Annotated in this window: 53 protein-coding genes, 1 pseudogene and 1 riboswitch (2 of these 55 running past the window's edge); of the genes and pseudogenes, 37 read left to right on the top strand and 17 right to left on the bottom strand. The window is 69.6% G+C overall.

Features of this window, described 5'->3' with window-relative positions; genetic code table 11:
- The 5 genes from metK to DSD19_RS18320 all read left to right on the top strand — a co-directional run.
- Positions 1–782, top strand: the 3' portion of a protein-coding gene (metK, locus tag DSD19_RS18340; protein ID WP_113670661.1) for a methionine adenosyltransferase. Its footprint begins 361 nt before the window's first position; only the last 782 of its 1,143 coding nucleotides appear in the window; its start codon lies beyond the left edge, outside the window; it ends in the stop codon at positions 780–782.
- Between the two features lie 107 nt (positions 783–889).
- Positions 890–2,116: a PocR ligand-binding domain-containing protein gene (locus DSD19_RS18335; protein ID WP_075787149.1), complete on the top strand. Its 1,227-nt coding sequence runs from the start codon at positions 890–892 to the stop codon at positions 2,114–2,116.
- 27 nt (positions 2,117–2,143) lie between these two features.
- Positions 2,144–3,223, top strand: a complete 1,080-nt coding sequence (locus DSD19_RS18330) for a response regulator (protein ID WP_113670660.1) — start codon at positions 2,144–2,146, stop codon at positions 3,221–3,223.
- A gap of 176 nt (positions 3,224–3,399) precedes the next feature.
- Complete coding sequence (locus DSD19_RS18325) at positions 3,400–4,503, top strand: glycerophosphodiester phosphodiesterase family protein (protein WP_113670687.1); 1,104 nt, start codon at positions 3,400–3,402, stop codon at positions 4,501–4,503.
- Between the two features lie 48 nt (positions 4,504–4,551).
- Positions 4,552–5,271: a VPLPA-CTERM sorting domain-containing protein gene (locus tag DSD19_RS18320; RefSeq protein ID WP_113670659.1), complete on the top strand. Its 720-nt coding sequence runs from the start codon at positions 4,552–4,554 to the stop codon at positions 5,269–5,271.
- A 52-nt stretch (positions 5,272–5,323) separates the two neighbouring features.
- On the opposite strand, the gene DSD19_RS18315 is transcribed toward DSD19_RS18320, so the two are convergent.
- The 6 genes from DSD19_RS18315 to DSD19_RS18290 all read right to left on the bottom strand — a co-directional run bounded on the left by DSD19_RS18315 (position 5,324) and on the right by DSD19_RS18290 (position 11,620).
- Positions 5,324–6,643: an acetamidase/formamidase family protein gene (locus DSD19_RS18315; RefSeq protein ID WP_113670658.1), complete on the bottom strand. Its 1,320-nt coding sequence runs from the start codon at positions 6,641–6,643 to the stop codon at positions 5,324–5,326.
- A gap of 95 nt (positions 6,644–6,738) precedes the next feature.
- Positions 6,739–7,656 (bottom strand): hypothetical protein, encoded by a 918-nt coding sequence (locus DSD19_RS18310; protein WP_075787154.1) that lies wholly within the window; start codon positions 7,654–7,656, stop codon positions 6,739–6,741.
- Between the two features lie 36 nt (positions 7,657–7,692).
- Positions 7,693–9,006, bottom strand: a complete 1,314-nt coding sequence (locus DSD19_RS18305) for a TRAP transporter large permease (protein WP_113670657.1) — start codon at positions 9,004–9,006, stop codon at positions 7,693–7,695.
- Positions 9,006–9,554: a TRAP transporter small permease gene (locus DSD19_RS18300; protein WP_113670656.1), complete on the bottom strand. Its 549-nt coding sequence runs from the start codon at positions 9,552–9,554 to the stop codon at positions 9,006–9,008. The genes DSD19_RS18305 and DSD19_RS18300 overlap by 1 nt, the downstream gene beginning before the upstream one ends.
- 57 nt (positions 9,555–9,611) lie before the next feature.
- Positions 9,612–10,586 carry a TRAP transporter substrate-binding protein gene (locus tag DSD19_RS18295; RefSeq protein WP_113670655.1) on the bottom strand — a complete coding sequence of 325 codons (975 nt, stop codon included), beginning with the start codon at positions 10,584–10,586 and terminating at the stop codon, positions 9,612–9,614.
- Positions 10,587–10,753: 167 nt separating this feature from the next.
- A complete protein-coding gene (locus DSD19_RS18290) occupies positions 10,754–11,620 on the bottom strand; it encodes a formate/nitrite transporter family protein (RefSeq protein WP_075787158.1) in 867 nt (288 codons plus the stop codon).
- Positions 11,621–11,768: 148 nt separating this feature from the next.
- Here DSD19_RS18290 and DSD19_RS18285 point away from each other — a divergent pair, with 148 nt between their 5' ends.
- On the top strand, positions 11,769–13,274 hold the full coding sequence (locus tag DSD19_RS18285) for an AAA family ATPase (RefSeq protein ID WP_113670654.1): 1,506 nt from the start codon (positions 11,769–11,771) through the stop codon (positions 13,272–13,274).
- Here the strand turns inward: DSD19_RS18285 and DSD19_RS22120 are convergent.
- Together DSD19_RS22120 and DSD19_RS18275 are read right to left on the bottom strand one after the other, a co-directional pair.
- Complete coding sequence (locus tag DSD19_RS22120; protein ID WP_113670653.1) at positions 13,267–14,343, bottom strand: methylglyoxal synthase; 1,077 nt, start codon at positions 14,341–14,343, stop codon at positions 13,267–13,269. The genes DSD19_RS18285 and DSD19_RS22120 overlap by 8 nt on opposite strands.
- A gap of 11 nt (positions 14,344–14,354) precedes the next feature.
- Entirely contained in the window at positions 14,355–15,155 is an 801-nt protein-coding gene (locus tag DSD19_RS18275; protein ID WP_165828179.1) for a pyridoxal kinase, read from the bottom strand.
- Positions 15,156–15,636: 481 nt separating this feature from the next.
- On the opposite strand from DSD19_RS18275, the gene DSD19_RS18270 reads away from it, so the two are divergent.
- From DSD19_RS18270 to DSD19_RS18170, 22 genes and pseudogenes are all read left to right on the top strand, one after another.
- Complete coding sequence (locus tag DSD19_RS18270) at positions 15,637–17,070, top strand: serine/threonine-protein kinase (RefSeq protein ID WP_075787162.1); 1,434 nt, start codon at positions 15,637–15,639, stop codon at positions 17,068–17,070.
- A gap of 46 nt (positions 17,071–17,116) precedes the next feature.
- Positions 17,117–17,977 carry an FHA domain-containing protein gene (locus DSD19_RS18265; protein WP_243628108.1) on the top strand — a complete coding sequence of 287 codons (861 nt, stop codon included), beginning with the start codon at positions 17,117–17,119 and terminating at the stop codon, positions 17,975–17,977.
- Entirely contained in the window at positions 17,961–18,911 is a 951-nt protein-coding gene (locus tag DSD19_RS18260) for a PP2C family serine/threonine-protein phosphatase (RefSeq protein WP_165828178.1), read from the top strand. The genes DSD19_RS18265 and DSD19_RS18260 overlap by 17 nt, the downstream gene beginning before the upstream one ends.
- Positions 18,908–20,038 carry a hypothetical protein gene (locus tag DSD19_RS18255; protein ID WP_113670649.1) on the top strand — a complete coding sequence of 377 codons (1,131 nt, stop codon included), beginning with the start codon at positions 18,908–18,910 and terminating at the stop codon, positions 20,036–20,038. Before DSD19_RS18260 ends, DSD19_RS18255 begins: the two co-directional genes overlap by 4 nt.
- A gap of 138 nt (positions 20,039–20,176) precedes the next feature.
- A complete protein-coding gene (locus DSD19_RS18250) occupies positions 20,177–22,246 on the top strand; it encodes a dynamin family protein (protein WP_165828177.1) in 2,070 nt (689 codons plus the stop codon).
- A gap of 39 nt (positions 22,247–22,285) precedes the next feature.
- Positions 22,286–23,569, top strand: coding sequence for a dynamin family protein (locus tag DSD19_RS18245; RefSeq protein ID WP_113670647.1), 1,284 nt, complete (start codon positions 22,286–22,288; stop codon positions 23,567–23,569).
- A gap of 195 nt (positions 23,570–23,764) precedes the next feature.
- Complete coding sequence (locus DSD19_RS18240) at positions 23,765–24,142, top strand: hypothetical protein (protein ID WP_133260470.1); 378 nt, start codon at positions 23,765–23,767, stop codon at positions 24,140–24,142.
- Position 24,143: 1 nt separating this feature from the next.
- A complete protein-coding gene (locus DSD19_RS18235) occupies positions 24,144–25,010 on the top strand; it encodes a hypothetical protein (protein WP_113670645.1) in 867 nt (288 codons plus the stop codon).
- A riboswitch (cobalamin riboswitch) is annotated at positions 25,007–25,209 on the top strand. Its footprint overlaps the gene before it by 4 nt.
- A gap of 139 nt (positions 25,210–25,348) precedes the next feature.
- Entirely contained in the window at positions 25,349–27,214 is a 1,866-nt protein-coding gene (locus tag DSD19_RS18230) for a TonB-dependent siderophore receptor (RefSeq protein WP_165828176.1), read from the top strand.
- Positions 27,215–27,290: 76 nt separating this feature from the next.
- Positions 27,291–28,055 carry an ABC transporter substrate-binding protein gene (locus DSD19_RS18225; protein ID WP_243628107.1) on the top strand — a complete coding sequence of 255 codons (765 nt, stop codon included), beginning with the start codon at positions 27,291–27,293 and terminating at the stop codon, positions 28,053–28,055.
- 89 nt (positions 28,056–28,144) lie between these two features.
- Positions 28,145–29,605 (top strand): cobyric acid synthase, encoded by a 1,461-nt coding sequence (locus DSD19_RS18220; protein WP_075787170.1) that lies wholly within the window; start codon positions 28,145–28,147, stop codon positions 29,603–29,605.
- A 94-nt stretch (positions 29,606–29,699) separates the two neighbouring features.
- Positions 29,700–29,870, top strand: a pseudogene (locus tag DSD19_RS18215) (glycosyltransferase family 2 protein); the annotation flags it as partial.
- Between the two features lie 409 nt (positions 29,871–30,279).
- Entirely contained in the window at positions 30,280–30,708 is a 429-nt protein-coding gene (locus DSD19_RS18210; RefSeq protein ID WP_113670641.1) for a hypothetical protein, read from the top strand.
- Positions 30,709–30,720: 12 nt separating this feature from the next.
- A complete protein-coding gene (locus DSD19_RS22455; RefSeq protein ID WP_243628106.1) occupies positions 30,721–31,857 on the top strand; it encodes a hypothetical protein in 1,137 nt (378 codons plus the stop codon).
- Positions 31,754–32,332: a glycosyltransferase family 2 protein gene (locus DSD19_RS18205; RefSeq protein ID WP_243628110.1), complete on the top strand. Its 579-nt coding sequence runs from the start codon at positions 31,754–31,756 to the stop codon at positions 32,330–32,332. Before DSD19_RS22455 ends, DSD19_RS18205 begins: the two co-directional genes overlap by 104 nt.
- Positions 32,333–32,409: 77 nt before the next feature.
- Positions 32,410–32,955, top strand: coding sequence for a hypothetical protein (locus tag DSD19_RS18200; RefSeq protein WP_133260468.1), 546 nt, complete (start codon positions 32,410–32,412; stop codon positions 32,953–32,955).
- Between the two features lie 33 nt (positions 32,956–32,988).
- A complete protein-coding gene (locus tag DSD19_RS18195; protein WP_113670638.1) occupies positions 32,989–33,816 on the top strand; it encodes a hypothetical protein in 828 nt (275 codons plus the stop codon).
- Between the two features lie 232 nt (positions 33,817–34,048).
- The gene (locus DSD19_RS18190; RefSeq protein WP_113670637.1) at positions 34,049–35,188 is read left to right on the top strand and encodes an ABC transporter substrate-binding protein; all 1,140 of its coding nucleotides are present in this window, start codon (positions 34,049–34,051) and stop codon (positions 35,186–35,188) included.
- Between the two features lie 58 nt (positions 35,189–35,246).
- Positions 35,247–36,155 carry a branched-chain amino acid ABC transporter permease gene (locus DSD19_RS18185; RefSeq protein ID WP_371412632.1) on the top strand — a complete coding sequence of 303 codons (909 nt, stop codon included), beginning with the start codon at positions 35,247–35,249 and terminating at the stop codon, positions 36,153–36,155.
- 3 nt (positions 36,156–36,158) lie between these two features.
- A complete protein-coding gene (locus DSD19_RS18180) occupies positions 36,159–37,142 on the top strand; it encodes a branched-chain amino acid ABC transporter permease (protein ID WP_113670636.1) in 984 nt (327 codons plus the stop codon).
- Positions 37,135–37,890: an ABC transporter ATP-binding protein gene (locus DSD19_RS18175; protein ID WP_113670635.1), complete on the top strand. Its 756-nt coding sequence runs from the start codon at positions 37,135–37,137 to the stop codon at positions 37,888–37,890. The genes DSD19_RS18180 and DSD19_RS18175 overlap by 8 nt, the downstream gene beginning before the upstream one ends.
- A complete protein-coding gene (locus tag DSD19_RS18170; RefSeq protein ID WP_113670634.1) occupies positions 37,887–38,576 on the top strand; it encodes an ABC transporter ATP-binding protein in 690 nt (229 codons plus the stop codon). The genes DSD19_RS18175 and DSD19_RS18170 overlap by 4 nt, the downstream gene beginning before the upstream one ends.
- A 6-nt stretch (positions 38,577–38,582) precedes the next feature.
- On the opposite strand, the gene DSD19_RS18165 is transcribed toward DSD19_RS18170, so the two are convergent.
- Complete coding sequence (locus DSD19_RS18165) at positions 38,583–39,356, bottom strand: phosphoadenylyl-sulfate reductase (protein ID WP_207802487.1); 774 nt, start codon at positions 39,354–39,356, stop codon at positions 38,583–38,585.
- Positions 39,357–39,597: 241 nt separating this feature from the next.
- Here DSD19_RS18165 and DSD19_RS18160 point away from each other — a divergent pair, with 241 nt between their 5' ends.
- Together DSD19_RS18160 and DSD19_RS18155 are read left to right on the top strand one after the other, a co-directional pair.
- Positions 39,598–40,377, top strand: a complete 780-nt coding sequence (locus DSD19_RS18160; RefSeq protein ID WP_337248279.1) for a mannosyl-3-phosphoglycerate phosphatase — start codon at positions 39,598–39,600, stop codon at positions 40,375–40,377.
- An 89-nt stretch (positions 40,378–40,466) separates the two neighbouring features.
- Positions 40,467–41,699 (top strand): glycosyl transferase, encoded by a 1,233-nt coding sequence (locus DSD19_RS18155; protein ID WP_113670633.1) that lies wholly within the window; start codon positions 40,467–40,469, stop codon positions 41,697–41,699.
- 4 nt (positions 41,700–41,703) lie between these two features.
- Here DSD19_RS18155 and DSD19_RS18150 read toward each other — a convergent pair whose 3' ends face one another.
- The 4 genes from DSD19_RS18150 to DSD19_RS18135 form a co-directional block, all read right to left on the bottom strand.
- Complete coding sequence (locus DSD19_RS18150; RefSeq protein WP_113670632.1) at positions 41,704–42,123, bottom strand: NUDIX hydrolase; 420 nt, start codon at positions 42,121–42,123, stop codon at positions 41,704–41,706.
- A gap of 6 nt (positions 42,124–42,129) precedes the next feature.
- Positions 42,130–43,896 (bottom strand): sugar phosphorylase, encoded by a 1,767-nt coding sequence (locus tag DSD19_RS18145; protein ID WP_075787185.1) that lies wholly within the window; start codon positions 43,894–43,896, stop codon positions 42,130–42,132.
- Between the two features lie 112 nt (positions 43,897–44,008).
- Entirely contained in the window at positions 44,009–45,295 is a 1,287-nt protein-coding gene (locus DSD19_RS18140) for a glycerate kinase (RefSeq protein ID WP_113670631.1), read from the bottom strand.
- Positions 45,296–45,371: 76 nt separating this feature from the next.
- Positions 45,372–45,809 carry an Rrf2 family transcriptional regulator gene (locus DSD19_RS18135; protein WP_075787187.1) on the bottom strand — a complete coding sequence of 146 codons (438 nt, stop codon included), beginning with the start codon at positions 45,807–45,809 and terminating at the stop codon, positions 45,372–45,374.
- Between the two features lie 142 nt (positions 45,810–45,951).
- On the opposite strand from DSD19_RS18135, the gene cydD reads away from it, so the two are divergent.
- The 6 genes from cydD to DSD19_RS18105 all read left to right on the top strand — a co-directional run bounded on the left by cydD (position 45,952) and on the right by DSD19_RS18105 (position 53,611).
- A complete protein-coding gene (cydD, locus tag DSD19_RS18130) occupies positions 45,952–47,655 on the top strand; it encodes a thiol reductant ABC exporter subunit CydD (protein ID WP_243628105.1) in 1,704 nt (567 codons plus the stop codon).
- Complete coding sequence (locus DSD19_RS18125; RefSeq protein ID WP_113670629.1) at positions 47,652–49,316, top strand: amino acid ABC transporter ATP-binding/permease protein; 1,665 nt, start codon at positions 47,652–47,654, stop codon at positions 49,314–49,316. The genes cydD and DSD19_RS18125 overlap by 4 nt, the downstream gene beginning before the upstream one ends.
- Before the next feature lie 200 nt (positions 49,317–49,516).
- Positions 49,517–51,115, top strand: a complete 1,599-nt coding sequence (locus tag DSD19_RS18120) for a cytochrome ubiquinol oxidase subunit I (RefSeq protein ID WP_113670628.1) — start codon at positions 49,517–49,519, stop codon at positions 51,113–51,115.
- Between the two features lie 6 nt (positions 51,116–51,121).
- On the top strand, positions 51,122–52,273 hold the full coding sequence (gene cydB / locus DSD19_RS18115) for a cytochrome d ubiquinol oxidase subunit II (protein ID WP_113670627.1): 1,152 nt from the start codon (positions 51,122–51,124) through the stop codon (positions 52,271–52,273).
- A 15-nt stretch (positions 52,274–52,288) separates the two neighbouring features.
- Complete coding sequence (cydX, locus tag DSD19_RS18110; protein WP_075787192.1) at positions 52,289–52,414, top strand: cytochrome bd-I oxidase subunit CydX; 126 nt, start codon at positions 52,289–52,291, stop codon at positions 52,412–52,414.
- Positions 52,415–52,627: 213 nt separating this feature from the next.
- On the top strand, positions 52,628–53,611 hold the full coding sequence (locus tag DSD19_RS18105) for an SLAC1 anion channel family protein (RefSeq protein WP_113670626.1): 984 nt from the start codon (positions 52,628–52,630) through the stop codon (positions 53,609–53,611).
- 5 nt (positions 53,612–53,616) lie between these two features.
- Here the strand turns inward: DSD19_RS18105 and DSD19_RS18100 are convergent, their stop codons facing one another.
- From DSD19_RS18100 to DSD19_RS18090, 3 genes are read right to left on the bottom strand one after another with little or no spacing between them, the layout of a single operon-like run.
- Positions 53,617–54,402, bottom strand: a complete 786-nt coding sequence (locus DSD19_RS18100; protein ID WP_113670625.1) for a metal ABC transporter permease — start codon at positions 54,400–54,402, stop codon at positions 53,617–53,619.
- A complete protein-coding gene (locus tag DSD19_RS18095; protein ID WP_113670624.1) occupies positions 54,395–55,183 on the bottom strand; it encodes a metal ABC transporter ATP-binding protein in 789 nt (262 codons plus the stop codon). The genes DSD19_RS18100 and DSD19_RS18095 overlap by 8 nt, the downstream gene beginning before the upstream one ends.
- The gene (locus DSD19_RS18090) at positions 55,180–55,668 is read right to left on the bottom strand and encodes a Fur family transcriptional regulator (protein WP_113670623.1); all 489 of its coding nucleotides are present in this window, start codon (positions 55,666–55,668) and stop codon (positions 55,180–55,182) included. Before DSD19_RS18090 ends, DSD19_RS18095 begins: the two co-directional genes overlap by 4 nt.
- A 150-nt stretch (positions 55,669–55,818) precedes the next feature.
- On the opposite strand from DSD19_RS18090, the gene DSD19_RS18085 reads away from it, so the two are divergent.
- Complete coding sequence (locus DSD19_RS18085) at positions 55,819–56,745, top strand: zinc ABC transporter substrate-binding protein (RefSeq protein ID WP_371412630.1); 927 nt, start codon at positions 55,819–55,821, stop codon at positions 56,743–56,745.
- Positions 56,746–56,769: 24 nt separating this feature from the next.
- On the opposite strand, the gene bhcD is transcribed toward DSD19_RS18085, so the two are convergent.
- Positions 56,770–56,932, bottom strand: the end of a protein-coding gene (bhcD, locus tag DSD19_RS18080) for an iminosuccinate reductase BhcD (protein WP_113670621.1). It continues 803 nt past the right edge of the window; only the last 163 of its 966 coding nucleotides appear in the window; its start codon lies off the right edge, out of view — the gene reads right to left on this strand; it ends in the stop codon at positions 56,770–56,772.

The raw sequence follows: 56,932 nt of genomic DNA, 5'->3' as shown, positions 1-56,932 counted from the left end.
GCTTCGCCTGCGACGAAACCCCGACGCTGATGCCCGCCGCGATCCATTATGCCCACCGGCTGACCGAGACCCTGGCCGAGGTGCGCCATTCCGGCCGCCTGCCCTGGCTGCGTCCCGACGGCAAGGCCCAGGTCACCTTCGAAAACGACGCCGACGGACGCCCCGCGATCCTGCGCAGCCTGGTCCTGTCGGCCCAGCACGACCCCTGCGTCACCCGCGAGGACATGCTGCGCGGCCTGATCGAAGAGGTGGTCGCGCCGGTGATGGGGCACTGGCTGCGGGCCGATACGCGGGTGCTGATCAACCCCACCGGCCGGTTCGTGCTGGGCGGGCCCGCCGCCGATACCGGGCTGACCGGCCGCAAGCTGATGGTCGACACCTATGGCGGCATCGGGCGCCACGGCGGCGGGGCGTTTTCCGGCAAGGATTCGACCAAGGTCGACCGCACGGCGGCCTACATGTGCCGCTATATCGCGAAAAATATCGTCGCAGCACGGATCGCACAAAGTTGTGAAGTATCGCTCGCATTTGCGATAGGTCAGTTACTTCCCGAGATGGTAGGGATTACCTTACCTTCTGGCTGCGAGACAGATCCGGACAAGCTTGAAAAAGCGGTCCGGTCGGTCTTCCCGCTTTCGGTGGCGGGAATGATCGAAACCTTGGAGCTTCGTCGGCCGATCTTCGAAAGAACGGCGGCCTACGGGCATTTTGGGCGGGACACAGAGGGGTTCCCATGGGAGCGGACGGATCGGGCGGTCGCCTTGCAGAAGGCTTGCAACTGACATCCGAGCCCCGTCCGAATTCATGCATAAATAATACACCTTCTCCCCGCGGCGGCGGCGAGACCCTCGAAGCAAAAGCCGCCCGCCGCCAGCGCCTTGCCGACCTCATGAGCGTCGACATGCTGCAGAAGGTACAGGACAACTTCAGCGCGGCGGTGGGGGTGGCGATGGTGATCGTCGACCCCGAAGGCGAGCCGGTCACAAGGCCAAGCGGGTTCAGTTCCTTCTGCGACACGATCCGGCACCATCCGAAATGGCGCGAGCGGTGCTATCACTGCGACGCGGTGGGCGGGCGCACGGCGCTGTCGACCGGCGATCCCTCGATCTACAAATGCCATGCGGGCCTCGTCGACTTCGCCGCGCCGATCATCATGCGGGGCGAATATCTGGGCGCGGTGATCTGCGGCCAGGTCAAGATGCGGCCCGGCGAGATGGCGCCCGACCTGGTGGACCTGTCGGGCCTCTTCCCGGTCGAGGCGTCCTGGCGCGAGGACCCGCGCCTGATGGCGCTTTACCATGACATCGGCGAGATTTCCTACGGGCGGCTCCGCTCGGCGGCCTATTCGCTGTTCTACATCGCCTCGCATATCGTCGAGGAAAGCTATTCCAGCAGCGTCACCCAGGAGCTTTACGCCAAGAACCTGCGGCTGATGGAGGAATCCAAGCGCCGGGCCGAACTGGAACGTTCGCTCCGCGAGGCGGAACTGCAGGCCCTGTCCTATCAGGTGAACCCGCATTTCCTGTTCAACGTGCTCAACACCATCGGTCGGCTCGCGCTGATCGAGGACGCGGCGCAGACCGAAAACACGGTCCATGCCTTTGCCGACATGATGCGGTATATCCTCAAGAAAAGCGGCACCCAGTTCGTGCCGCTCGCGACCGAGGTCGATCACGTCAAGAACTACCTGTTCCTGTTGCGGCTGCGGCTGGGCGACCGCTTCACCTTCTCGATCGACCTGCCCGCCGATCTGGCCGAGGTGACCTGCCCCTTCATGGTCCTGCAGCCGATCGTGGAAAACTGCATGAACTACGCGATCGAACCGCGCGAAAGCGGCGGTCTGATCGATATCACCGCCTATCGCGACGGCCATGACGTGATCGTGGACATCGTCGACAATGGCGACGGCATCCCGACCGAACGGCGGATCCAGGTTCTGGCGGGCGTTGCCGACCGCAGCGGTCGCAAGAGCATCGGGCTGCACAATGTCGACAGCCGGATGCGGCATTATTTCGGCGATGGCCACGGGCTGGAAATCGTCAGCCCGTTCCGCGGCGGCCGCGGCACGCTGGTGCGGCTGCGCCTGCCCACCGATTTCGACGAGGCCGCGGTCTAGGCCCGCGAGCGACAAGGAAGCGGAAAGATGTTCGACATCGCGATCATCGAAGACGAAGAGCTGGAACGCCGCGCCCTGCGCAGCATTCTGGAAAAGAACCTCGACGGCGCGCGGATCGTCGGCGAGGCCCGCAACGGCACCGAGGCCATGGCCCTGATCGACGGCCAGCATATCGACCTGATGCTGATCGACATCAAGATCCCGCGCCCCAACGGGCTCGAGATCATCCAGTCGGTGCGCGACCGCGGCCTGGCGACCAAGGTCATCATCCTGACCGCCTACGATTATTTCGAGATCATGCAAACCGCGATCCATCTCAAGGCGGACAATTTCCTGCTGAAGCCCATTCGCACCGACGATCTGCTGAAGGCGGTTCACGAATGCCTTGCCACGCACGAGCCGATGGCGGCCCGGGCTGCGGGGTCCTGGACCGTGACCGCCCCTGCCCCCGATGCGATCCGCGTCCCCGAACCGCCGGTCGGCGACCGCATCGCAGGCCTCGTGGATCACAGCGCCTATCGCGAATGCCTGGCTCTGGTTCGCCGTCATCTCGAAGCCATCTATGCCCAGCGCGAGGCCTCGCCGCGCCGCGCGGTGCTGGAATTCCTGCGCATCATGCTGCAGGTGGTCGAGGCGCGCGGTCTTGCCCTGCCCCCGACGCTGGCCCGCCAGGTCGAGACGCTCGAATCCCAGCGGCTCGACCTGCACAGCCATTTCCAGGTGCAGGAAGTGCTGTGCCAGCTCACCGACGTGCTGTTCGAGGCCAGCGAATCCGGCGGGGCCCATGCCTCGGGCCGCATTCAGGACGTTCTGAACTACATCGAACGGAACCTGCACAAGGGCGTCACGCTGGAAGATGCTGCGGATTTCGCCCAGATCAGCCCCTGCTATCTCAGCCGGCTGTTCCGCAAGGAGATGGACGTGACCTTCATCTCCTACCTCAAGACCCAGCGGATCGAGCGCGCCAAGGAACTGTTGCAGGACAGCGATCTGCCGATCACCAACGTCTCGCTCGACCTCTCCTTCCAGGACGCCAACTATTTCTGCAAGGCGTTCAAGAAAGAGGTCGGCCTGTCGCCTTCGGAATACCGACGCCGGTTCCGCTAGGCCGGACCCGAAGCAAGATCACCGAGAGCCGCACTGGCAGCCCACGCGCCGCAACGGCGGATGCCATGCCATTGATTAAAAATGTCATGATCCTGTGATCCGGGCAGCTTAACCGACACGGGGCCCGCACCCCCGCGGGCACGATCTGCGCCCACTTCGCAATCAGGAAGGACATCATGAAGCTCGTTTCGAACGGCGCCCTTGTCGGTGCGCTGCTGACTGCGCTTTGCCCGCTGCTGGCGCCCCCGGTCGCCCAGGCCGCCACGCTCGACTGGCAGACCCTGTCCGGTCAGGCCCCGAAGGTGATCGGCCATCGCGGTGCGCCCAACTATCTGGCCGAAAACAGCCTGCCCGGCTACGAACTGGCGGGCGATCTTGGCGCCGACATGGTTGAGACCGACGTTCAGGTCAGCAAGGACGGCGAGCTGATCGTCATGCATGACGGCACGCTCGAACGCACCACCGACATCGCCGCCAGGTTCCCGCCCCGGAACGGCGGCTACAGGGTCGCCGATTTCACCCTGGCCGAGATCAAGCAGCTGACGCTGCTGCCGACCGGCTCGGCCTCCTACAGCCATCCGGGCTTCACCCCCACCACCGATTTCAGCGTGCCGACGCTGGGCGAGTTCCTCGACACCGTGAATGCCTACAATGCCACTCACGGCACCGATCTGGGCGTGCTGACCGAGCTGAAATCGAGCTACACCCCCGAGGTCAACGCCAAGGTCGTGACCGAGATGCTGGACAAGGGCTTCGGCGAAACCGGCTCGAACGGCGCGGTGCAATCCTTCAGCGTGGCCAACGTGCGCGAGATGTCGGCGCTGTTCGATGCCGCCGGGGCCGATGTCTATGTCGATCTCCTGGGCTATGGTGGCGTGCAGACCGCCGAGGGCTGGGCGCTGGGCCTGAACGGGTCGGGCACCAGCTACGAGTTGCTGAGCGAACTGGCCGGTTACGCCGATGCGGTGGCCAGCAGCTACAGCTACATCACCGAAGACTTCGTCGCGGCGGTGCATGCGGCCGGGCTTGAAATCTATGCCTGGACCCTGCGCCCGACCGACGAGGCCTCGGCCGCAGCGCTTCTGGCCGATTTTCTGGCCTGGGGTGTCGACGGCTTCATCACCGACAACGCCGATTATGTGAACGCCGCCCTGGCCAACAGCGGCTATGACGTGGCGCCCGCTCCGGTGCCGCTTCCGGCCGCGCTGCCGATGCTGCTGGCGGGCATGGCCGCGCTTGGCGGCCTCGCGCGCCGCCGTCGCCCGGCCCTCGCGGCCTGAGCCGCTGTCTTTTGCGGCCGGCATCCCCGGCCGCCCCTTCCCCGTTCCATGAGGACCCCCATGTTCACCGCCCTGTTCCGCTCTCTCTTCGCGCCCGTCCTGCGCCGCGCGCTGCCCGCCGTTCTGCCCGCCGTTCTTCTGGGTGCCCTGGCCTCGCCGGTCGCCGCCGCCAGCCTGATCGTCAACGGCACCTTCGACAACACGACCGACGGCTGGGAAGGCACCTACCGGCTGCGCTCGACCGATCCCTGGATCGACACCGGGTCCTATTTCTTTGCCGGGCCCGGCACCTTCAGCGCGATCTCGCAGACCTATAGCCTGACCGGCGACGACCTCTCGCGGCTCGGCACGACCGGGCTCGACTACACCATGTCCGCCGATCTCTTCGGCTGGCACACCCAGGAAGACCGGGGCGTCATGTCGGTCTTCTTCTTCGGCGCCGACGACACCCAGCTGGGCAGCGACGCCCTGCTGTCGAGCACGCTTTACAGCGGGTCCTGGGACACCCGGATCACCGCGGGCGGCAAGTACTATCAGGAAACCTCGGGTGCGGTGCCCGTCGGCACCGCCTACCTGACCTTCGTGCTCAGCTCGACCCGGATCAGCGGCGGCACGAACAATGACGGCTATATCGACAACGCCTATTTCGCCTTCGCCGACCCGATCGCGCCCGCGCCGGTGCCGCTGCCGGCCTCGGCACTGATGCTGCTGTCGGGCCTGGCCGGGGTGGCCGGGCTGCGCCGCCGGACCGCGAAAAAATCGGCCTGAGGAGGCCGAACCAAACCCGGGGGGCGGCACTCCCGCCCCCCGGAGCCGATCCTCACAGACCGTATTGCTCGCGCGCGTAATCGCCAAGCCCGGCCGCATCCAGCCGGTCGAGCGGCGCGAGGAAGGTGACCTGGATCACCCCCGGCGCCCGGCCGATCTCGATGGCGCCGTTGATCGTGGCGCGGTTGCGGATCTCGGCGACCGGCAGGTCCAGAAGTTTCGCCGCCCGCTCCAGCCCGTTCTCGATGGCGATGTTCAGGTTGGCCCCGGTGCCGATGACCGACACCGGCGCCACCTCTTCCAGCGCCGCCACGTCCCAGCGCCGCGCCAGCCGCTCGCCGCGCGCCTTTTCCTCGGCGGTGAAGGGCCGCGCCATCGGCGGCAGATCCTCGGCCAGCGGGAACAGCACCGGCCCGTCGATGGGATAGTCCTTCACCACCTCGACCTGCAGCGTCACGCTGCCCGCCACGTCCATAGTGTGGCCTGCGATCTCGCCATCGCCCTGACCGGCATGCATGTCGCCCATGTAAAGCCCCGCGCCCTTCACCTTGACCGGGCAGACCAGAATGGCGCCGGGACGGACCGCGTCGATATCCATATGACCGTCGGTCTTGTGCTCTGCGAGCTCCTCGGGGCTCAGCGCATAGGGGTGCGGCGCACCGACCAGGAAGGCGCCGAAATCGCCCGCATTGTGGCTGTCGGGCATGGCCTTCGAGGGGCAGGTGCCAAGCTGGCCGAGGAAGGGCCGCATCCGGACCAGCGCGCCCGGCATGTCCGAGGGCGCATAGACCAGGATCGAGTGCTGGCGGCTGGCATCGGGGAGCGCCGCGTAATGATCCGCGTCACGGGCGATGGTCTCGGCCGCGGCCTTGGGCAGGGTCAGGCCCACGCTGCGGGTATCGTCGAAGGTGACGGTATAGCCATGGACGATGGCGAAGGGCGTCACCGCATTGCCGCAGACATTGCAGCGCACGGCCTCCTGGCCGATCCCCTCGACATGGGTCTCGGGCCAGAGCGCGTCGCAAGTGGGGCAGCGCGCCGCGACATAGGGATCGCCGAGGCAGAAGCCCTCGGGCGACCTGTCATGGCCCGAGGCGGTCGCGACCGACGTGACGGTGATGTCGCGGATGCGGATGGCGATGGCATCGCCCGGCTCGGCGCCCTCGACCGCGACCGGGCGGGTGACCTCGTGGCCGCCGCGCAGGCTGGGCGTGATCATCGGCCCCCAGCATCCGGGCGCTGTATTGGCGATCACCGTCCCGCCATTCTCGACCGGCCCCAACATCGGCGCGTCGGGGTCGAGCACGCTGTTGGTGAACCCGTTCACGACGAGGCTGCGGCACGCGCCGCCGGTCCTGCTTCCATCGGCCATTTCGGCTGTCTCCTTGTTGTTCGCCCCCGATACCTAGCCGCGCGCCCGCCCGTGTCGAGACCGCCGCGCCGCGGTCCGTCCCCCGACGGCCCGGCCTAGCCGCCGCGCCGTCGCCGCAGAAGCGGGGTCAGGTACATCGGCACCTGGTAGCAGGCGATGAACAGCAGCAGCGGGTCGGTCGTCTCGGGCGGCAGTGCCACCAGAAAAAGCGCGATGTTGCGGTTCCCCGCAGCAACCGACAGCGGAAGGCGCTGGTCCCTCAGCGGCCCCCGCGCCAGCAGCCGGTCGGCCACGATCTGCACCCCCAGATTGGCCGCCAGCGCCACCGCCAGCCAGCCCGCAAGCTCGGTCGGACGGGACAGAAGGGTCGGCCCGGCCTCGGCCATCAGCCCGATCACGACGATGGCCATCGCCAGCGCCGAAAGCCCGTCGAGCGCCGAGATCGTCTCGGGCCGCGGCGCCCTCAGCCAGGTCGCGCGCAGCAGGAAGGCCGCCCCCGCCGCCAGCAGGATCACCGCCAGAAGCCGCCCCGCCGCGGCCAGAACCGCCGCCGGACTGCCCAGCCCCCCGGCAAGCAGGAAGACCGGCAGCACCGTGACGGGCAGAAGCGCAGTCGCCACGATCAGCAGCCGCAGCGCCGGGGCGGGGTCGCCGCCGCTCAGGACCGTCAGGCTGGGCGCGCCGGCAATGGGCGAGGCCGCCGCCATCAGGATCAGCGCGGTCGCAACGGCGGTGCCGCCCAGACCCAGCGCCGCCGCCCCGCCCGCCACCGCCAGCGGCAGCGCCAGTTGCAACAGCAGCGCCAGTGCCAGCACCCGGGGCAGGTCGCGCACCGCGCCCAGCGCCTGGCGTGGCCCGATCCTGAGCGCCGCCAGAAACATCAGCCCCGCCACCATCTCGGGCAGCCAGGGCCGCATCGCCTGCGCCAGCGGCGGCAGCAGCACCCCGGTCGCAAGCCCCGCGACCAGCAGATAGCGCCCCCGCGCGGCCAGCGCGCCCAGAAACCGGATCATGCCGTCCCCCGACGACGTGTGAAGCTCATGCCCGCCTCAGCCCCCCGGCCGCTGGCGCAGGCTGTCGGGCAGCCAGGTCGCCAGCCCGGGCACCGCGATCAGCACGAAGACCATGACCACCATGATCAGGAACATCGGCAGCGCCGCGCGCGCGATGAACCCCATGCCATGCCCGGTCATGCCCTGCAGCACGAAGAGGTTGAAGCCGATGGGCGGCGTGATCTGCGCCATCTCGACCACCACGACGATGAAGATGCCGAACCAGATCAGGTCGATCCCGGCCGCGCGGATCATCGGCTCGACCACCGCCATGGTCAGCACCACCGAAGAGATCCCGTCGAGAAAACAGCCAAGCACGATGTAGAAGACCAGCAGCGCCAGGATCAGCTGAACCCGCGACAGATCGAACCCCGCGATCAGGTCGGCCAGCCCGCGCGGGATGCCGGTGAACCCCATCGACAGCGACAGGAAGGCCGCCCCCGCAAGGATCAGCGCGATCATCGCCGAGGTCCGGACCGCGCCCATCAGGCTCGCGCCGAAGCTTGCCGCCGACAGCGAGCCCTGAGCAGCCGCCAGCGCCAGCGCGCCCAGCACCCCGAAGGCCGCGGCCTCGGTCGCGGTGGCATAGCCCAGATACATCGACCCGATCACCACCACGATCAGGCACAGCACCGGCAGCAGATGGCGCGAAACCTTCAGCCGCCCGAGCAGCGACAGGGTTGGCTCGGGCGTGGGGGCAAAATCCTTCGACAGCCGCGAAGCCAGCGCGACATAGGCCATGAACATCAGCGCCAGCACCAGCCCCGGCACCACACCGGCCATGAAAAGCCGGGTGATCGACTCGTTGATGGTGACGCCATAGACGATCAGCGTCAGCGAGGGCGGGATCATCAGCCCCAGCGTCGCCGCCCCGGCCAGCGTGCCGATCACCATCGGCTCGGGATAGCCGCGGCGGCGCAGTTCGGGGATCGACATCCGCCCGACCGTGGTCAGCGTTGCCGCCGACGAGCCCGAGACCGCCGCGAAGACGGTGCAGCCCACGATATTGGTGTGAATGAGCCCGCCCGGCAGCCGCGCCATCCAGGGCGCGAGGCCGCGGAACATGTCTTCGGACAGCCGCGTCCGGTACAGGATCTCGCCCATCCAGATGAACAGCGGCAGCGCGGTCAGCGTCCAGGAGGACGAGGCCGCCCAGATCCGGGTGATCATCGCATCGCCCGCCGGGCGCGCGGTGAACAGCTCCATGCCGACATAGGCCACGCCCATCAGCGCCAGCCCGACCCAGACGCCGGACCCGAGCAGCAGGAAAAGGACGAACAGGAAGATCGCGATCGGGGCCAGCTGCTCCATCAGCGCGGCCCCGCCGGGCTGTCCCCGGCCCGCTCGGCCCGGATGCCGTCATGGCCTGTCGCGATCAGCCGGATCAGATGGTCCCAGAAGCAGATCGCCAGAAGCACCGTGCCCGCCGCCATCGACAATTGCGGGATCCACAGCGGCGTGCGGTCGAGCCCCTGGCTGACATCGCCCAGTTTCCAGGACCAGTAGGTGCCCTTGACCGCATAGCGCGCGAAGAAGGTGGCGGTCACGGCGCCGACCGCCATCGCCCAGATCTCGGCCCAGCGCCGGTGTCGACCGAGCACCGTCAGCAACAGCCCCACCCGGATATGCGCGCCCCGGTCCAGCGCATGGGCAAAGGCGAAGAACGAGGCCGACGCCATGCAATAGCCCGCATAGTCCGACGCCCCCGGCACCACATGCCCGGTCCAGCGCGCCACCATCTGCGCCACGATCAGTCCGAGGATCGCCAGCAGGAAACCCGCCGCGATCACCCCACCCGCCATATAGATGGCATCGAGGAGGCGCCGAAGCGCCCTAAGCCCTGCCGCTGCCCTTGCCATCCGAAGCCCCCGCCGGTTCGTGCCGGACCCGCGTGCGAGGCGCGGGCCCGACCTGCCTCACATGTCCTGACGATAGGCCTCGACGATGGCGCGGCCCTCGTCGCCCGCCCGGTCGAGCCATTCGGCGGTCATCGTCTCGCCGATGGCCTTCAGCCCCTCGACCAGCCCCTCGGGCGCGCGGCCGACGGTCATGCCGCCCTCCTTCAGCCCCTCGACGGTGACGGCGGTATAGGCTTTCGACCGGTCCAGCCCCTCGGCCTGCGCCTTGGCGGCACAGTCGCTGACCGCCGACCGGGTCGCCTCGTCAAGCCCGGTCCAGGCGTCGAGATTGGCAAAGACCGCGTTGCGCGGCAGCCAGGCATCGACCTCGTAGAAATGGCTCAGATGTTCCCAGACCTTGCGGTCATAGCCGGTCGCGCCCGACGAGACGAAGCTTTCGGCAACGCCGGTGGCCAGCGCCTGGCTCAGCTCGGCCGCCTCGACCTGCACCGGGATCATGCCGGTCAGTTCGGCCATCCGCGCCGTCGCCGCCGAATAGGACCGGAACTTGACGCCCTTCAGATCGTCGACCGTCTCGACCGGCTTGTTGAGATAAAGCCCCTGCGGCGGCCAGGGCACCGAATAGAGGTAGTGCAGGTTGTCCTCTGCCAGCGCGGCGGCGACCTTGGGCTCGGCGATGGCCCAGAGCCGTTCATGCTCGTCGAAGGACGACACCAGGAAGGGGATCGAATCCACCCCGAACAGCGGGTTCTCGTTCTCATGCGCCGACAGCAACCGTTCGCCGATATTGGCCTGCCCGGTCTGCACCGCGCGCTTGATCTCGGCCCCGCCGAAGAGCGCGCCCGAGGGATGGGTGACGATCTCCAGCGCGCCGCCCGTGGCCTTGCCCACGCATCGGGCGAAGTCCGCGCCGACCTCGGAATGGAAGTTCGAGGCCGCATAGGCCATTGGCATGTCCCAGGTCTCGGCCGTCGTTGCGGTCGACATGGCGCAAAGCGTGGCCGCGGCCAGGGCGGTCGTCAGCATCTTCATGGATTGTCACTCCCCGTTTTGCGGCCCGCGCGGGACGGGCCTTGTCTTGTCCCGCCATGGAACCGTCCGGGCGCCGGGGAGGCAAGCGTTAACTGTCGCGACACAGGGCCCGCCTGTCCGCGGGGACCAGTCCGACCAGCAAGCGGGCAAAGCCCGCGCGCCGGAGCCTAGCGGCGCCGCGCCCGCTCGGGCGCTGTGTCGCCGACCAGTTCGCTGCGGATCTGGGCATAGGTCAGCAGCGTGAAGAAGACGGTGCCGCCGAGGATGTTGCCCACCAGCGCGGGCAGAACGAAGCCGCCCAGCGCGGCCGCGACACTCATGCCGCCGGAATAGACCATCACGGCGGCCTCGGTGGTGCCCGCGACCACATGCGAGAAATCCGCAAGCGCGATCAGGTAGGTCACCAGCACGATCAGGAACAGCTCGGAATTGCGCGCGTTCGGCTTGACCCAGACCAGCGCCGCGATCAGCCAGCCCGCGCCGATGCCCCGCACCGCCGTCTCCCACCAGCCGTAAGAGGTCGCGTGGTCGGACAGGGTAACGACCGCATTGCGCAACTCGGGCTCGTAAATCGTCCCCGCATGCAGCACCCAGCCAAAGGTGGCCGCGCCGATCAGGTTGGTCGCCAGCACCAGCGACCAGAGCCGTGCAAGGCTGGCAAAGACCCGTGGCCGGGGATCGTCCAGAACCGGGCAGACGGCGGTGATGGTATTCTCGGTGAACAGCTGAAGCTGGCCCAGGATCACCAGCACGAAGCCCACGGAATAGCCCAGATTCTCGACCAGCGGGCGCCAGGGCGCGTCGGGCAGATGGGTGCGCAGCAGCGCCTCGGACAACACCGAGAACCCGATCGCCAGACCCGCGGTCAGCCCCGACAGGGCCAGCGCCGAGGCCGGGCGGTTCAGTTCGTGCGCGCCCTCGCGGCGGATCGATTCAAACAGCGCCAAGGCCCGGATCGGCGCCTTGGACTCGATGGCCTCGCGCTGGTGTTCCGGAATGCGGTCTTCGTATTTCTTCTGCGTGGTCGCGGCCATCGGCTCTCCTGTCCTTTGGGCCGGAGCGGCCCCACATCCTTGATCTAGCCGCCGGACGGGCCGGGCCAAGGGCGCCGCCGCCCGGGCGCATCTGTCCCCTGTTCGGACCTAGAACCGGGGGCTAGGCTTGGCCCGGAGGAGAGCGCCCATGATCCTGGACGACCAGAGCGAGGTCACAGACTTTCTGCGCAGCCAGCCCTGCGGGCCCGGGCGGGAGGGCGAAACCGTGCGCGAGATCGAGACCCATATCTCGCGCATTTTCCTGGCCGGAGACCGCGCCTTCAAGCTCAAGCGCGCGGTGCGCCTGCCTTATGCCGATTTCTCGACGCCCCAGATCCGGCTTGAGACCTGCGAAAAGGAATTCGCTCTGAACCGCCCGACCGCGCCCGGCATCTATCTGGGCGTGCGGCGGATCACCCGGCAGGCCGGGGGGCTTGCCTTCGACGGCGACGGGCCGCTGGTCGATGCGGTGGTCGAGATGACGCGCTTTGCCCAGGACGACATTCTCGACCGGGTGGCCGCGGCGGGCGCGCTGACCGAGGCCCATGCCGAAAGCCTGGCGCGCACGGTCGCCGCCATGCATGCCCGCGCGCCCGTCGTGCGCCGCCCCGGCGGCGGCGCGCTGATGGAGGGCGTGCTCGACATCAACCGCGCGGGCTTCGCCACCAGCCGGGTCTTCGCGCCCGAGAAGGTCGCGGCGCTGGACGAAGCCTTCCGCCGCGCCTTCCGGCGCCATCGCGGGCAGCTTGATCGGCGCGGCGCGCGGGGGCTTGTGCGGCTTTGCCATGGCGATCTGCATCTGGCCAATATCGTGCTGCACGAGGGCCGCCCCGAGGTGTTCGACGCCATCGATTTCAACGACGGGCTGGCCACCGTCGATGTCGCCTACGATCTTGCCTTCCTGCTGATGGACCTCTGGCATCGCGGGCTGCCCGACCTCGCGAACCGGGTGGCGAACCGCTATTTCGACACGGCGGGCGCCGAGGACGCGCAGGGGCTTCTGCCCTTCCTGATGGCGGTCCGGGCCGAGGTCCGCGCCCATGTGACCGCCACCGCCGCGACGGACGACCCGGACCGCGCCGCCATGGCACAGGGCTATTTCGACCTGGCCTGCGACCTGCTGGCGCCCGAGCCCGGCCGGGTGGTGGTTCTGGGCGGGCTGTCGGGCAGCGGCAAGACCACGCTCGCCGAACGGATCGCGCCGCATCTGGGGCCCGCGCCGGGCGCCCGGATCGTCGAAAGCGACCGCACCCGCAAGGCCATGTTCGGCGTCGAGGCGACCGAACATCTGCCGCAAGAGGCCTATGCCCCCGGCGTCTCGGATGACGTCTATGCCCGGATTGCCGCACGCGCCCGGGCGCTGGCCGAGGGCGGCGCCACGGTCGTTGTGGGCGCGGTCTTCGACAGCGCCGCGCACCGGGCCGAGCTGGACCGTCGGCTGGCGGGCCTCCGGGTCGATGCGGTCTGGCTGGAGGCCGCGCCCGACCGGCTGCGCGACCGGATCGCAACCCGGGGCGCAAGCGCCTCGGACGCGACGCTCGACGTGCTGGAAACCCAGTTGTCGCACGGGCCGGGCCGGATCGGCTGGCCCCGGATCGACGTCAACGGCACGCTCGAGGCCACGCTGGCGCGGCTGTGCGCGCGTCTCAGCTAGGCGCCTGGCCCGGCAAGAGCGCCGCGACCAGTGCATCGGCGGCGCTGGGGCTCAGGGCAAGCGGGGTGTCGTGCAGGATCGCCAGCCGGGTCAGCGCCTGCAGATCGACATCGCCCGGATGGCTCAGCGGATCGGCGAAAAAGATCACCGCGTCGAGTTCTCCCGTCGCGATCAGGGCGCCCAGTTGCTGGTCGCCGCCCCGCGCGCCGCGCTGCAGCCGCTGCACCGAAAGGCCCGGCAACGACGCGGCGACCATCGCTCCGGTCCCCCCGGTGCAGATCAGCCGGTGGCCCGCCAGGGCACGGGCATGGCGCCCGATCCAGGCCCGAAGCTGGGCCTTGCGCGCGTCATGGGCGACCAGCGCCAGCCGCCGCGGCGCGGTCGATTGCGCCCGCGCCCGTGCCGCCAGCGCCAGGATCGCGCGGACCTGACCGGCAAAGCCCGCCGCCTCGGCCGGAAAGGCCCCCGCCAGAGCCGCCGTGCCCACGGTAAAGCCCGCCGTCCCGGCCTCGGCCGCCGCCTCGATCCGGGCCGCGCGATCGATGCTGCCCGCGACGATCACCGGCTTGGCGACCGCCGCGCAGACCGCCGCCATCAGCCCGGGCACATCGCCCGCGAAGCGATAGGCCAGCAGGTCGAGCCCGTGCACATGTTCGAGATCGGCGATTGCCCGGGCCGAGTCGACAATGGCCGCCGCCGGGCCTTGCAGCACGCTCGGATGGCCGGTGACCACGCCCGGAAAGGGATAGTAACGCAGCGGATGGTCGCGGGTGACCGCGGTCACCTCGGCCGCCCGGGTGCCGCCCAGCAGGCAGTCGACATCAAGCGCGGCCGCCGCCCGGGCCGAGGCCAGTTCGCTGTCGCGGTCGAGGCTGACCACCTCCAGATAGGACCGCGCGCCCGCCGCGCGGATCGCGGCCGCGAGGCCGCAGAGATCGGCCACCGGCAGGCCCACATCCTTGAAGCCGATATGCCGGACCCCGCCCTCCAGCGCCTCGTCAAGCCGGGCGCGGGCGTCGGGGATGGTCCGGTCGTTCTCGGTCAGCATCAGGATGAAGTCGAAGGCCATGGCGTCGCCTGTCAGACCTGCGATTCAGGGCCGATCGCCGGGGCCGCGACCCAGCGCGGTGCAGAGGTGGCAATCGCCAGATGCGGGGCACCAATGCTGCACAGCACCAGCGCGTCGAGCCGCCCCAGCGCCTCGCCCGGCGCCATCCCGGCCGCGATCATCGCGGCGAAGGAATCGCCTACCCCATGCGGCACGCCGCCCCGCCGCAGGGTGCGAAACAGCGCGCTTCGCCGGCCGCGCACCGCCAGAAGTCCGGTGACCTCGGCCCCCAGCGGCGGCGACGTGACCAGCACCTCGGGCGCGAGCGGCCTCGCCGCCTCAAGGGTGGCGGCCAGATCGGGCAGCGCCCGGCCGGTCAGCCAGCCCAGTTCGAAATGGTTGGGTGTCAGCGTGTCGGCCAGCGGCACGAGCCGCTCGCGCACCGCCCTGGCCACCGCCTCGGGCACGTAAAGCCCGCCCGGCGCATCGCCGAGGATCGGATCGACCACGATCCGGGGCGCGGGGTCCATGCCGCGCATCTCGGCCACCAGATCGGCCGCAAAGGCAACGTGATCGGGGCTGGGCAGATAGCCGACCAGCACCGCGTCATGGTCTTCCAGAAGCCCGTTCGCGCGCAGCGCCCCGGCCATGTCGCGCAACTGCGACACCGGCAAGGGCCCGCCCGCCACATGCGCCCAGCCCAGGTGGTTCGACAGAACCACCGTCGGCAGCCCGGTGACGTCATGGCCCAGCGCCTGCAGCACCGCGCCCGAGGCCGAAAGGCCGACATGGCCCGAGGCCACATAGCTTGAAACGATCAGGACGCGCGCCATCCCCTGCCCCTGTCTTGCTCCGCCCAACTGGCGGGTCCTCCTTCTATAGACCGGCCTGCGGAACATGTCGAAACCCCCGTCGCAAACGCGCGCGGCAGCCCCGAGCATGGCAGCCGAAAAGCCACCGCCGGGCAGATTCAAGACCGGCCGACGGCCGCGGTCGCGCGGATGTTTCGGCATCGGCACCGGTCCATGCGTTCCGCGGGGTTTGACCTTGCGTTCACGGGAAAAGACCGGCGGACGATCTGGGAAGCGACCGGCACATTGCCTCGAATTTGCCAGAATGCGGCGGTCAACATCCATGTTTTGGTCCAAGTTTTCCGTGACAGTTCAGCCCGAGCCGCCCCGCAATCCGCAGGGCCTCGGCTGGCCGCATGGGCTGCCTGCCGCAGGTCCGGCCCGAAGGGCGGCCGACCGCCGCACGAGACCGCAACCAGAAACCGCAGACCGCAACCGCCTCCGGAAGCCACGGACCGACCGCATGACCGCTGCTCTCGACATGCACAGCCCGACGCCCCCCGAGGGCCAGATGGAAGAGCTGCGTCCGGGCACAGACCTGCTGCGCGGCCAGTACCGCATCGACCGGTTCCTGAATTCCGGCGGGTTCGGGCTGACCTATCTGGCGCGCGACAGCCTGGGTCGCCGGGTGGTCATCAAGGAGTGCTTTCCCGATACGCTCTGTACCCGGTCGGGGCTCGACGTGCAGGCCCGCAGCCGCGCCCACGGCCCTGAATTCGAGGCCATCGTCGAACTTTTCATCGACGAGGCGCACCGTCTGGCCTGGCTCGATCACCCCAACATCGTCGGCGTGCATCAGGTCTTCACCGACAATTCGACCGCCTACATGGCGCTCGACTTCGTCGACGGGAAGACCCTGCTCGAGATCATCGAGGATGCGCGCGAACGACCGAGCCCGGCGCAGATCGAGGACATGCTGCGCAAGCTGCTCGACGCGGTCGCCTTCGTCCACGACCGCAGCCTGCTGCATCGGGACATCTCGCCCGACAACATCCTGATTCAACGCGACGGCAATCCGGTGCTGATCGATTTCGGCGCCGCCCGCGAACGCGCGACCCGTACCAGCCGCGTGCTGTCGCGCATGCAGGTGGTCAAGGACGGCTACTCGCCGCAGGAATTCTACGTGGCCGGGATCCGTCAGGGGCCCGCCTCGGATCTTTACGGCCTCGCGGCGAGCTTTCATCATCTGATCGCAGGCACGGCCCCGCCCAACAGCCAGATCCGGACCGCCGCGCTGGCGGCGGGCGATCCCGACCCCTATCAGCCGCTCGCGGGCCGGATCGACGATCTGCCGTTGGCCCTGCTGGCCTCGATCGACCTGGCGCTGAACGTGATCCCGCGCGACCGCCCGCAATCGGCGCGGGACTGGCTGGCCCTGCTGGATGCCGCCCCGCCGCAGCCCGCCGCCGGTCCCGCACCCGCCGAGGCCTCCGACAGCGTGCTCGACAGCGCGACGCGCAGCGTTATCTCGCGGCTGGTCGACGAAACCAACCGCGCCGTCGCCGAAGCGCGCCGCCTCGCCGAGGAAGAGGCCCGGTCCCGCGGTCCGGCCGAGCCGCCGCGCCCGCCCGCACGCCGCCGTCCCTTTGCCTGGCGCACCCTCGACGACGAGGACGAGGCAACCGCCAAAGACCCCGGCCCGGCCACGCCCACCCCCGACCGGGCGCCCGATCCCCTGCCCGCCGAGCCGAACGCCAGCCCCGGCAGCGCCCCGGCGGCCCGGCCGGTCAGGCGCCTTGCGGCCTCGGCACCGCAAGCCGCGCCCCAGACCGCCCGGGCCGACGCGTCGGCCGAGCCCGACCCCGCCCCGGAGGGTGCGGCCCCTCCGCCCGGCAGCGGATTGCTAGGACGGTTCGCGTCCGGCGCCCTGACCCGCCGCACCAGGACCCGCCCGTAACCGGCCCGCGATGGGCCTGCACACCGCCGCACGGAGAAGGCACGCGATGGACTTCCTGAGACCCAAGCCCGAGGCCGAGGACGGCCCTGCCATCCGGCGCGAGGCCGGGCTGCTCGGCGCTCCCGACCCCTGGGGGAGCGATCTTGACACCGACGCGCCGATTTTCGGCACCGTCATTCCCGAGAGCCGGCTCGAAAGTGGCCTGACCGATCGTGCAGCACCGCCCGCAGGCATCCCGCCGCGAGGCAGCGACCGGCCGATGACCCGCCTGCACAGCATGGTCGAGCCCCCAGTTCCGCACGATCCGCAGCCCCGGTCCCTGCCGCCGACCGGACCGGCCGACCGCACAGCGGACCCGGCCGATCTCTCTGCGCTGGCCATGGCGGCCCCCGCCGCGCCGCAGGGTCCTCGGGTCCGCACCCGGTTTCTGGGCTTCGGCGCGCCGGAGGCCGAGACCGCCGATCCCTTCGCTGGGCATCGCCTTGCGCCGACCAAGGCCGAGACGCCCGCCGACCGTCCCGATCTCCGGCGGTTTCCGGTCGGCTGGCTGGTGGTGACCGCCGGGCCGGGGCGCGGCGCCCATTTCACGCTTTTTTCCGGCGTCTCGCAGATCGGGCGCGGCCCCGATCAGGCGGTGCGGCTCGATTTCGGCGATACCGCCATCTCGCGTTCGGGCCATGCGCTGCTGGCCTATGACGACGAACAGGGCCTCTTTTACCTCGGCAGCGGCGGCAAGGCGAACATCGTCCGCCTGAACGGCCGTCCGCTGCTGTCAACCGAAGAACTTTCCCATGAGGACGAGATCCGGCTCGGCGAGACGCGCCTGCGATTCATCGCCCTTTGCGGGCCGGGTTTCGCCTGGACCGCCCCTCAGACCGGACCCGACGCCGATGCCCGCACACGCTGATCTCAGGCTCGACACCGCCTCGGGCATCGCGCAGGGCCGGCGCGCGCATCAGGAAGACACCATCGTGTCCGACTTCCCCATCGGCGGACGCGTCGGGCTGGTGGTGCTGGCCGACGGCATGGGCGGGCACGCGGCGGGCGATGTCGCCAGTCAGATCGCCGTGACCGAAGTGTTCCGCGCGCTGAAATGCGGCGCGGGCGACCCCGACCGGGTGCTGGCCCACGCGCCCCGGCTTCTGCGGCGCGCGGCGGATACCGCCAACACCTCGATCGCGGTCCACATCCGGCGCCATGCCGAAACCTGCGGCATGGGCACCACGCTGATCGCGGCCATCGTCGCCGGGGACCGGCTGTTCTGGCTGTCGGTCGGCGACTCGCCTCTGCTGCTGTTGCGCGACGGTGCCTTGCAGCGGATCAACAAGGACCATTCGCTGGCACCGCAGATCGACGGCATGGCCCGGATCGGCCTGCTGACCCCGGAAGAGGCGCGCCGCCATCCCGACCGCAACTGTCTGACCTCGGCGATCTGCGGCACCGAGATCACCCAGATCGACTGCCCCGAAACTCCGCTGGAGCTTGCCAAGGGCGACATCCTGGTCGCCGCCAGCGACGGGCTGGCCTATATCGGCCTCGACCGGATCCGCGCCATCCTTGAAGAGAACCGGACCCGGTCCAGCGCCGAGATCGCCGACGCGCTGTTCCGGGCGATCGAGGACGTCGCCGATCCCGAACAGGACAATGTCTGCTTCAGCGTGATCCGCGTGCTTTGCGCGGCCGGGCAGCCGACGGTACAGGCGCATCCGCCGCTGCGCCTGCTCGGCGCCCCCGCGAAGACCGGGCCGCGCCCCGACTGCCCCTGTGCCACAGCCCCGCGTTCGCGGTTCGGCGCGCTGGCGGCCCGCTGGCTTCCGGGCCATCGGGGGGGCCTGTCGTGAGCGACGCCCCCGAAGACGACCTGATCGCCCGGATCGACGCGGTTCTGGCGGCGGGAACCCTGCCCGATCCCGGGCGGCGCCAGGGCATGCGGCTGCGCCAGCGCCTGTCGCAGCCGGTGCGGGTGGCAGTCGCGGGGCCCGCCCGGACCGGCAAGTCGTCGCTGATCGCGCTGCTGGCCGGATGGGATGCCGATGCCGGCCCGGTCGCGGACGCGCCCCCCGCAGGCATTCCCTCGGATCTTTTCGACCGGATGCTGCTGCTGGAATGCCCTCTGGCGCCCGACGAGACGCTGCCCTGTGGCGCGGGGATTCCCGATATCGTGCTCTGGACCAGCCAGAGTTTCGAGGCTCCCGAAAGCGCCGCCTGGGCGCGGGTGCCCGAGAGCCTGAAGGACCATTCCTTTCTGGTGCTGACCAAGGCCGATTTGCTGATCCGCGAGGCTGTGCTGCACGACCGGCTGGACCGGCTGCGCCCGCTTGTGGGGGTCGAGTTCCACGCGCTTTTCCCTCTGGCCACCACCGAGGCGCTGGCCGCCGATCGTGGCCCCGTGCCCTGCATGCCCGCCGAACACGGGCCAAGCGGCGCCAAGGCCCTGTTCGCCGCGCTTGAACGGATGCTGCGGCAGGGCTTGGATGCCGACCGCGACCTGGCCGAGACCTTCCTGCACCGCTATGGCAGCCATGGCCGGTTCGCAGGCCCGGGTCCGCGTCGCGGACAACCCGCCACCGGCACCCCGTCGCCCAGCCCCAGGCCCGAACCGCCATCGCCCCCCGGCCCCACGCCGTCCGATGCTGCGCCCACACGCCGCTCTGCCGGCGCGGACGACCGGACCCTCTGCGAACGCGGGCTTGCGGTTCTTGCCCGGGCGGCCGCCGCGCTTCCCGAACGGGTCGAGCGTCGCGATGGCATCGCCGGGGTGCTGGCGATCTGCGCCGACACCGCGCTTGGCCTCACCGACCTGCTGGGCGAGGTGCGGGATGTCTGCCCCGATCTTGACGAGGACATCCTCGATGCCTCCGAGATGCTGCAGCTTCTGGCGGTCGAGGACGATCCGGCCGCAGCCGCCGATGCCGTCACGCTTTTGCTGCAATTGCGGCGCGGGTTCGAAACCCGGCTTAGCGCCTGAGGAACGCCGCGACGACGCCATGCAATGGCCATTTTCGGGCGCATAATTGTTTCAGATGCCACAACAAAACACCTGCTTCCGCCGGGCTGGCGCAGTCCCGGGCGGGTTGCAGACAAGCAAATGGGGGTTGGACCCGTGATGCAGGATGCATCTGCCTCCGCGCGCCCCGAGGCCGCCCGGCCCGCTGCCCGTCACCCGGATCTGCTGGGAGAGGGGCTTGACGGGTTTGCGCCGATCACGGAGCGTCGGGCCACCCTGCGCGCGGCGCTGGCCGATCTCGGCCGGGTCGGCGACGCGACCGCCGCGCGCGGCGCGCTTCGGCTGACGGCACAGCTTGACGCGCTCGAACCCTGCGTGACCTTCATCGGCCAGGTCAAGGCGGGCAAGACCTCGCTGATCAACGCCATGGTCGGCTGGCCCGGCCTGCTGCCCGAAGATGTGAACCCCTGGACCTCGGTCGTGACCTCGCTCCATCTGGCGCCCGCCCCTCAGACCCTCGCGGGCGAGGCAAGGTTTCGCTTCTTCGACCGCGAGGAATGGGCCCGGCTGGTCGAAAAGGGCGGACGTCTCGGCGAACTGGCCAGCCGGGCCGGGGCCGAGGACGAGCTCGACAAGGTCCGCCGCCAGGTCGAGCGGATGCGCGAGAAATCCCAAGGCCGCCTCGGTCGGCGGTTCGAGCTGCTGCTGGGCCAGGAGCACCGCTATTCCGCCTTCGATCTGGGGCTCGTCGAACGCTATGTCTGTCTCGGCGACGATTTCGCCGACGACGAGCACGGCGCCGATGCCCGGTTCGAGGCTGCGGGCCGTTTCGCCGACATCACAAAATCGGCCGATCTGCAGGTCGATCATGCGGCGATGCCGTTGCGGCTGTGCCTGCGCGACACGCCCGGCGTCAACGACACCTTCCTGATGCGCGAACAGATCACCATCGGTGCGATCCGCGACAGCCGGCTCTGCGTGCTGGTGCTGTCGGCGCATCAGGCGCTGTCCAGCGTCGACATGGCGCTGATCCGGCTGATCGCCACGGTCAAGGCGCGCGACGTTGTGATCTTCGTCAACCGCATCGACGAGCTTTCCGATCCGGTCCCGCAAGTGGCCGAAATCCGCGCCGCGATCCGGGCCACGCTGCAGGCTCAGAACGGCCCGGTGGACGCGCCGATCCTGTTCGGAAGCGCAATCTGGGCCGCCCATGCGCTGGGCGGAACCCTGCCCGCCCTGCCCGAAGACAGCCGCCGCGCGCTGCAGCGCCTGGCCCGCGAACGTTTTGCGGGCGGCGAGGACCCGCAGACCCAGCTGCGCGGGGTCTGGGACATGTCCGGCCTGCCCGCGCTGTACCGCACGCTTGCCGAGCGTCTCAACGAAGGCGCGGGCCGCGAGGCGCTCGACCGCATCGCCCGCAGCACCGCCAATCTTGCCCGCAGCATCGGCGCCGCGCAGGGCACGGCCCTGCCCGCAGGCGCGCGGCCGACGGTCGGCCGGGCCGAACTCGAGGCCCGGATCATGACCCTTTCGCATCGCGCCGAAGAGGCCCTGGTCCGCGTCATCGACCGCGAACAGACAGAGTTCCGGACCCGGCTGGAACGGTCGCATCGCAGTTTTCTCGACCGCGCCACCGCGGCCCTGATCGCCCATCTGGAAACCGAGGGCGAGGACACCGTCTGGACCTACGAACCGACCGGTCTGCGAATGCTGCTGCGCACCGCCTGCCAGCTTTTCGGCACACGGATGCAGGCCGCGGCGCGGAGCGTTCTGGACGAGCTCGCGCGCGATGTCGCCGCTGTCTACCGCAATGCGCTTGGGCTTGACGGCGCGTTCACGGTCGAGGCCCCCGACCCGCCGCGGATCGGGCCGCCGGTCGACATCGCTTGCACCATCGCGCTGGACGTCAAGGGCAGCTGGTGGCGCCGCTGGTGGACCCGCCGCCGCGGCCATGGGGCCTTCGCCGCCGATTTCCACGCGATGATCCGGGACGACACCCTGCCGATCCTCGACGCCCTGCGCCACGACCATGCCGAACGGGTCCGCGCCGACCTGATGGCGACATTGGCCGGTTTTGTCGAAGACCAGCGCGAAATCGTCGAGGCGCTGACCTGCAAGGATGAGGTCGCGCCCGACGCTCTTGACGTGGCGCTGCGGAGGAAGGCCCGGCAGGATCGCCTGCAGGCCATCGAAAGCGCGATGACGACGATGCTGAAAGAGGCGGCCTGAGATCCGCCGACGCCCGGGACCTGCGGAAGAGACTGTAAGATGAGCGACCCCTACGACCTTGATATCCGGGCGATGCTGGAACGGGCCCGGGCGATGGACGCGGCACCGGCCCGGCCGCGCCCGGCCGAAGGCGGCGCGAGCCGTCCGGCGCTGCCCCCCGAAGAGGCGGTGCGCGCGCAATTCGGTGGCCGGGACCGGTCCGACGCCCTGGAAGCCACGCCCGACGCCGACGCCAGCTCTGACCGTCCCGCGGCAGATCCGGACAACGCGGTCGAGACAGGTGCGGAGCAGATCCCGCACGGGAGCACGGAACCGCCTCAGACGGACGCCTCTGCCCCCCCGGCCGAGGCCGCACCGCCCGAGGCCGACGCTGAATTTGAACCTGAAGAGGACGTCTTTGCGGCCGACGCCGGTCCAAGCCCCTCCCGCGCCCCGGTCGAGGTTCGCCCGCACCTTCCCGCCATCGCCGCACACCCGGAACTTGCAGATCTGCCCCCCGGGGCACGGCCCTGCCTCGCGCTGATGGGCGAATTCAGCGCGGGCAAAAGCACGCTGATCCATCTGTTGATCGGCCAGTCGCCGCTGCCGGTGAAGGTAACCGCGACCCAGCTGCCGCCGGTACGCCTCTCCTACGGTTCCGCCCCCGCCTGGCGCGAGGATCGCTTCGGCCGCATCGAACCCGTCGAGATGGCCGACCTTCCCCGACTTTCCCCCGCCGAGACCCGGCTGATCCAGATCCATGCCGAAGCCGAGATCCTCAAGCTTTGCGACCTGATCGACATGCCCGGCATCTCGGACCCGAACATGGGCTCGGAGGTCTGGGAAAGCGCCATCAGCCTTGCCGACGGGGTGATCTGGTGCAGCCATGCGACCCAGGCCTGGCGCCAGTCCGAAGCCGCCGTCTGGGACATGTTCGCCGACCGGCTGGGCGAAACAAGCCTGCTGCTGCTGACCCGGTTCGACAAGCTGGTGACCGACCGCGACCGCACCCGGGTGTTGCGCCGGGTGCGGCGCGAAACCGAGGGGCTTTTTGCCGATGTCTGCCCGATCGCCCTGACCGATGCGCTGGACGCGCAGGACGATCCGGCGCGCTGGGCTGCCAGCGGCGCCGGGGAGTTTGGCCGCGCGCTGCTGCAGGTGCTGCGGCGGCTGGGCGCGACGGCAAACGATCACGAGGCGCCGGTTGTGCTGGACCCCGACTGGCGCGTCGGCGGGGCGGGCATGCCCGTGCGTCCGCGGCGGGTGCAGATCGACGAAAGCCGCAGCCGAAGCCCGCGGCCGGTGCGCGCGCAAAGACCGGGCGCCAGCCCGCCTGCGGCCTGACGGCGCACGGCCCGGTCCATCGCCCGGTCCATCACCTGGCGCGGCGCGCGGCCCAGTTCCGTTGCGCCCCGTCGCCCACGCCCCCGGCCCGTGCGCTATTGCCAGTGGCCGCCGCCGGAAATTCGGATAAACTCGGGCACGATGCCGTTGACGGTCACCATTCAGGCGCTCCGACGGGCGATTCCCGATTGCCGGGTGATCGCATTCGTTGACCTGTCGGCGCGGCTGGTGCTGCGGGCCGAGGCCGAGCATTCTCAGCCCCAGGAATTCTACGATGCGCTTTGTCTGCGCGGAGCGCTGCTTCTGGGCGGGCAGGCCGCCGCCGCCTCGACCGAAGTGTTCGGGACCGATCAGGCGCCCCCCGAGGCGGTGCTGCTGCACGAGGGCCGGTTCGAGCTTTTCGTGCGGGCGCCGCGCGACCCGGACGAGGCACTTTGCGCGGTGATCGGAGGCGAGGCCGATATCGCGGCCGCGCTTGCCGCCATGCGCGCCACAATGGCCGAAATCGTCGAGATCGTCGATGCCGCGCCCCCGGCCGCTGCGGCCGGCGGGTCGCAGGACCGGGGCCGCTGAGATGGCCGGGCTCGAGCGTCTCAACGCCGCGCTGGCCAAGCTGAGGGGCGCCGAGGCCGCCGCCGAACGCACGGTGCCCGGGGGCGTGGACGGGATCGTCGAGGTGCTGCTGACCGAGATTTCGGAAACGATCCTGCCGCGCGAAATGACCATCGGCGACGGGGCCGGTCAGGAAATCCGGCTGCTGGCGGCCCGCCGCCGCCTGTTGCGGGTGGGCCGCACGGGGCCGGTCACAGCGGACGCGGCGCCGATCCCGGCCGAGCCGCCAGAGGCCACCGGCGATCCCGCCGAGCCCCTGATCGCCGCCTTTCACGGCCGGGTCCGCCCCTTCGTCGCCAAGGCGGCCGAGCTGTCGGTCGCCGCGAGCCGCCCTCCCTACCGGGTCGATCCGACCGAAGCCGGCTGTTCGGTCGAGGCTCTGCGCGCGGCCGCAGACCGCGGCTGGACCGCGCCTGCGGCCAGCGCCCCCGCACCCGAGCCCCTCCCGGACCAGGCCGGAGAGACCGCCACGCCGCCGCCCGATCCGGTCGGCACCTGTCTCGCCCGGGCGACGGCCGGGCTGCGGCTGCGCGAGGGCCAGATTGTCGCGATGCAGGGCGATGCCGAATTTGCCCACCGGCTGACCGGGTTCACCGGGCTCGGGCTCGGCGCGATGACCAAAGCCGCCGGAGACGGCCCCGGGACCACCTGCGCGATCCTGCGCGCGCCCGCGCCGTCGAACCTTCTGCTGGTGCGTGTCGCCCACGGCCGGGACGCCGCGCTTTTTCTGAGCCCCAGCGAAGAGCTTCCCGCGATCCTCGCCCTCTGCCGCGCGACCGGACCGGCCGCAAGGAGCGCGCCGCTTGACAGGGCCGGGAGCCCGGATTAACCGAAACTTGTCTTGGTTCGCCCGGAAACGGGCGATGAAAAGGGAACGCGGTGCGGCCTTCATGGGGTCAATTCCGCGGCTGCCCCCGCAACTGTAAGCGGCGAGCGCGGCTGATCGTGCCACTGGGGGTCCTCCCCGGGAAGGCCAGCCAAGCGAGGACCCGCAAGCCAGGAGACCTGCCAGGGCGATCACCTAGCCTGACCGCGGGGCGCGGCGCAGGCGGCGGACCATCCGCAGTGGTGACGCATCACCGTCTGCGGAAGGCATGTCTTTCCAAGGACCCCATGACAGGACGGACCGCCCGCCGCGGCGGTTCCCGAGACCGGAACGGAACCGACATGACAAGACCCACCCTTTGCCTCGGGCTCGGCCTCGCCGCGCTGAGCCCCCTGCCCGCCCTGGCGCAGGAGGTGCAGTCCAGCCTGATGCTGGACGAGATCACTGCCAGCGCCAGCCTCACGCCCATCGCCACCAACCGGACCGGTGCGACGGTCGAGACCCTCGAGAGCGGCGAGATTGCAGCGGGCGGACAGAATCTGGGCCAGACGCTTGCCACCCTGCCGGGCGTGTCGATCACCCAGAATGGCGGGCTCGGGCAGACCGCCACGCTTCGGATTCGCGGGCTTGGAAACGGCTATATCGCGACCCGGATCGACGGAATGGACTTTGCCGACCCGTCGGGCACCCCTGCCGCGCTCGACTTCGGCACCCTGACCGCCGGCCTGCCCTCCAGGATCGAAGTGCTGAAGGGCTCGCAATCCGCGCTTTTCGGGGCAAATGCCATCGCGGGCGTTGTCGACATCACCACCTGGAGACCGGAGAAACTGGGCTTTTCGGGGAGGGCGACGGTCGAAACCGGCACCTATGGCAGCTACTCTGCCGGTCTGAGCCTTGGCCAGAAGACCGAACGCGGCGAAGTGTCGGCCACGATCTCGCATGTCGAAACCGACGGCTTCTCGACCCTGTCGGGCAATAACGAAGCGGACGGCTTCGACGAGGATTCGGTCTCGCTCAATGCCGCCTACGATCTGACCGACACCCTTCGGCTGGGCTTCTCGGGATTCTATTCCGACGGAAACTCGGACTATGACAGCGACGCGACCGACACGAACCCGATCACCCGATCGGAGGCGACGCGGAAAGGCCTGCGCGCCTTCGCCCAATTCGCGATCGGGACGGTCGACAACGAACTGTCGCTGGCGCGCACGCAGACCGAGCGCAGCTACCGTTCGAGTTTCGGGACGTCCTCCTATGATGGCACCAGCCGCGCCGCCAGCTATCTCGGGACGGCCTCTCTGGCGGCCGGGACCGACCTCTCCTTCGGCGCCGACTGGAAACAGGACGAGGCCACGCTTGACGGCGAGACCTATTCGGTCATCAACCGCGCGCTCTTTGCAGAGCTTCGCCAGGCCGCGACCGACGACATCGATCTGTCGCTTTCGCTGCGCTACGATAATTATTCCAGCTTTGACGATCAGGTGACCGGCCGCGCCGCGCTGGCCTGGCGGCTCCAGCCCGACCTGATCTTCCGCACCTCTCTGGGCACCGGCTATCGCGTCCCCGCGCTTTACGAACTTTACGGCACCATTACCGGCGACACGGTCGGCAACCCGGACCTCAACCCCGAAACCAGCACCAGCTTCGACATCGGGCTTGAAAAGCGCCTGTCGGGCGACGGGTTCCTGAAGGCCACCGCCTTCTTTGCGGAAATCGATGACAAGATCGACTATGGCGCAGCCGACCCCGCCATCTGCAGCTATGCTTGGGGCTGCTACCGCCAGCTCGACGGAACCACCCGCAGCCAGGGCCTGGAACTGTCCGGCCGCCACGAGATGACCTCCGCCATCGCGCTTTACGGCAGCTACACCTATACCGACGTCCGCTGGAAGGGCGAGCGGCTCGACCGCGTGCCGCTCCACGATCTTCTGCTGGGCGTCAGCAGCGAGGTGACGCCGCGGCTCACGGCCGATGTCTCCTACCAGTATCTGGCCGGACGCCTCGACCCTTACGGCTCTCTGCCCGATGCCGGGCTTGCCGCGGCCCAGATCACCTACGCGCTGGACAACGGCACCGAGGCCTATGCAAGGGTCGAAAACCTCTTCGACGAGGAGTTCTACTCGGCCGTCGCCTATGGCTATGGCGGCGCCTATCACTACAACACCACGGGCCGGGCGCTCTATGTGGGGCTGCGTGCCTCCTTCTAGCGCGATCGGTCTCGCCGCGGCCCTGGCCCTTGCCGGGGCCGCGGTGCTTGCCGACCCGCCCGCGCGGGTCGTATCGATGAACCTCTGCACAGACCAGCTTGCCATGCTGGTCGCGGCGCCGGGTCAGCTGGTCTCGATCAGCGACCTGGCCGCGAACCCGATGAACTCGGCCATGCCCGAGGCCGCCCGCGCCTACCCCGCCAATACCGGCGGCGCCGAGGAGATCTTTCTGATGCGCCCCGATCTGGTGTTGGCCGGCACCTATTCGAACCCGGCGACGGTCGCCATGCTGGAACGGCTCGGCATCCGGGTCGCGCGGATCGGGCTGACGACGCGGCTCGACGAGGTGCCCGAGCGGTTGCGCGAGGCGGGTCGGCTTCTGGGCCGCGAGGCCCGGGCCGAGGCGCTCGCCCAGACCTTCGTCCGGGATCTCGCCCGGCTCACGCGCAGCGGCCCGCCCCGGCCGCTGGCCGCCTTCTTCTATGCCAACGGCTACACCCAGGGCAAAGGCACGCTGTCGGACGATATCCTGACCCATGCGGGCTTTAGCAACCTCGCGGGCTCCGGCCAGGCGGCGCGCGGCCGCAGCGGCGGCTTCGATCTCGCGCTCGAAGAGCTGGTGATGGCCGATCCCGACCTGCTGATCCTCTCGCGCCCCTATCCGAAAACCTCCCGCGCCGAAGAGATCCTCGCCCATCCCGCGCTCCGCGCCCTGCCCGCCGCCGCCGCCCCGGCCCTGTCCGGCCCCGACTGGGTCTGCGGCACCCCCCTCGTGCTGGACGCCCTGGCCGAAATGACCCGCCGCCGCGATGCCCTCGCCGCGCCCCCCGGCCAGAACTGACACCCGATGCGCTTGCGGCTTCTTCTTGGTCCAAATACCCAGGACGCAACGCCCGCCACGGGCCCAAGCTCCGAGGAAAGCCCCTCCCGATGACACGCGCACTCATGCTGCAAGGCACAGGCTCGAACGTGGGCAAGTCGCTTCTGGTCGCCGGGCTCTGCCGCGCGGCGCTCCGGCGCGGGCTAAGTGTCGCGCCGTTCAAGCCGCAGAACATGTCGAACAATGCCGCGGTGACCGCCGATGGCGGCGAGATCGGCCGGGCGCAGGCGCTGCAGGCCCGGGCCGCGGGGATCGAACCGCTGACCGATATGAACCCGGTCCTCTTGAAACCCGAAACCGATACCGGCGCCCAGGTGGTCGTGCAGGGCCGCGCCCGGGGCGCGCTGCGCGCCCGTGCTTTCGCCGCCGAGAAACCGAAGCTGATGGCCCCGGTACTGGAAAGCTACCACCGCCTCGCCGCCGGACGGGACCTGATCATCGTCGAGGGCGCGGGCAGCCCGGCCGAGGTCAACCTGCGCGCGGGCGACATCGCCAATATGGGCTTTGCACAGGCCGCGAATGTGCCGGTGGTGCTGATCGGCGATATCGACCGGGGCGGCGTGATCGCCCAGATCGTCGGCACGCGCGCGGTGCTCGACCCGGGCGATCTGGCGATGGTGCGGGGCTTTGCCATCAACAAGTTCCGCGGCGATCCGCGGCTTTTCGACGACGGCTACCGGCTGATCGCGGACCGCACCGGCTGGCCCGGCTTCGGCGTCATCCCGTGGTTTCCAGACGCCTGCCGCCTGCCCGCCGAGGATGCGGTCGATCTGGGCGGCGCGGGCCGGGGCGCCTTTCACGTCGTCTGCCCGATGCTGTCGCGGATCGCCAATTTCGACGATCTCGACCCGCTCAAACTGGAACCCGGGATCCGGCTGACCATGATCCCGCCCGGCCGCGCCCTGCCCGGCGATGCCGATCTGGTGATCCTGCCCGGCACCAAATCGACCCGGGGCGATCTGGCCTTCCTGCGCGCCCAGGGCTGGGATATCGACCTTGCCGCGCATCTGCGCCGGGGCGGGCGGGTGCTGGGGCTTTGCGGCGGCTATCAGATGCTCGGCCGACGCATCGCCGATCCGCACGGGCTCGAAGGGCCGCCGGGCCTGACCGAGGGGCTCGGCCTGCTCGAGGTCGAGACGGTGATGCATGCCGACAAGACCCTGACCCGGGTCGCGGCCACCCATGCCGCCACCGGCGCCGCGTTTTCCGGCTATGAGATCCATATCGGCGCGACCGACGGTCCCGACCGCGCCCGCCCCTTTGCCCATGTCGCGGGCCGCGCCGAAGGCGCGGTCTCGGCCGACGGGCGCGTTGCGGGCAGCTATCTGCACGGGCTTTTCTCCGAAGACGGCTTCCGCCGCGCCTGGCTGGCCCGGCTCGGGGTCGAGACCGGCACCGAAGGCTACGGCCAGGCGGTCGAGGACACGCTCGACGCGCTGGCCTCCCATCTCGAAGCCCATCTCGACATTGACGCGCTGTTTACCCTCGCCGGTGTCGTCCCCGGAAACTAGCCCCCCGCCGGGGGCACAGGCGGCAAGAAGGCGCGCCGCTGCGCGCGCGTCCTGATCGTCACGACGGCCCGGAACGAGGGCCCGGAACGAGGGCCCCTATCCGCCGGACTGGCTCGCCCATCCTCTGGGCGCGGGCGCGGACGGCATCATCGTCGTGACCGACGGTTGCGACGACGGCACCGACAACATGCTCGACCTGCTCGACACCGCCGGTCTGGTGCCCCATCTGCAGAGCCCCGCGCGGCGCGGCAAAAGCCTGCAATGACAGGCGCTGAAGGCCCCCCCCCCGCGCGGCCGGGGCCGACTGGATCCTCGGCATCGACCTCGACGAATATCTCAACATCCACGTCCCCGGCCACGATCTGGCGGCACTGATCGCGGCCCTGCCCTGGCGGCTTTCCGGCGGCAACGGCGAAACCGGGATCCTGACCAACCGGTGACCGAGGTCTTCACCGCCGCCATGCCCCCCGATGCCGCCTTCCCGGTCGCGGCAAGCTTCTTCAAGACGCTCTACCGTATCGAGGCCTTCGGCCGGATCGGCATCCACCGCCCGCGCCCGGTGCCCGGACGGGCCCCGCCCCGCTGGGTCGATGGCAGCGGCACGCCCCTGCCAGAACGCTTCGCGGCACACCCCGGGCGGCTCTCGCTCTGGGGGGGGGCAGGCCGGGCGGGCATTGGCCGAAATCAACCATTACGCGGTGAAGTCGCCCAAGGCCTTCGTCGTCAAACGCGCCCGCGGCCTGCCGAACCGGACGGACCGCGCGGTCGATCTGGGCCATTGGGTCGAACGGAATTTCAACACCGTCGAAGACCGCTCGATCGCCGCGATGGCCCCCGCCACCGCCGCGGTGCGCGCGCGCCTCACCGCCCTGCCCGGGCTGGCCGCGCTGCAGGAGGCCACGCTTGACTGGCATCGGGCCGAGGCCGCGCGCCAGATCGCCACGCCCGAGCGCCATGCCTTCTGCAGCCAGCTTGTGCTGGCCGGGGGCAGCCGGGCGTTGCCGCCCGACCGGGCGGCCGCCATGTACGCACTGTATCCGCGTGGCGCGGGGGAGGCTCTGAGCCGATGGCCCCCGGTCCCGAGATCCTGCCCGTCGCGCTGACCGCCCGGCCGCTTGGCCGCGATCTGCCTGGACACGGTCGCCACGCCCGCAGGCAGCGGACGAGAGGTCACAGCGATGCTGGCCGGAACCGCGCTGCCGGGCGCCGTCGGTCCGGCGGGCGAGACGACGGCCACCACGCTTCGCACGGTCGCGGGCGCGACGCTTCTGACGCTGACCTGCGGCAGCGACGAAGGCCCGGTTCCGCTGACGCTCGACGGCGGGGCCGTCATGCCTGATCCGCGCCCGGCCCGGACCCACCTTTTTGCCGGGCTCAACGTTCTGGTCGCGCTTCGGAACGGCGAAACCGCAGACGGGGCCGCAGACGGCCCCCCAGACTGGCTGGCCTTTCACCGCCGCCCCCAGAAGCTTCAGGCCGCGCTGATCGTCGAGCGCGCCCCGCCCGGCCCCGAGGCCGACAGGTTCGCCGAGGCGCTGGCCGTCCTTCGCCCCCGGCTCGACGGGCTGCCCCGGGTGCTGCTGGTCGGCTTCGATCATCCGCTTGGCCCCCCCGGCGCGGCCCCCGAAAGCCATCCGCTCAATGTCCCCGAGGCCCCGGGCAAGGCCCGCATGACCCCGCCCGCCCCCGACCGCTGGCGGGCGCCGCTGGGCGAGGGGCATCTGTACGAATGGCTGCCCCATGCCTGGCTGTCCGGGGCACACGCGGTCGCCGCGCTCGACCTTTGCGACCTGCTGTGCCCCGCCCCGTCCGGCACCACTGTCTTCGAGACCGCCCGGGCCTCGGGCGCGCTGGCGCTGCTGGGGCGCCATGTCTTTCCGTGGAAATCCCGCGACCCGGCCCGGCCGGGCTTTGCCGATCACGGGTGCCTCCAGTTCGACCGGCCGCGCGGGCTGCGCCGCTGGTGCGTCGTGCCGGCCCAGATGCCCGACAATCGGCCCTGGCGCGCGCACCGGGCAGGCGAGGCCACGGCCGAGGCAGTCTTTTCCTTTGCATCGGTATGCGCCATCGCGGCCATCCGGCCGGCCGGATCGTGCCCAGGACAAGCCTTGCGGCCGCGCTCGCGCTGGCCGATCCGGTCGCCCGCGAATTCGGCCATGCCCCCGCAGTTCCGCGCCCCGCCCCGACACGGGCCGCCGCCCACCAAGGCCCCGACCCAAGCCCCGGGCGCGTGGCCATCGTCACTACCATGAAGAACGAAGGCCCCGTCAGCCTCAATGGCTGGCCCATCACCGCGCCATCGGCGTCGACGACATTCTGGTCCACACCAACGATTGCACCGACGGCACCGACCGGCTGCTGGCGCGTCTTGACAGCAAGGGACTGGTGCAGCACCGGACGAACCCCTACCGCGCCACCGGGCTGAAGCCCCGGCATGCCGCGCTGCAGGCAGCAGAGGACGAGCCCGCGATCCGCGAGGCGGGCTGGGTCGTCTGCATGGATGTCGACGGGTTCATCACCATCACGACCGGCGACGGCACGCTGGCCGCGCTGTTTGCCGCGACCCGGGGCGCCAACCCGATCTCGATGACCTGGCGGCTGTTCGGCAATGCCGACATCGACGGCTACGAGGATCGCCCGGCGATGGCCCAATTCACCCTCTGCGCGACCAAGATGACGCGCAAGCCGCATCAGACCCGGGGGGGTCAAGACGCTCTTTCGCGATAAGGGACTCTTTCGCAAGCCGGGCGTCCACCGCCCCAGGGGGCTGGAACCCGGGCGGCTGAACGAGATCCGCTGGGTCGATGGCTCTGGCCGGCCGCTGCCGCCCCAGATGTACCGCACCGCCTGCCGCTCGCCCGCCCGGAACGGCGGGCTACGATCTGGTGCAGATGTACCATTTCGCCCTGCGCTCGGCCCAGAGATTTCTGGTCAAGCGCGACCGCGGCCGGGTCAACCATGTCGACCGCGACAAGGGGCTTGGCTACTGGTTCCGGATGAACCGTAACGCCGAAGACGACCTGTCGGTCCGGCGCCGCCTTGCGGCGATGGAGGCCGAGCGGGCGCGGCTGATGGCCGATCCCGAAATCGCCGCCGCTCATTTGACCTGCGTCGCCGCCCATCGCGCGCGCATCGCCGACCGGATGGCCGCGCCCGAGCCCGCAGCCTTTCATGCCGAGCTGACCCGCGAGCGGCTGCGGCGGCTGTCGCGGATGCTGGCGCGGATGCTGGCGCATTTCGGGCCGAGCGTCTTTCCGGCCGGGCCGGGCGCAATCCCCGACAGCCTGCTGCAAACCGATCCACCCGCCGATTTCTTCTTTACCGTCCCGCCAGACGAAGCCCGGCATTGACCCTGTCCCGGCTCGCCATGGGCCGATGGCCCCTTGCGGGCGCTGGCCCGCGCGCGGCGGGACGAAATCCTCGGCCGGGCCCTGACCGAGGCCGAGACGGCCGCCCGGCTTCTGGGCGACGCGCTGGCCGAGCCGCCGCCCACCCGGCTTGCCGATATCGGCTGCGGGTCCGGGCTGGTCGATCTATTCCTGTATCGCCGCTTCGGCTGCGCGCTTGACCTGATCGACATCGAAACGACCGAGGCCCGCCATTTCGGCCTGAAGGATACCGGCGCGGGCTTTGCCGATCCTGCCCGCACCCGCGCCTTCCTTGTCGCCGATGGCGTGCCCGAAGCGATGATCGCGACCTTCACCCCCCGCCATGACGATCTGTCGGACCTCGCGCCCGACGCAGCGATCAGTCTGCTCTCCTGCGGCTATCACTACCCGGTTTCGACCTATGACCGGCTGTTCCGCCGGGGGATCGCGGCGGGCGCTACGCTGATCGCCGACATCCGCAACGGCTCGGGTCGGCTGGCCGACCTGCGCCGGATGGGGCAAACCCGCGTTCTGGCCACCGGGCCCAGGCACCGGACTGTCGCCCTGCGCCCCGCCCCCGACGCCGCGCCAAAGCCCCCGGGGCTTCGACGTCATCGCCCGGAACGGCTGGTCGATGCTGGGGGTGATGACCTTCGGCTGGACCTGGTTTCGCGACCCGGCCGTCGCGGGCGAATTCGGCCGCCTGGCGACCTCGGGCTTCTTCGCCCGGTTCGAGAGGGTGGTGTTCTGCGGCGCCTCGATGGGCGGCTATGGGGCCGCGGCCTATTCCGCTGCGGTGCCGGGCGCCACGGTGGTCGCGATCAGCCCGCAATCGACGCTTGATCCGCGCCTCGTGCCCTGGGAAACCCGCTATGGCCGCGTCGCGCGGACCCGCAATTTCACCGGCCGCTATGGCCATGCCGCCGAGGCCAGCCGCGCCGCCGCCGCCGGGACCCCGCCCCGCCTCGGGTGGCCATTCGCCGCTTGCCGCAGGACGCAGGCCCGGCTTAGCATGCCCGCCAACCGGCCGGGACCAGGGGGCCCAGAAGCCGGGCAGAGAACGGGGAAGACGACAATGGCATTCAAGGCAACGCTTCTGGCGGCCGGGGCCGCGCTTGCGCTGGCGGGGTCCGCCGCCGCCGATCCGGTGAAGGTCGGCATGATCACCACGCTTTCGGGCGGCGGCGCGAGCCTCGGGATCGACACGCGCGACGGGTTCATGCTGGCGGTCGAGGCCGCCGCCAATCCCGACCTGACGGTCGTGATCGAGGATGACCAGCAGAAGCCCGAAATCGCCGTGCAACTGGCCGACAAGCTGATCCAGTCCGACAGGGTCGATGTGCTGACCGGCATCGTCTGGTCGAACCTCGCCATGGCCGTGGTTCCGGCGGCAACTGCGCAGGGCAAGACCTATCTCTCGACCAATGCCGCTCCCTCGCAACTGGCGGGCAAGGGCTGCAATCCGGGCTATTTCTCGGTCAGCTACCAGAACGACAACCTGCATGAGGCGGCCGGGGCCTATGCCGCGACCGCGGGCATCACACGCGCCTTCATCCTGGCGCCGAACTACCCGGCCGGGAAGGATTCGCTGAGCGGGTTCAAGCGGTTCTACGAGGGCGAGGTGGTGTCCGAGGTCTATACCCAGCTCGGCCAGACCGATTATGCCGGCGAGATCGCGCAGATCCGCGCCTCGGGCGCCGACGGGGTCTTCATCTTCCTGCCGGGCGGCATGGGGATTTCCTTCGTCAAGCAATACGCCGATTCCGGCGTCGGCCTGCCGCTGATCGGCCCGGCCTTCAGCTTCGATCAGTCGATCCTTCAGGCGATGGGCGATGCTGCCGTGGGCGTGCTGAACGGCGCGAACTGGTCGCCCGATCTCGACACTGCCGCGAACGCGACCTTCGTCGAGAGCTTCCGCGCCGCATACGGGCGCCTGCCCTCGGTCTACGCCGCCTATGGCTATGACACCGCGAACCTGCTGCTGTCGGCCATGGCCAAGGCGCCGGTTTCGGAGACCGAGGCCTTCCGCGCGGCTCTGAAAGAGGCCGATTTCGCCTCAGTCCGCGGCAAGTTCAGCTTTGCCCCGTCGAACCACCCGATCCAGGACCTGTACGTCCGCGAGGTGGTGAAGGAGGGCGACATCTACACCAACAAGATCGTCGGCACCGCGATGACCGATCGCGGCAATCCCTACGAGGACGCGTGCAAGATGTGACCCAATGGCGGGCGGCCCGGCGCCGCCCGCCCCGCCGGAGACAGGCCCCTTGTCCGCGATGCTTCTGATCGAGCAGGCCCTGAACGGCCTGCAATACGGGATCATGCTGTTCCTGATGGCCGCCGGGCTGACGCTGGTCTTCGGGGTCATGGGGCTGATCAACCTTGCGCATGGCTCGCTTTACATGCTGGGCGCCTTCGCCTGCGCGGCCGTTGCCGCCGCGACCGGCAGCTTCTGGCTGGGCCTGGTCGCCAGCCTTGCCGCCGCCGCCGCCGCGGGCGCGCTGATCGAGCTGTCGGTGATCCGCAGGCTTTATGCGCGCGACCATCTTGACCAGGTGCTGGCGACCTTCGCGCTGATCCTGATCCTGTCCGAGGGCACGCGCTGGCTTTTCGGATCGTTTCCGCTGTATCTCGACATCCCGGCTGCGCTGTCGGGGCCGGTGCGGCTGCCCGGCGGCATCGACTATCCGCTGTACCGCCTCGCGCTGATCGGGTTCGGGCTGGCGGTGGCGGCGGGGCTGTTCCTGCTGATCGGCAGGACGCGGCTTGGCATCCGCATCCGCGCGGGCGAGGCCGACCGCGAGATGATCGCGGCGCTCGGCGTCGACATCTCGCGGCTTTACACGCTGGTCTTCGCGCTGGGCGCGGCGCTGGCCGGGCTGGCGGGCGCGCTGGTCGGCGCGCTGCAATCGGTGCAGGTCGGCATGGGCGAGCCGGTGCTGATCCTGGCCTTCGTGGTGATCGTGATCGGCGGCATCGGCTCGATCAGGGGGGCGCTGTTCGGTGCGCTGCTGGTCGGGATGACCGACACGCTGGGGCGGGCGCTTTTGCCGGTTGCCTTCGCGACAGTGCTGCCCCCGGCCGAGGCGGGCTCGGTCGGCGCGGCGCTGGCGTCGATGCTGATCTACATCCTGATGGCGGGCGTGCTGGTGATCCGGCCCGGCGGCCTTTTCGGACGGGCCTGAGCGATGCGGCGCGAACCCCTTCTGAACGCCCTGATCCTGCTCGCGCTGCTGGCGGTGCCGCTGGCCGCCCAGGCGCTGGACGAACCCTTCCTCGTGACGCTGGCGACCAAGGCCGCGATCCTCGCGCTGGCGGGAGTCGGGCTGAACCTCGCGCTGGGGCTCGGGGGGATGGTCTCGCTGGGCCATGCCGCCTTCTTCGGGATCGGCGGATATGCCATGGCGGTGCTGGCAGCCCCCGTGCAGGCCTATGAGCCGCTGATGACCTGGCCGATGGACTTGCCGGGCACCAAGTCGATGCCCGCGATCTGGCTGGCGGCGATGGCGGCGGGCGCGCTGGCCGCGCTGGTCATCGGGGCGCTCAGCCTGCGCACCGGCGGGGTCTATTTCATCATGATCACGCTGGCCTTTGCCCAGATGCTTTACTATTTTGCGGTCTCCTGGCCCGCCTATGGCGGCGAGGACGGGATCTCGATCTATGTCCGGAACGGCTTTCCGGGGCTCGACACACTCGATCCGTTGCAGTTCTTCGGGCTCTGCCTCGGCGTCCTGCTGCTGGCGCTGGGGGCGATGCACCTGATCGCGCGCTCGCGTTTCGGGCTTGCGCTGGACGGCGCGCGGCAGAACCCCGAGCGTGTGGCGGCGCTGGGCCTGCGCCCCGCCCGGCTGAAGCTGATCGCCTTCGTCGTCTCGGGCGCGGTCACGGCGCTGGCGGGGGCGCTCTTCGCCGATCTGAACCGCTTCGTCAGCCCCTCGATGCTGCATTGGCAGACCTCGGGCGAGATCATGGTCTTTGTCATTCTGGGCGGCGCGGGGCGCCTTTTCGGGCCGGTGGCGGGGGCCGCGATCTTTGTGCTTCTCGAACATCTTCTGGGCGGGGTCAGCGACTACTGGAAGCTTTTCCTTGGGCTTGCGCTTCTGGGAATTGTCCTTTTCGCACGCGGCGGCCTGATCGGCGCGCTGGCGGGACGGGCGGTGGCGCATGACTGAGCCTGTACTGGACGTTCAGGACCTGCACCTCGCCTTCGGCGCGCTGAAGGCGACCGACGGTGTGTCGCTGACCCTCAGGCGCGGCGAGATCCATGCCCTGATCGGGCCGAACGGCGCGGGCAAGTCGACCCTGATCGGGCTGATCGCGGGCACGCTGAGCCCCGATGCGGGCTGCATCCGGCTGAACGGGCGCGACGTGACCGGGTGCGACGCCGCCGCGCGCGCCCGGGCCGGGCTGGCCCGCACCTTTCAGGTCACGACGCTGGCGCCCGAGCTGACCGTCCTGCAGAACGCGATGCTGGCCGTCGCAGGCGCAAGCGGCGCACCCTACCGCTTTCTGCGCCCCGCGCTGTCGGACCCGGCACTGGTCGAACGGGCGAGCGGTTATGTCGCCCGGGTCGGGCTGGCCGGGCGCCGCGCGGTGCGGGCGGGCGATCTGGCGCATGGCGAACGGCGACGGCTCGATCTGGCGATGGCGCTGGCACTGGCGCCCCGCGCCTTCGTGCTGGACGAGCCGATGGCGGGGATGGGACCGGACGGTGCGCGCGAGATGACTGTGCTGCTCGATCTGCTCAAGCGCGAGGCGCCGATCCTGCTGGTCGAACATGACATGGATGCCGTCTTCCGGCTGGCCGACCGGATCAGCGTTCTGGTCTCGGGCCGGATCATCGCCAGCGGCCCGGTCGAGGCGGTGCGGGCCGACAAGGAGGTGCAGCGCGCCTATCTGGGCGAGGAGCGGCTGGCGTGACCTTGCTGCACCTTGAGGGCGTGACGGCCTTTTACGGCCCCGCGCAGGCGCTTTTCGGGGTCGACTTCTGCCTGGCCGAGGGCGAGGTCGTGGCGCTGATGGGCCGGAACGGCATGGGCAAGTCGACCACGATCCGCAGCATCTGCCGCCTCTCGCCGCATCGGGGAGGCTCGATCCGCTTTGCCGGGCAGGATCTGGCCGGGATGCCCGCCCATCGCGCGGCGCGGCTGGGGCTGGGGCTTGTGCCCGAGGGCCGGCGGGTCTTTCGCGGGCTCAGCGTCGAGGAAAACCTGATCGCCGCGGCGCGGCCGGGGATCTGGGATCTGGCGCGGGTCGCGGGGCTGTTCCCGCGGCTTGCGGAACGGCGGCGGCAGGAGGCCGGGTCGCTGTCGGGCGGCGAGCAGCAGATGCTGGCCATTGGCCGCGCGCTGATGACCAATCCGCGATTGCTGTTGCTAGACGAGGCGACCGAGGGGCTCGCGCCGCTGATCCGGGCCGAGATCTGGGCCGCGATCCGGCAGCTGAAGGCCGAAACCGGGCTGGCGATCCTGGTGGTCGACAAGTCGCTGACCGAACTGGTCCGCATCGCCGACCGCGCGGTCATCCTGGAAAAGGGCGCCAGCGTCTGGACCGGGCCCGCGGACGGGCTGACGCCCGCGCTGGTCGATCGCTATCTGGGCGTCTGACCCGCCTCAGACCGGACGGCGGCGCACGAACCGCCCGTCGGGGCCAAGATGGATGCCGCATTCGGTCTTTTCGGGGTTGTCGGCCCAGCGCCCGGCCCGCGCATCCTCGCCCGGCCGCACCGCCCGGGTGCAGGGCTCGCAGCCGATCGAGCGGAACCCCGCGGCCTCCAGCGGATGGCGCGGCAGCCGGTGCGCGGTGAAATAGGCCGCGATATCGGCCTGGGTCCAGAAGACCAGCGGGTTGACCTTGAGATGGGCGCCGTCGCGCTCGATCGCGGGCAGGGCCGCGCGGGTCGAGGCCTGAAACCGCTTGCGCCCGGAAATCCAGGTATCGAACCCGTCCAGCGCATCGGCCAGCGGGAAGGTCTTGCGCAAGAGGCAGCACATGTTCGGGTCTTCATGGGCCAGCCGGTGATGCGGGTCCTCGGCGGCGACGGTCGCCGGGTCGGGCCGCACATCGACGAGGTTGAGATCGAGCCGCCGGGCCAACTGGTCGCGATAGGCGAGCGTCTCGGCGAAATGCCGCCCCGTCTCGATGAACAGCACCGGAATGCGCGGAAAGATCCGGGTCACGTAGTGCAGAAGCACCGCGCTTTCGGTGCCGAAGGACGAGACCAGCGCGCGCTTGCCCAGCCGAGGGTCAAGCAACAGCCCCACCATGTCGACATGGCCCAGATCGGGCATGTGGTCGGCCTGCAGCGCCTCCAGCAGCCGGTCCGCGCCGCCCGGGGGCCAGGCGTTTTCAGAGGCGCGTTTCGCATCGGAGACGGGATCGGACATTCTGACATTCCCTTGCGCGGCAACGGTCCAGAAGTATCACCCTAAAAGAGTCGGGAAAACCCGCGGCGCAGGGACCGAAGGCCGCGCGACACCGCTGCGTGATTTTTCGCCACTCTCCGACATGTGCCTGTCACATTGGCATGTCTGGGCGGACGGTTCCGCGACCCGGCTCTGGCCATGGGCGCGCGGGCCGCGTATCCCGGTGCCAAGCGTTCCCACGTCTTGTCCTCGAAGGATGCCGATGCCCCGCCCAGTCCTGCTGATCTTCACCGACCTCGACGGCACGCTGCTGGATCACGAAACCTATTCCCACGAAGCCGCCGCCCCGGCGCTGGAGGCGCTGCGCGGGGCCGGGGTGCCGGTCATCCTCGCCTCGTCGAAGACCGCCGCCGAAATCGCGCCGCTGCGCACCGAACTGGGCCTTTCCGCGCATCCGGCCATTGTCGAGAACGGCGCGGGCATCCTGGAACCGGGCGCCGAGGCCCCCCGGACCGGCGGCCGCTATCGGGCGCTGCGCACAGCACTCGATCAGGTGCCCGCCCCGCTGCGTCAGCGGTTCCGGGGGTTTGGCGATGGCGGCGCGGACTGGATCGCCGACGCGACGGGGCTGGCGCCCGGGGCCGCCGCCCTGGCCGCGCAACGGCTTTATTCCGAACCCGGCATCTGGTCGGGCAGCGAGACCGAGAAGACCGAGTTTCTGGCAGCCCTCCGGGCGCAAGGCGTCAGCGGGCGCGAGGGCGGGCGGTTCCTGACCCTGTCGTTCGGCGCCAGCAAGGCCGGGCAGATGGCCGAGATCGCGGCGCGCTATTCGACGCCCTACGTCGTTGCACTGGGCGATGCGCCGAACGACCGCGAGATGCTGGAACAGGCCGATCAGGGCTTCATCATCGCCAATCCGCATCGCGCGCCGATGCCGCCCCTCGATGGCGAGGAAACCGGCCGCATCCAGCGGATCGCCGCAGCCGGGCCGAAAGGTTGGAACCAGGCGGTGCTGCAGGTTATTGCTGATTTCGGGATCTGACGGTCCCGACCCTGACTGTCCCCGGGGCGCCCCCGCCCCGGCCCTGTCTTTCTTCGGGACGGTCCCTGTCCCGGCAAGGAGCCGCGCCCATGGCCGATTTTCACCAGAACGGCAATGTCGCCACCCTGCACAACCTGCGTTCGGCCCCGGCCGAGCTTCTGGTGCACGAGCTGACGACCTTTGCCCAGACCCGCAGGATCAGCCTGATCCTGCCCTCGCTGTTCTCCGAGCTTGAAGGCGACGCGCTGCCGAAGATCCTCGACGAACTGGCCGAGGTGCCGTTCCTGCACCGGATCGTCATCGGGCTCGACCAGGCCGACGAGGCGCAGTTCGCGCATGCGCTGCGCTTCTTCGGCCGGTTGCCGCAGAACCATGTGGTGATCTGGCAGGACAGCCCGCGGATGCAGGCGATCCATGCCCGGCTTGACGTCCACAACCTGACACCGGGCGACCCCGGCAAGGGCCGCAATGTCTGGTTCTGCATGGGCTACCTCATGGCCTGCAAGGACAGCGCGGTGATGGCGCTGCACGATTGCGACATCGTCACCTACACGCGCGAGATGCTGGCGCGGCTGGTCTATCCGGTCGCGAACCCCAATTTCCCCTATCAGCTGGCCAAGGGCTTCTATCCCCGGATCGGCGAGGGCAAGCTGAACGGCCGGGTCAGCCGTCTGCTGGTCAGCCCGATCCTGCTGGCGCTGAAGAAGACCATCGGCGACCGCGATTACCTCGATTACCTCCGCTCCTTCCGCTACCCGCTGTCGGGCGAATTCGCGCTCAGGACGGCGCCCCTGCCCGACCTGCGCATCCCCTCGGACTGGGGGCTGGAAATCGGCGTGCTGTCCGAGGCCTGGCGCAATCTCGCGCCGCGCTCGGTCTGTCAGGTCGAGATCTCGGACGCCTATGACCACAAGCACCAGCCGGTCTCGCCCGAGGATGCCTCGCGCGGGCTGTCGCGGATGTCGGTCGATATCTGCAAATCGATCTTCCGCAAGCTGGCGGCCGATGGCACGGTGTTTTCCGAAGAGATCTTCCGCACCCTGAAGGCCACCTATTACCGCGAGGCGCTGGACCTTCTGGACTGCTATTACAACGACGCGCGGATGAACGGGCTGAGCCTCGACCGCCATGCCGAGGAGAACATCATCGAGATGTTCGCCCAGAACATCACCGAGGCCGGTCGGGTGTTTCTGGACAACCCCGCCGAAACCCCCTTCATCCCGACCTGGAACCGGGTGCATTCGGCCGACCCGACCCTGATGGACGACATGCTGGCGGCGGTGGCGGCGGACGCGGCCGATTTCGGGCCCTCGGGCGACTGAAAGCTCATCCGGCGGCCAGCCGGGCCACCCGGGTGACGTCGGCGCTTTGCGGGGCCAGCGCCTCAAGCTCGTCCAGCGCGACCCAGCGCGCCTCGAGCGCGTCGTCGGCCGCGACAGGCGCGCCCGACTGCCAGAGGCAGCGAACCGCGACCAGCACGAAATGCCCCAGCACCTGCCCGTCCGGGCCGCGGTCGAGCGCGTCGAGCGCGGTCAGCACCGCCTGCGGCTCGGCCCGGATGCCGGTCTCCTCGAACAGCTCGCGGGCGGCGGCGGCCAGCAGCGGCTCGGCGAACTCGACCTTGCCGCCGGGAAAGCCCCAGAAGCCCGCATCGGGCGGGTTGGCGCGGCGCACCAGCAACACCTGGCCCGCGCGGATCACCACGGCCAAAACCGCGACCAGCGGCCTCTGCCCCTCCGCCGTCATCGCCGCCTAGCCCGCGCCCGGCCCGGCGCCGTCGCGGTTCGAGATCCAGCGACACTGATAGGGCGCAAACGGGATTTCGGTGCCGGTGGGCGAGATCCGTTCGCCCGACAGCAGGTCGACCCAGTCCTCGCCGCCGATGAGGTTGATCGCCATCGGCGAGACCGACAGATCCTCTGCGCTGACATTGTGCAGCGCGAAGACCGACTGGTCGCGCTCGAGGCTCTGGCGCCAGAGCCCGAACAGGCGGTGGTCGAGATGCAGCGTGAACTGGGTCGCGTTCGGATGGAAGGCGGGCTGGCGGCGGCGAATGCCGATCCGCCGCTTCATCTGCCGCAGCACCAGCGCCTGCAGACTGGACGGATCGTCCAGCAAGGCCAGCAAGGCCGGATAGTCCCAGCGGTGCCGGTTGATCGCGCGCTTGACCCCCGTCTTCTCGACCCCGGCATGATCGTTGGGCGTCGCCAGCAGCGAATGCACATAGAAGGCCGGGATCCCTTCCAGCGCCATGACGATGGTCTGCGAACAGAGGAACCGGTCGACCTGCCACTGGTCCTCGCCAGCGAAGGTGCCCTTCATCGCCTCGAACCAGGTGATGTTCAGCTCGTAGGCGGCCTCGCCGCCGCCAAGGGTGGTGCGCATCGACACCTCGCCGCCGAAGGACCGGATCGCGCCGATGATGTCGCCGATCTGCTCTTCGGGCAAAAGCCCCTCGACCGGGCGCATGCCGATGCCGTCATGCGAGGCGGTGAAGTTCAGGTAGGCACAGCCCAGCTGCGCGGGCGGCATCGTCGCCTGCCAGCGGTGCAGGTATTCGGCCGTGCCCGACAGGAGCGCGTGCAGGATCAGCGGCGGCAACGAGAAGTTGTAGACCGCATGGGCCTCGTTCCGGTTGCCGAAATAGCTGAGGTTTTCGTGGTTCGGCACGTTGGTTTCTGTCAGCAGCACGACCGGCTCGACCGCGAAATCGCACAAGACCCGCATCAGCTGAACGATGGCATGGGTCTGGGGCATGTGGATCGAAGGCGTGCCGGGTTCCTTCCACAGGAAGGCCACCGCATCGAGCCGGACGATGCGCACGCCATTGTCCACATGCAGCCGCATGATCCGCAGGAATTCCAGCAGCACCTCGGGATTGCGGAAATCCAGATCGACCTGATCGTGGCTGAAGGTGCACCAGACATGGCGGGGGCCGTTCGCGGTCTCGACCTCGCGCAGCAGCGGGCTGGTGCGCGGGCGCACCACAGGGGCCAGATCGTCCTCGGGCGAGGCCTCGAAGAAGAAGCGGTCATAGGGCGGATGGCCCTGCCGGTATTCGCTGAACCAGTGCGACTGGCTGGACACGTGGTTCAGCACCAGATCGGACATCACCCGGAAGCTGCCCGCGATCCGCTGGATATCCTCCCAGTCGCCGAGGTTGGAATTGACCATGCGGTAATCGGTCACCGCAAAGCCGTCATCCGAGGTGAACGGAAAGAAGGGCAGGATATGCACCCCCCCGACCGTGCCCTCGAGATGCCGGTGCAGGAAATCGTTCAGCAGATCGAGCGGCTTGTGCTGGCCATCGGTGAAGCTGTTGCCATAGGTGATGACCATCGAGTCCTCTGAGGACCACAGCCGGTTCGACGGCATCCGGGCGCGGCGGCGGGGGCGCGCACCCTCGGGCCAGAACGCCTCGACGATCCGGTCGATCAGAAGCTCGCGGTCCTGATCCGGGTAGATCCGGCCAACGAGGCCGGCCAGCTTGATGCGCAGGGTCTGCGTCGTGTCTGTCATGGCGTCCAGGCGTTTCCCGATCTTGTTTGTTGCCCGCGCGCGGCAGGCTTGCAAGCCCGTGCCGCGCCGGACGGGCCGCGGACCGGGTCAGTGCCCAGGATTTGGGCGCCGGTCACGGCTTGGGGCGGATCAGGATGGCGCGGAAGTCGTTCACATTGGTCAGGGTCGGGCCCGGCGCCACCTGCGCGCCCAGCGCCGCGAAGAAGCCATGGCTGTCATTGGCCGCCAGCGCCGCCGCCGGGTCGAGCCCAAGCACCGCCGCCTCGGCCAGCGTGTCCGGGCCGATCACCGCCCCCGCCACCTCGGCCGCGCCGTCGACCCCGTCGGTGTCGCAGGCGATGGCGTCGATCCCGGGCGCGCCGCCCAGCGCGACCGCAAGGGCCAGCGCATATTCGGCATTGGGGCCGCCGACCCCGTCGCCCCGCCGCGTCACCGTGCATTCGCCGCCAGACAGCAACAAAAGCGGCCGATCGCCCGGCGCCATCGCCGCCTGCCGCGCCAGGGCCAGCGCCGCGTGGGCCTCGGCCAGTTCGCGGGCCTCGCCTTCCAGCGCATCGCCCAGGATCTCGACCGCCGAGCCCGCGGCGCGCGCGGCCTCGGCGGCGGCCTCCAGGGATCGGGCGGGCGCCGCGATCACCAGATTCTCGACCCGGCCGAGGCGCGGATCGTCGGGGCGAACCGGATCACCGCCCGCCTCGAGAAAGCTCTGCACCGAGGGCGGCGGCACCACGCCCCAGCGCGCCAGCGCCGCCAGAGCCCGGCCCGCGTCGCCCCTGTGCCCGACCGTGGGGCCGCTGGCGATGTCGGCCGGGTCGTCGCCCGGCACGTCGGAAATCAGCAGGCCCAGCACCCGCGCCGGAAAGGCTGCCGCCGCCAGCCGCCCGCCCTTGACCGCCGATATTTCCTTGCGGATGCCGTTGATCTCGCCGATGGGGGCGCCAGAGGCCAGAAGCCCCGAGGTCACCAGCCGCTTTTCCTCCAGCGTGATCTGCCCGGCGGGCTGCACCAGCAGGGCCGAGCCTCCGCCCGAGATCAGCGCCAGCACCAGATCCTCCTCGCCCAGACCGTCCAGCAGGCGCATCATCCGCCGGGTCGCGACCTCGCCGGCGGCATCGGGCACCGGATGCGCGGCCTCGACGATCTCGACGCCCGCGCAGGGACGGCCATGGCCATAGCGGGTGATCACCAGCCCCTCGCAGGGGCCCCAGGCGGCCTCGACCGCCTCGGCCATCCGCGCCGAGGCCTTGCCGGCCCCCACCACCACCACCCGTCCGGCAGGACGGGGCGGCAGAGCGGGCGGGACGATCCGCATCGGATCTGCCGCGGCGACAGCCAGGTCGAAAAGCGCCCTGAGAAAGCCGGAGGGCTCGGTGGGGTCGACGGAAAGCGAAACTGTCATGTCGAAAAGGATGGGGCGTCCTCGGCCGCTGGCAAGAGCCCCGGGCGGATGTGACCCAACGGCATGGGCCGCGATCTCAGGACGCCAGCGCCAGCGCCTCTTCCAGATCGCGGTTGCCCGCCACCAGATCGGCCAGGGTGACGCCGTCGAGCGTGGCATAGAATTCGGCCAGCGCCCGCTGCAGCGCGCCCTTCAGCAGGCAGCAGCAGGAAATCGGGCAGGTATTCGTCGCCGGATCGAAGCATTCGGCAAAGGGCACCCCCGATTCGAGATGCCGGAAAACTTCGCCCACGGTGATGTCCTCGGGGGTCCGCTTGAGGGTCAGACCGCCGTTCCGGCCGCGCGTCGTCTTCACCAGCCCGTGATGCGCCAGCGTGTTGATGACCTGCGCCATGTGGTTCTCGGAGGTGTTGCAGGCAGAGGCGATGTCTGACTTGCGAACCGTGCGCCCGCCATTCACAGCGCAATACATCAGCGCCCGCATCGCGATATTGGTCCGGGTGGTCAGACGCATCGGGGTTCTCTTTTCCAGTCCTGGGGGATAATGATCTATCTCACATACGGGTTCAAACGAGAATAGAGCCTGTTAAAGATCACGCAAGCCCTTCGCCGATCCCGGATGCGGGGCGCTTCAGAAACGGGTGACGGGGCGGGACTTGAGCCGTAAACGCGCGAAGAAGGACGATCCGGCCGCCAGGCGGCTTTCCCAGATGACGGCCCCGGTGATGAGCCTGCTGGAGCGCGCGGGGGCGATGGCCACCGCAGCCTCGCTGCTGTGGCTGATCCAGGCCGCAGCGGTGGCATTGGCTCTGGGCCAGATGCTGCAGCCAGAGACCGCCTGGGGCCCCACTTGGGCCTTTGCCCTCGTCTTTGTGGCGGTGGGCGTCGGGCGCGCGATGCTCGACCATCAGGCAGGCGCGCTGTCGTTCCGCGCGGCCGATATCGTGCTGGCGCTGGAACGCGCGCGCCTCGTCACGCGGGAATCGCGCCGCGCGACCGACGACCCGGCCCGCCCGCCCGCAGCGGTGACCGCGACGCTGGCCGCCGAAAAGCTGGCCGCGCTGACACCCTTCCTCACCCGCTATGCCCCGGCCAAGCGCCGCTCGACCTTCGTGCCGCTGGTGATCCTCGGCGTCACCTTCTACTTCTCATGGGCAATCGGGCTCGTTCTGCTGTTCGCCGGGCCGCTGATCCCGATCTTCATGGCGCTGGTCGGCATCGCCGCCAAAAAGGCCAGCGAGCGGCAGATGGAAGAGCTGTCGAACATGAACGTGCTGCTGCTGGAGCGGCTGACGGCGCTGGTCGACATCCGCCTGCTGGACGCCACCGAGCGCACGGTCGACAGCTTCCGCTCGGCCGCCGACCGGCTGCGCCGGCGCACCATGGAGGTGCTGCGCGTGGCCTTCCTGTCCTCGACCGTGCTTGAACTTTTCTCGGCCATCGGCATCGCCATGGTCGCGGTCTATGTCGGCTTCTCGCTGCTGGGCGAGCTGACTTTCGGCGCCTGGGGCACCCCGCTGACCGCAACCGAAGGGATCTTCCTGCTGCTGCTGGCCCCCGATTATTTCCAGCCCCTGCGCGATCTGGCCGCCGCCTGGCATGACAAGGCCGACGCCAATGCCGTGGCGCGCGAACTGGCCGAACTCGAGGCGCAGGAAGAAACCACCTTCCTCGGGCTCGGCGCCTCGGCGCGGCCGCTCGAGACCGCCGACGCGCTGTCGGTCAGGGGCCTTGCCTACCGCCCGCCGGGCGGGCGGCTGATCCGGTTCCCGGATTTCGATCTGGGCGCTGGCGAGACGCTGGCGATCACCGGCCCCTCGGGCATCGGCAAATCCTCACTCTTGCGGCTGATCGCGGGCATGGCGATCCCCGCCGAGGGCGAGATCCGGATCGGCGACACGGTCCTGTCCCCCGAGACCGCCGATGCCTGGCGCGCGCGGCTGGGCTGGCTGCCGCAGCAGCCGCGCTTCGTGTCGGGGTCGCTGCGCAAGAACCTGACGCTGGCGCTGCGGCCCGGGCATGAGCTGCCTCTGGACACCGCGCTGGAACTGGCGGCGGCCGACGGCGTGGTGGCGCAGCTGCCGCGCGGGCTGAACACCCGTCTGGGCGAGACCGGGGTCGGCGTGTCGGGCGGCGAGGCGCGGCGGCTGATCGTGGCGCGCGCGGCGCATGCCCATCCCGACCTGCTGCTGGCCGACGAACCGACCGCCGATCTGGACGAAGAGACCGCGACGCTGGTGACCGAGGGGCTGCTGGGCCTCGCGGCGGGCGGTGTCGCGCTGATCGTCGCGACTCATGACCCGGCGCTTGCCGCGCGGATGGATCGCCAGATCGCCATCAGACCGGAGCATGCGGCATGAGGGATATCCTGCAGATCCTGCGCCTGACCTGGCGCGCCCAGCGCGGCCCGCTGATCCGGGGTACCGCGCTTGCGGTGATCGTTGTGGCGATGGGGGTGGCGCTGCTGGGCCTTGCGGGCTGGTTCATCACCGCCGCAGCGGCGGCCGGGCTTGCGGGCATCGGCATCGCCTTCAACGTCTTCCAGCCCTCGGCCTCGGTGCGCTTTCTGGCGCTTGGACGGACCGCCGCGCGCTATGGCGAACGGCTGCTGACCCATGACGCGACGCTGAAGGCCCTGACCGATATTCGCGTGGCGTTGCTGCGCGGCGTGCTGGCGCTGCCGTTCCAGACCCTGTCGCGGCTGCGCGGCGCCGAGACCATGAACCGGCTGGTGGCGGATGTCGATGCACTTGACGGGGTGGTGCTGCGGCTCTTCATACCGGCGGTGACCGGGGTCACCCTTTATGTCGCCGCCTTCCCGCTTTTGTGGTGGCTGACCGATGTCACCCTGGCCCTCTGGATCCTCGCCAGCTTCACGCTGGGCTGCGGGATGGTGCTGGTCTGGGCCGGGCGCCATGCGCTGGCCCCCTCGCGCCGGGCCGAGAAGGCGCTGCAGGCCTTCCGCATACGGCTGATCGACCTGCTGCGCGCCCGCGACGATCTGGTGGTCTATGGCCGCCTGCCTGAACAGACCGAAGCCGTGCAGCTGGCCGAGGCCCGGATGCGCGAGAACCTCGGTGCCATCGACCGGCTGGAACGCCGGGCGGGGCTGGCGCTGTCGCTGACCACCACGCTGGCCACCGGTACGGCGCTGGCGCTGGGGGGCGTGCTCGTCGCCCGGGGCGCGATCACGCCCGCGCAGGCGGCGTTGGGTTTCTTCGTGGCGCTGGCCCTTTCGGAAACCGTGCAGCCCCTGCGCCGGGGCCTTGCCGATCTGGGGCGGATGCTCGATGCCGCCCGCCGCGTGACCCGGCTCTTGCCCGACGAGGCCGCGGCCGGGGCGCCCGCCTGTCCGGCTCCTGCCAGCGCGCCAGAGGCGGCGAGCCCGGCTCTGGAGATGACCGACATCGCCTACCGCCACCCGGGCGCCGAGGCGCCGGTGCTGCAGGGCTTTTCGCTGACCCTCGCCCCCGGCGCCTGCGTCGCGCTGACCGGGGCCTCGGGCAGCGGCAAAAGCACCGTTCTGGCGCTGGCCGCCGGTCTGATCCAGCCCGAGGCGGGCACCATCCGGCTTGCAGGCCGCCCGATCGACGAACTGTCCGAAACGCGGCTGCGGGCCGAAATGACCTACCTGCCCCAGCGCAGCATGCTTCTGGGCCAGAGCTTCTTCGACATGCTGGCGCTGGCAGATCCCGATCTCGACGAACGCGAGGCGCTGGATCTGCTCGAGGCGGTGGCGCTGTCCGCGACGGTGGCCGCACGCGGCGGGCTGCACGCGGCCCTGAAGGAAAACGGCGCCGGGCTTTCCGGGGGCGAACAGCGGCGCCTGGCCCTGGCCCGGGCGCTCCTGCGCCGGCCGCGGCTGTTGCTGCTGGACGAACCGACCGAGGGGCTCGACCGGCCGACCGCGACCCGGGTCCTGGGCGCGATCCGCGAGATCCTGCCCGAGACCGCGATCCTGACCGCCTCGCACCGCAAGGCCGAGCGCGACTGGGCCGACCGGCTGATCGCCATGACCTGACGGTTCCGCCGCCGTCGCGGGGGCCGGGACCGTCGCACGTCCGAGACGCATCGCAGTTATGCCGTATTGGCATGCCGCGCCAATGCATACAAAGGTATATCTGGAACACGTCTAATATGCCCACCCTCCACCGTTAACACCAACGGCTTGGGATCCGCGCATATTATGTAATGAGGGGAAAGGGCCAAAGGAGGCCATCAATGGAACTCGACATCGTCGAGCTGTCCCGGCTGCAGTTTGCCATGACAGCCATGTATCACTTCCTCTTCGTGCCGCTCACGCTTGGTCTGTCGATCATCGTTGCGATCATGGAGACGGTCTATGTGATGACCAACCGCCCCGTCTGGCGCCAGATGACGAAATTCTGGGCCACGCTCTTCGGCATCAACTTCGTGCTGGGGGTCGCGACGGGCATCACCATGGAATTCCAGTTCGGGATGAACTGGAGCTATTACAGCCACTATGTCGGGGACATCTTCGGCGCTCCGCTGGCCATCGAGGGGCTGATGGCCTTCTTCCTCGAGGCGACCTTCGTGGGGCTCATGTTCTTCGGCTGGGACAAGCTGTCCAAGGTGGGGCATTGCGTGGTCACGTGGCTCGTGGCGATCGGGTCGAACTTCTCGGCGCTCTGGATCCTGATCGCGAATGGCTGGATGCAGAACCCGGTGGGGGCCGAGTTCAATCCGATGACCATGCGGATGGAGATGACCTCGTTCTTCGAGGTGATGTTCAACGAGGTGGCGCAGGCCAAGTTCGTGCATACCGTCTCGGCGGGCTATGTGACGGCCTCGATCTTCGTTCTGGGCGTGTCGGCCTGGTACCTGCTGAAGGGCCGCCATGTGGAACTGGCGCGCCGGTCGATCGCGGTCGCAGCCAGTTTCGGGCTTGCAGGCGCGCTGTCGGCGGTGGTCCTCGGCGACGAGTCGGGCTATAACGCCACCCATACCCAGAAGATGAAGCTCGCCGCCATCGAGGGCATGTGGGAAACCCACGAGGCGCCCGCGCCGTTCAACCTCTTCGGCATTCCCGACCAGGCCGACCGCGAGACCAAATACGCGATCGAGGTGCCGGTGGTGATGGGCCTGATCGGCTCGCGCTCGCTGACCGAGGAACTGCCGGGCATCAACCAGCTGGTGGACGAGGCCGAGGTCCGCATCCGCAACGGGCTGATCGCCTATGACGCGCTGATGCAGATCCGGGCCGAGCGGGGCGCAGCCGCGCCCGAGCTGACCGCGCAATTCGAGCAGCACAGCGCCGATCTGGGCTTTGCCTTCCTGCTCAAGCGCTATCTCGACGACCCGCGCCTGGCGACCGATGACCAGATCGCCATGGCGGCGCAGGACACGGTGCCGGGCGTCCTGCCGCTGTTCTGGGCGTTCCGGGTGATGGTGATCCTGGGCTTCGGCTTCATCGCGCTGATGCTGTTCTTCTTCATCCGCGCCAACTTCTACGGCATGCGCTTTCCGCGCTGGGCGCTGCGCACGGCCGTGGTGGCGATCCCGACGCCCTGGATCGCGGCCGAGATGGGCTGGTTCGTGGCCGAATTCGGCCGTCAGCCCTGGACCGTCGACGGCGTGCTGCCGACCGCGCTGTCGGTCAGCCAGCTCAGCGTGGCCCAGGTCGCCTTCACGCTCGCGGGCTTCATCACCTTCTATTCGGTCCTCTTCGTGATCGAGATCGGGCTGATGCGGAAATACATCCTCAAGGGGCCCTATATGGACGTCGCCGAAACCGACGACTGGACCCGGCGCCATACCGACCGCCTGACCGGCGGCCGCGGCTTCGAACCGGCGGAGTAAAGACCCATGATCCTGCATGAATTCGTGGATTTCGAGATCCTTCGGGTGATCTGGTGGGGGCTTCTGGGCGTCCTGCTGATCGGCTTTGCGCTGACCGACGGCTTCGATCTGGGGGTCGGCACGCTGCTGCCCTTCGTCGCCCGGACCGATATCGAACGGCGGGTGGCGATCAATACCGTCGGCCCGGTCTGGGAAGGCAACCAGGTGTGGTTCATCCTGGGCGGCGGCGCCATCTTCGCTGCCTGGCCGCCGCTTTACGCGGTCAGCTTCTCGGGCTTCTACATCGCGATGTTCCTGATCCTCGCCGCGCTGATCCTGCGCCCGGTGGGCTTCAAGTACCGTTCGAAGCGCGAGGACGAACGCTGGCGCGCGGCCTGGGACTGGGCGCTGTTCGTGGGCGGCTTCGTGCCTGCGCTGGTCTTCGGCGTCGCCGTGGGCAACGTCCTTCAGGGCGTGCCGTTCCGGCTGACCGAGGACCTCATGTCGATCTATGAGGGCTCGTTCTTCGGGCTGCTGAACCCCTATGCGATCCTGGTCGGGCTGGTGTCGGTCTCGATGCTGGTGATGCATGGCGCGGCCTGGCTGCAGCTCAAGACCGAGGGCATGGTGGCCGACCGCGCGCGGACCTTCGGCGCCTGGGCGGCCATTGCCACCATCCTGACCTATGCGCTGGCCGGCCTCTGGCTTGCGGGCGGGATCGACGCCTACAGCTTTGCGGGCGCGGTCGCGACCGACGGACCGTCGAACCCGCTGATGAACGAGGTCGTCCGGGGCGGGTCCTGGATGGCGGCCTATGAGGCGCGGCCCTGGATCGTCGTCGCCCCGGCGCTGGGGATCCTTGGCGCGGCGCTGGCCTTCCTCGGCTTCAGGACCGACAAGGAGGGCTGGACCATGCTGGCCTCGAAACTGTCGATCCTCGGCATCATCGCTTCGGTCGGGCTGACCATGTTCCCGTTCATCCTGCCGTCCAGCATCGACCCCAACTCGTCGCTGACGGTCTGGGACAGCTCGTCCTCGCATCTGACGCTGTTCGTGATGCTGGTCTCGGCGGTGATCTTCGTGCCGCTGATCCTGGCCTACACCGCCTGGGTCTACAAGGTGCTCTGGGGCAAGGTCACGGCCTCGGACGTGGTCGACAAAAGCGACTCGGTCTACTGAGAAAGGAGCCCGAAGATGTGGTATTTCGCCTGGATTCTCGGCCTGCCGCTGGCCGCGCTCTTCGCCGTCGTCAACGCGATGTGGCTGGAGCTGAACGCGGATCGCACCATGATGGACGGCAAGCCGCGCCACGACCGCTAGGCCGGTCGCCGTCCTGAACCGGGGCCCTGCCCCGAGCCTGCAAGGCCCGTGCCCCCGGCGCGGGCCTTTTCCATGCCCCTCGGGTCCGGCCGGACTATGGCAGCCTTAAAGATGAGTCTTTGACATCTTATTTGAGTCGGCCCTATATGGCGCAGGACACATGCATTTTCTTGCATGTCTTGGGACCGAAGCCGCACAGGAGGCGCGACCGACATGAGCACGACCGCAGAAACCCAGCCGGGCAGCCACGAAAGCCGGCTTGCGCATTTTCCCGTCACCTTCTTCGCCACGGTCATGGGGATGATGGGTCTGACGCTGGCCTGGCATGCGGGCGAACAGGCGCTGGGGCTGACCCTCCCCGTCTCGCATTACCTGCTGTTTGCCTCTTCCGCGCTCTTGGCCGCGGTCGCGGCGCTTTATGCGACAAAGCTTCTGACACGCTTCCCGATGGCCGCGGCCGAATGGCATCACCCGGTTCGGCTGGCCTTTTTTCCCACCGCCTCGATCTCGCTGATCCTGCTGTCGGTGGCGTTGCTGGGCCAGTACCCCGCGCTGGCCGAGCCGGTCTGGATCGCAGGGACCGCGCTGCAGGGGCTCTTGTCGCTTCTGGTGATCGCCGACTGGATCGGGCACCGTCCCTTCCAGCCGATCCACCTGAACGCCGCCTGGTTCATCCCGCCGGTCGGCAACATCCTGGTGCCCATCGCGGGCGTCCCGCTGGGCCACCCGGATATCTCGTGGCTCTTCTTCTCGGGCGGTGCGCTTTTCTGGATCGTGCTGCTGACGATGGTCATGAACCGGCTGACCTTTCACGATCCGCTGCCCAGCCGGTTGCAGCCGACGCTGGTGATCCTGATCGCGCCCCCCGCCGTCGGCTTCATCTCGTGGATGCGGCTGAATGGCGGGCTCGATTCGCTGGCGATGTTCTTTCTCAACGCCGCCTATGTCTTCGCGCTGATCGTGGCGACGCAGCTGCCGCGCATCCTGCGCCTGCCCTTCGCGCTGTCCTTCTGGGCGCTCTCGTTCCCGCTGGCCGCGCTGACCATCGCCACGTTCCTGTACGCGACCACCACCGGCTCGGCCGTCCATCTGTGGCTGGGCGGCGGGCTTCTGGCCTTTCTCAGCGTGGTGATCGCGGGGCTGGTCGGGCGCACGCTGCTGGCGATTGCCCGGAACGAGATCTGCCAGCCGGAATAGGGGCCTCAGCCCCGCCGGGGGGCGGCCAGGCTGAGCGCGAAGGCACAGCTTGCCGCGACCACGATGCTGGGTCCGGCGGGCGTGTCGAACTGGTACGATCCCCAAAGCCCGGCCAGGGCCGCGGCCGCACCGATGCCCGAGGCGATCAGCGCCATCGCCTCGGGGGTGCGCGCCCAGGGCCGGGCGGCGGCGGCCGGGACGATCAGCATTGCCACGATCAGAAGCGCCCCCACCACCTGGATCGCCACCGCGACCACCAGCGCCAGCGCGACCGTCAGCACCAGCCGCTCGCGCCCCGGATCGATCCCCGAGGCCGCCGCCAGTTCCTCGCTGACCGTAACCGTCAGAAGCGCCCTCCAGCGCCAGCCGATCAGCGCCACCACTGCCAGCGCCCCCGCCCAGATCACCGCCAGATCGGTGCGGCCGACCGCCAGGATGTCGCCGAAGAGGTAAGCCGAAAGATCGACCCGGACCCCGCTGAGAAACGACACCGAGACCAGACCGACCGCCAGCGCCGCATGGGCGGCAACCCCCAGCGCGGTATCCATGGCAAGCCTCCGCCCAGACAGCGAGGTCACGGCCAGCGCCATGGCCAGCGCGGCCCCCAGCGTGCCCGCGAAGATCGAGATCGAAAAGCCCAGCGCGATGGCCACGCCCAGAATCGCCGCATGGGCCGTGGCCTCGCCGAAATAGGCCATGCGCCGCCAGACCACGAAGGCCCCCAGCGGCCCGGCCGCCAGCGCGACTGCGATCCCCGCCAGCGCCGCCCGCACCAGAAAATCGTCAAGCATCGGCCGCCTCCGGTTTTGCGCCATGGGCATGGGGATGCACCTCGGCCCCGGCCGCCGCGTCGTGTCCGCAGCCGTCATGGGCATGATCGTGTTCATGCTGATAAAGCGCCATCGTGCCATGGGTGCCATGGCCGAACAGCGCCCGGTATTCGGGCGCGGCGGTCACCACATAGGGTTGGCCCTGACAGCAGACATGACCGTTGAGGCACAGCACCCGGTCTGTCGCGCTCATCACCACATGCAGATCGTGGCTGACCATCAGCACCGCTGTACCGGTCTCGCGCCGAAGATCGACGATCAGCTGGTAGAAGGCCGCGGTGCCCGGCTGGTCGAGCCCCTGCGTCGCCTCGTCGAGGATCAGAAGTTCTGGCCCGCCCAGCAGCGCGCGGGCCAGCAGCACCCGCTGGAACTGCCCGCCCGACAGCGCGGTCAGTTGCCGGGTCTCAAGCCCGGCCGCGCCGACCCGATCAAGCATCGCCGCGACCTCGGCCGCCCCGTGCCGGTCGGGCAACGACAGAAAGCGGCGGACCGTCAGCGGCATGCGGTCGTCGACGGCCAGCTTTTGCGGCACATAGCCGATCCGGAGCCCAGGTCGCCGGGTGACGGCGCCCGCCGTCGGCCGGACCGCGCCCAGCACAGCCCTCAGCAGCGTCGACTTGCCCGACCCGTTCGGCCCGACAAGCGTGACGATCTCGCCCGCGCCGATCTCGAAATCGACCCCGGTCAGGGCGGCGACACCGCCATAGCGCACTGTCAGGCCGCGCGCGGCGACCAGCGTCATGCCCGCGCCTCGCGGCAGGCGGGGCAGCGGCCGACAGCCTCGAGGCTCATCCGCTCGATCTCGAACCCGACCGCACCGGCTGCCGCGAGCATCGCGTCGGCGACGCCCGTGCCCGGCGCCTCGGCCACGGCCTGGCAGGTGTCGCAGATCAGAAAGGCCGGGCGGTGCGGCTCGCCCGGGCGCATGCACGCCGCAAACGCGTTGAGCCGCCGGATCCGGTGCACGAGCCCGTGATCGACCAGAAAATCGAGCGCCCGATAGGCCACCGGCGGTTGGCGCGCGAAGCCCGCCGCGACCAGCCGGTCGAGCACCTCATAGGCGCCGAGCGCCTGATGCGATTCAAGCAGGATCTCGAGAGTGCGTCGGCGCACCGGGGTCAGGCGCAACCCTTCGGCCGCGACGATTTCCTCGGCCCGCTCCAGCGTCGCCCGGCGGCAGGCGGCATGATCATGGGCGGAAAACACCCGCTCGGCATCGATTCTCATCCGGACCCTCTTGACTTGTTATTTTATAACATATTCATTCCGGAGCACCTTCCGCAAGCGCCATTTCGAAGGAGTCGGTCCATGCGCCCCCTGTTTTTTCCTGTTTTTCTGGCCCTCGCCGCCCCTGCGAGCGCCCAGCCGCCGCGTGTGGTGACCGACATTCCCCCGGTCCAGTCCCTGGTGGCCGCGGTGATGGGCGATCTGGGCCGCCCCGAGATCCTGCTGGACCAAGGCGGCGACCCGCATCACTTCCAGCTGAAGCCCTCGCAGGCCCGCGCGATCAGCGAGGCCGGTCTGGTGTTCTGGGTCGGCCCGCAGCTGACGCCCTGGCTCGACCGCGCGCTCAAGGGGCTCGGCCCCGACGCGCAGGCCGTCGCTCTGATCGAGGCCCCGGGCACCTACCGGCGCAGCTACGGCACGCCGGACGGGCACGATCATGACCATGAGGGCGAGGCCGATGCCGAAGATCAGCATCATGGGGCCGCCGCGCCGGACGCGGATCACGACGCGGACGATCACGCCGCCGAGGAAGAGCATCACCATCACGAAGGCACCGACCCCCATGCCTGGCTCGATCCCGAGAACGCCCGGGTCTGGGTGCTTCGGATCAGCGGTGCCCTGGCCGAGGCCGACCCCGACAACACTGCGGTCTACGAGGCGAATGCGCGGTCTGCGCTCGACCGGATCGCGACAACCGAAACCGAGGCGCGGCAAGTGCTGGCCCCGGTGGGCGACCGGCCGATCATGGTCTTCCATGACGCTTACGGCTATTTCGCCGAGCATTTCGGGCTGAGCGTGGCCGGGTCCATCGCCATGGGCGATGCCGCCGATCCGGGGGCTGCCCGGCTGACCGGGCTGCGGGACGAGCTGCGCGCCGACGGCGTCGCCTGTCTCTTCCCCGAGGCCCAGCACGACCCGGCCTATGCCGAGGCCATCGCCGAGGGCACCGATGTGCGGGTGGGCGCGCCGCTCGATCCGTCGGGCAGCACACTCGCCTACGGTCCCGATCTCTATCCGGCGCTGCTGACGGGCCTCGCCCGGACCATCGCCGACTGCGTCACCGGCTCGGACGGCTGAGTCCCGACCGGGGGGCGGCGCTGGTCAAAGATCGACCTCGACTGCCACGCCCTTGGCCCGGGCCGCTGCGACCGCCCGGGCCGCCACCGCCAGATCCTGCAACCCGACGCCGGTGCCGTCGAAAAGCGTGATGTCGTCCTCGGACTGGCGCCCCGGCGCGGTGCCATTGATGACCTCGCCGATCTGG

The sequence above is a fragment of the Rhodovulum sp. BSW8 genome, assembly GCF_003314725.1.
GTDB classification, from domain to species: Bacteria; Pseudomonadota; Alphaproteobacteria; order Rhodobacterales; family Rhodobacteraceae; genus Rhodovulum; species Rhodovulum visakhapatnamense.
Note: the sequence above shows the minus strand (reverse complement) of the source record. Positions and strands in the feature narration are given on the sequence as shown.

Bases quoted from the DNA above. Each gene is read 5' to 3' on its own strand.
- DSD19_RS18335 (WP_075787149.1), top strand. From the start codon at position 890: ATGAGCGTCGACATGCTGCAGAAGGTACAGGACAACTTCAGCGCGGCG.
- DSD19_RS18330 (WP_113670660.1), top strand. From the start codon at position 2,144: ATGTTCGACATCGCGATCATCGAAGACGAAGAGCTGGAACGCCGCGCC.
- DSD19_RS18325 (WP_113670687.1), top strand. From the start codon at position 3,400: ATGAAGCTCGTTTCGAACGGCGCCCTTGTCGGTGCGCTGCTGACTGCG.
- DSD19_RS18320 (WP_113670659.1), top strand. From the start codon at position 4,552: ATGAGGACCCCCATGTTCACCGCCCTGTTCCGCTCTCTCTTCGCGCCC.
- DSD19_RS18315 (WP_113670658.1), bottom strand. From the start codon at position 6,643: ATGGCCGATGGAAGCAGGACCGGCGGCGCGTGCCGCAGCCTCGTCGTG.
- DSD19_RS18310 (WP_075787154.1), bottom strand. From the start codon at position 7,656: ATGATCCGGTTTCTGGGCGCGCTGGCCGCGCGGGGGCGCTATCTGCTG.
- DSD19_RS18305 (WP_113670657.1), bottom strand. From the start codon at position 9,006: ATGGAGCAGCTGGCCCCGATCGCGATCTTCCTGTTCGTCCTTTTCCTG.
- DSD19_RS18300 (WP_113670656.1), bottom strand. From the start codon at position 9,554: ATGGCAAGGGCAGCGGCAGGGCTTAGGGCGCTTCGGCGCCTCCTCGAT.
- DSD19_RS18295 (WP_113670655.1), bottom strand. From the start codon at position 10,586: ATGAAGATGCTGACGACCGCCCTGGCCGCGGCCACGCTTTGCGCCATG.
- DSD19_RS18290 (WP_075787158.1), bottom strand. From the start codon at position 11,620: ATGGCCGCGACCACGCAGAAGAAATACGAAGACCGCATTCCGGAACAC.
- DSD19_RS18285 (WP_113670654.1), top strand. From the start codon at position 11,769: ATGATCCTGGACGACCAGAGCGAGGTCACAGACTTTCTGCGCAGCCAG.
- DSD19_RS22120 (WP_113670653.1), bottom strand. From the start codon at position 14,343: ATGGCCTTCGACTTCATCCTGATGCTGACCGAGAACGACCGGACCATC.
- DSD19_RS18275 (WP_165828179.1), bottom strand. From the start codon at position 15,155: ATGGCGCGCGTCCTGATCGTTTCAAGCTATGTGGCCTCGGGCCATGTC.
- DSD19_RS18270 (WP_075787162.1), top strand. From the start codon at position 15,637: ATGACCGCTGCTCTCGACATGCACAGCCCGACGCCCCCCGAGGGCCAG.
- DSD19_RS18265 (WP_243628108.1), top strand. From the start codon at position 17,117: ATGGACTTCCTGAGACCCAAGCCCGAGGCCGAGGACGGCCCTGCCATC.
- DSD19_RS18260 (WP_165828178.1), top strand. From the start codon at position 17,961: ATGCCCGCACACGCTGATCTCAGGCTCGACACCGCCTCGGGCATCGCG.
- DSD19_RS18250 (WP_165828177.1), top strand. From the start codon at position 20,177: ATGCAGGATGCATCTGCCTCCGCGCGCCCCGAGGCCGCCCGGCCCGCT.
- DSD19_RS18245 (WP_113670647.1), top strand. From the start codon at position 22,286: ATGAGCGACCCCTACGACCTTGATATCCGGGCGATGCTGGAACGGGCC.
- DSD19_RS18235 (WP_113670645.1), top strand. From the start codon at position 24,144: ATGGCCGGGCTCGAGCGTCTCAACGCCGCGCTGGCCAAGCTGAGGGGC.
- DSD19_RS18230 (WP_165828176.1), top strand. From the start codon at position 25,349: ATGACAAGACCCACCCTTTGCCTCGGGCTCGGCCTCGCCGCGCTGAGC.
- DSD19_RS18225 (WP_243628107.1), top strand. From the start codon at position 27,291: ATGAACCTCTGCACAGACCAGCTTGCCATGCTGGTCGCGGCGCCGGGT.
- DSD19_RS18220 (WP_075787170.1), top strand. From the start codon at position 28,145: ATGACACGCGCACTCATGCTGCAAGGCACAGGCTCGAACGTGGGCAAG.
- DSD19_RS18200 (WP_133260468.1), top strand. From the start codon at position 32,410: ATGGCTCTGGCCGGCCGCTGCCGCCCCAGATGTACCGCACCGCCTGCC.
- DSD19_RS18190 (WP_113670637.1), top strand. From the start codon at position 34,049: ATGGCATTCAAGGCAACGCTTCTGGCGGCCGGGGCCGCGCTTGCGCTG.
- DSD19_RS18185 (WP_371412632.1), top strand. From the start codon at position 35,247: ATGCTTCTGATCGAGCAGGCCCTGAACGGCCTGCAATACGGGATCATG.
- DSD19_RS18180 (WP_113670636.1), top strand. From the start codon at position 36,159: ATGCGGCGCGAACCCCTTCTGAACGCCCTGATCCTGCTCGCGCTGCTG.
- DSD19_RS18175 (WP_113670635.1), top strand. From the start codon at position 37,135: ATGACTGAGCCTGTACTGGACGTTCAGGACCTGCACCTCGCCTTCGGC.
- DSD19_RS18165 (WP_207802487.1), bottom strand. From the start codon at position 39,356: ATGTCCGATCCCGTCTCCGATGCGAAACGCGCCTCTGAAAACGCCTGG.
- DSD19_RS18160 (WP_337248279.1), top strand. From the start codon at position 39,598: ATGCCCCGCCCAGTCCTGCTGATCTTCACCGACCTCGACGGCACGCTG.
- DSD19_RS18155 (WP_113670633.1), top strand. From the start codon at position 40,467: ATGGCCGATTTTCACCAGAACGGCAATGTCGCCACCCTGCACAACCTG.
- DSD19_RS18150 (WP_113670632.1), bottom strand. From the start codon at position 42,123: ATGACGGCGGAGGGGCAGAGGCCGCTGGTCGCGGTTTTGGCCGTGGTG.
- DSD19_RS18145 (WP_075787185.1), bottom strand. From the start codon at position 43,896: ATGACAGACACGACGCAGACCCTGCGCATCAAGCTGGCCGGCCTCGTT.
- DSD19_RS18140 (WP_113670631.1), bottom strand. From the start codon at position 45,295: ATGACAGTTTCGCTTTCCGTCGACCCCACCGAGCCCTCCGGCTTTCTC.
- DSD19_RS18135 (WP_075787187.1), bottom strand. From the start codon at position 45,809: ATGCGTCTGACCACCCGGACCAATATCGCGATGCGGGCGCTGATGTAT.
- DSD19_RS18125 (WP_113670629.1), top strand. From the start codon at position 47,652: ATGAGGGATATCCTGCAGATCCTGCGCCTGACCTGGCGCGCCCAGCGC.
- DSD19_RS18120 (WP_113670628.1), top strand. From the start codon at position 49,517: ATGGAACTCGACATCGTCGAGCTGTCCCGGCTGCAGTTTGCCATGACA.
- cydB (WP_113670627.1), top strand. From the start codon at position 51,122: ATGATCCTGCATGAATTCGTGGATTTCGAGATCCTTCGGGTGATCTGG.
- cydX (WP_075787192.1), top strand. From the start codon at position 52,289: ATGTGGTATTTCGCCTGGATTCTCGGCCTGCCGCTGGCCGCGCTCTTC.
- DSD19_RS18105 (WP_113670626.1), top strand. From the start codon at position 52,628: ATGAGCACGACCGCAGAAACCCAGCCGGGCAGCCACGAAAGCCGGCTT.
- DSD19_RS18100 (WP_113670625.1), bottom strand. From the start codon at position 54,402: ATGCTTGACGATTTTCTGGTGCGGGCGGCGCTGGCGGGGATCGCAGTC.
- DSD19_RS18095 (WP_113670624.1), bottom strand. From the start codon at position 55,183: ATGACGCTGGTCGCCGCGCGCGGCCTGACAGTGCGCTATGGCGGTGTC.
- DSD19_RS18090 (WP_113670623.1), bottom strand. From the start codon at position 55,668: ATGAGAATCGATGCCGAGCGGGTGTTTTCCGCCCATGATCATGCCGCC.